Genomic DNA, 40,763 nt, shown 5'->3' with positions numbered 1-40,763 from the left:
ATCTATACCAATTGTGGTAACTTCCATATGGACCTCCTTATTGTTGTTTAGGATTCATTTCCTATCCTAGAAGATTAGCTTCTGCTTCTCATTCTGTATATAGGGTAGGTCCATACCATTATTTTGGTATTATTTGATCATATCGCCATTTTGTTATAAGATATTTTTGGTAAGCTTCATGTATATCGGTAATATTAGTGAAATCAACTAGTAGTATTTGAGATTTAGTACAATTAGGAAAAGGGGTTATCTTTTTGCTCTTAGGAAGGTATTTACTGTATCGTGCTAAAGTAAGTATTAGTTGTTCTGTTTTATGTTTTTTATTATAGCGAGAAGTATATTCCTGACAAAGAGACTGAAAATGTACAAAAAGCCAATCCCAGTTAGCAATATTTAAAGAAGTCCAAATAGTACATGGATGTTTTTGGTGAGTGGGTTTGTATATATCGTGGTGTATAATATTGCTATTGAGAAATATGGCAGTGCTGAGAAGTTGCGCAGATTCAAGAACCATTTTTATTAGGCGTTTATCATCTAAATTGTGTGCTGATATTATTGGGCAGATGTTAGTAGCAAAAATATTCATATTAAATTTAATCCTGAATTCTAACTACTTGATTTTTCCCATTGCGTTTAGCCATATACACAGCTTTATCTGCTCTTGCTATAAATGCATCTATAGGTTCTCCTTGCTTATATTCCGATACTCCTATACTGATGTTTGAGGTGATCTTGTGATGATGATATAACAAATTCTGTTGCTTCTATCTCTTGGCGTAATTTTGCTGCTGTTTTCTCTGCTCCTTCCATTAATACGTCATCTAATAATATCATAAACTCTTCTCCTCCATATGCTACTAAATCAGTAATCCTAAAACTTTTTCTTCGTATTTCCCCCAGTTGTTTTAACACCTCATCTCCTGCTTGATGACCATAAGTATCATTTACTGACTTAAAATCATACAAATCACACATCAATAAACATACTGTGTTCTTGTACTCATGTGATCTCTTCGCCATCTGTATTACATAAAAATCAAAATAATGTCTGTTATATAGATCTATTACTGTATCTTTGATGGACATATCTAACTGTTTCTCTAAATGATGACGTATATTCCTCTTGATACCTTTTTCGTTTTAATAATGTTCTTGTTCTTATTTGTAGCTCTATCTCATCTATTGGATAAATGAAATAATCTTGTACCCCAAGCTCTACTCTTTTTTTAACTTCTCTTCATCTATTTCATCTGATAAGCCAACTATTATCGTATCTTGTATGTTAGGATTATTACTAATACACGCAACTATTTTAAATGGATCATACGCCTCGAGTGTAGAACTTATAATCACTAAATCAGTATTATCTTTATTACTGACATTTTCTTCATTATGTTTATTATCCTTTTCCTCTATATGACTGATTATTTCTATATGATCTGTTAATTTGCTCAGTATATTTTTAATATTTCTAGCTCTAACCACATCTTCATCTATTATTTTGATTTTCCTTAGATGTGTATCCTCTTCCATATTCATCATAGGAATTCCCAGTGCTGCATTTGTACTATTACGTAATGTTAATTCATCTATGAGTATTTTAGTTCTTGCGAGCGCCTTTAACCTGATCGATAATGCTAGATGATTAATGGGTTTTTGCAGCAAATCATCTGCCCCTGATTCTAATGCTTGCAATCTTGCATCCTGCTCATCCATTGCGGTCACCATTATTATCGGTATATATGTGGTCAATGGATTAGCCTTAATACGTCTACATACTTCAAATCCATCCATCTCTGGCATCATGATATCAAGTAGTACTACATCTATATTTTTTGCAGCTAATATTTCCAAGGCTTGCTTGTCACTTGTTGCTGTTAATACCCCATAATACTCACTTAATAGCCCTAGCCTCTAGTAACTATAAATTCCGCTGTTTATCATCGACTATCAAAATCATTGCTGTCATCTGTTATCGCTCCTAATTTAGAAATTATTATTTTCTATTTTCTTTAAAGTTAAGTATATGCCATTTAACAGATCTAGCAAGATCAGCATTGAAATTGCTATTCATATTATTATACACTTTTGATGTATTCCTTATGCCATAATCTCATTATAACCTGGTACATCATCTGTGTGCTCTTCACCCTCAAGAGTAATACCCTCTTTTAAGGCTTCTATACTACAGCTACTAAATACATCACGATTATTTTGCTCATTTTGCCATTTTAAACTGGTTTGTGCAAAACTAACAATACATTCTTTAATTTCTTCTAATGTATAATTCTCTGCTTTCTGTAAAATGTTATCTATATCGTTTTTTAATTTCGGATTCTGTTCACTAAATGCATTTAAAAATTTCTTAATACCAATTCTTCTTTCTCATACTCTGTATCTTCTTTAAAGCCTTCGTCGTCAAAGACTAGAGATTGAGCTATAGGTTTATTAACTATCTCCTCGTTACTTTCTATATTCTCTTCTTCTTCAAAACCTTCATCTATCAAATCTACGGTTTGATTAGCCTCTTGTTCTTTACGTGCTGCCATAACTTGCAATAACTCCGACATGGGTAGTAAGTCTCTATGTACCAAAATACTCCGCATCTCTTCGGCAATTTCTGTGCCTCCAGTCTCCCTAGTTGAAACAACAGGAATGTTCTTAGATACTAAATATTCGTATAATATACGGCATTGTGTGGATTTGCCTACTCCATCTACTCCTTCGAATGTTATAAATCTTCCTTGTTTGACTCTATTAGTGCTATTCATGAATATTACCACTCTTTAAATGCAACTTATTCAATCTCACTTTTCTTCAAACTGTTTAAATATTCTAAAATATCTAAATATCCGTTTCCTGCAGCAAGTGACAAGGCAGTATCTCCTTTGATGATCCTTAAAATATATATCAGCACCACAAAGCATAAGCTTTTTTACTGCCTCTAAATTACCTTGTGATGCGGCTCTCATTAATTCTTGGTTAAGATTCTATGTCTCTGCATTTTTCATAATCATCACCTGTGATAAAAAACTTAAATCTCTGTTTTAAGCCTATAAAGCTAGTATGGGTAGCTATATGCACCACCATACAGGCATTGATTCCTAATATTCGCCCAACAAAGCTATATTGGCTACATCAGTCACAGATTCACCATTGTCTAAATCAACCAGTAACACTGCGGTATCATTGGTAATAACCTTTGCTCTTTCCTGCACTCTGTGAATAAGCTCTTTAATCACTTCAGATTTCCTATTCATGATTAACTCTATATCCTGCCTTAAGTAAGGCTCACCTGAGTAGCTTGAACATATATCCTGATTTGATAAGCTCTTTCATACGATTACTTAAACTTTTGCTCATGCCGTTATCACTGTTGCTTTTCTCTGCAATATTTTCACATTGAGATGAATAATGATTAAATACTAGCTCTATCATTCTTCTAAAGAGGTAGTTACTGTCATCCACTCTATTTAAAGTCCTGGGATGTAAATCTAAGAAAGCTGTTAATAAATCAACAGCATGATTTGGAAACCTTGGTAATAAATCCCTAGTAATATGCATACGTAATTGATCAATTTTGGTAGCAAAATTATCCGATTCATAATAGTCAATGAATCTGCTGGATTTTTTCAAAGATGATATCTCAGCTTTAATCATCGAGAAAATCTTTTTGGGATCTTCGTCAAGACTTGCTAATATCATATCTAGTTATTTCTGTATGCTTATATTACTGTTATAAAGCGATAAAATAATTTCTGCTAATTGTTCTAACCCAATATTAATGAGCTGTTTCTTGGTGATCATACAATCATTCTTAGAGTTGTTATTCCTAGTCTCTTACTTCGACCTTAGTGAAACTAGTAGTAAAGGATGCTAAATCTAAAGATAATCGTAGTCAATCACTTTTTTGTTAGTACCTGCTTTACTCGTTCCTTGTATGGCATTATCAATTTATTATTAATCTAATCCACAATATTATATATCATTCTCCCTATACTTCACACCTATTTATTACCCTTCCAAACAAAGCCATTCTCACCAACTGTTCCTTACGCACTTTGCTTGGCACGCTGGCGGAGCGACTTATGTAATAGTTGAGATACAGTCTTAACTGTCAACAACTTTTTCCACATTCCGTATCAACTACTATAAGTTAAATAAGTATATACCCTATTTTATACGAGTTATTTCTAATATATAATGTGTGTTACCATCATTGTGTATATCCTCACCTTTAAGTATCTTACAATTTAGTTGATACTCTGAGCATAATTGCTCTATTCGTTGAATTTTTCTTAGTGATGAAGTAATAAATATTCTTCCTTGATTTGATAATAAATTAAAACCTTGCAACATAATATCTTTTATGAGTGCATTATCAACATCATAAAAAGCACGACTGATTGATTGTCTTGCAGGTATTATACCGTTAAATTCATTTTTAGATAAATTATCCCAAGGCACCCCTGAGACAAGTATATCTATCTTACCGAGAAATTTTGGTAACAACGGTAATACACCTTCTCCATTAAATAAATACATATTTTTTGTAATACCATGAAGTATCAAATTATCTTTTGCACATTGTATTGCATGTTCACTTATATCACTACCAATAATTGTACGAGCCCCGTTCTTTGCAGCTATTATACCTAAGGCAAAGCATCCAGATCCTATATCTGCAAACACCTTATTTTTTACTAAATTGTTGTCTATTAAAAATTTTGCAAACATGGCAGTTAATTTTCCAGGAGGATAAGCGTTAACATTATTGATAATAAAATTATTGTTAAGAACACTTACCTGATATGGTACATGTTTATTAATCATGCTTGATATATATCGTTCTGCTTCTGGATTTAGCGATGCCATAGATTTTGTACTTAATAATATTATAATATAAAAATAATACTTTAAAAATTTTAGTATCATTTATGCTTCCTGATATGACATATCTCAGAGTCTGTATTGAAAGTAGATTGACAGCAAAAATAATGCACTAATTCATAATTTAAATTCCGTCAATTTATTCAATAGACTTCTTTCGGGCTTGCCCCGAGATTTATTCTGCGTAGTTAAAAGTGCACAACTCCTAATCTTGTATAAGTATTGTTACAGAGATAATATATTATTGTAAGAAAATATTATAATGGTACCCAAAAACTGGACAATAAAATTTAAAATGAAATATAAATACAACATGGAAATGATATTTATAAAGAAGCAAAACAATATAATTTTACAGAAAAAGCAAAATTTGTGTTAGAAACAATAAAAGCTGAAATGATAATAGATCCAATTAATAGCAAATAAGGTGCAGAAATGATGAAAAATCAGCAAGAAGCAAGAGAGCTTACTGTGAGGCAACGGATGGAAGCTGTTGCCTTATTATCTGTAGGCACATTCTTAGAGTATTTTGATCTAATGATCTATGTGCATATGGCAGTGGTCATTAATGAGCTTTTTTTCCCAAAAACTAATCCTGAAACTACAACTCTTTATGCAGCAGCAGCATTTTGTTCTACTTTTGTTTTTAGACCCGTTGGAGCATTAATTTTTGGTTGGATTGGTGATCATATTGGACGTAAAGTCACAGTAGTTATTACTACTTTTATGATGTCTATAGCCTGTATAATTATGGCTACTCTCCCTACATATGCTCAAATAGGTATTACTGCCACTGTGATAATGATTATATGTCGCATTGTACAAGGTATGTCTTCGATGGGAGAACTGATGGGAGCACAACTTTACCTCACTGAAATTACTAAACCACCTGCACAATATTCAGTTGTAACCTTAATAGATGCTGTTGCTGCTGTGGGGAGTGCCGCCGCTTTATGTATGGCATATATTGTTACCTCATTTGCATTAAATTGGAGGATAGTGTTTTGGATAGGAGCATTAATTGCGTTCATAGGAACGATAGCTAGAACTGCTCTTAGAGAAACGCCGGAATTTGCAAATGCAAAAGCACGAGTAAAAAAAATACTGCAAGATAATGATACGCATCACAAAATATTACAAGATGACCCTATCTGGTCTGAAAAACCTGACAAAAAAAGAATTTTGGCTTTATTTTTAATAGATTATAGTTGGCCATTAACTTTTTATTTTGCTTTCATTTATTGTAGCAATATTCTTAAAAATCAATTCGGTTATACGCCAGAGGAAGTTATTAGTCACAACTTTTTGGTATCAATCGCTGCAATGATTAATATGCTATCAATAGCATATTTAAGCCGTAGAATATATCCACTAAAAATACTAAAAATAAAAATAATGACTATGCTTATTTTTATTCCATTTTGTCCATATATATTGGAGCATGGATTAACAACGCCATTTTGTGTGATGTTATTACAACTGTTTTTTGTGATATTTGGTCCATCTAAAGCACCAGCATTTCCTATTTTCTTCAAATATTTTCCAATATTTCAACGATTTACTTATAGTAACTTTTCATATGCGTTTTCACGTGCAATAGTATATATACTAACCTCTTTCGGTACTATTTATGTTGTAAAATATTTTGGTAATTGGGGATTATTAATTATTTTGATACCAATATATGGCGGATATAATTATGGATTATCGCATTTTGAGCAGTTGGAAAAGGAAGCTGGTAATTATCCTTAAATATAATTGTTTGATCCTGTAACATAGGTTTTTTGATAGGTGAATAATGATAGCATAGTGCTGCTATTGTGTTTGATATATTTAATACTCCATATACCCAATCTTCAAAATAGACACCCAGGGTTACAAATCTTTTAAGAGTTTCATCTACAATCTTTCTGATTTTTTCAGGAGACTTTACCCCTAGTGTCTGTATATTATGCAGTCTATCAAATAACTTTATCAGAAGTACATCATGTTTCTTCTCTTTGTATAACATCTCTACCATTTCAGCAGAACTAATCTTTATACCATTCTCCTTAATCCTTGTCAAATCCATTACTTGATTGGCTATATCCTCTCCAAATTCTTGTAATATTTTCTCCTTGGTAAGTTCTGTATCCTCTATAGTATCATGCAATATACTAGTAACTAGTATATCTGTTCTAAATAAGTAATCTGATATCATATATGCTACTTCTATCGGATGTGAATAAAATGGTTCTCCTGATTGACGCATCTGACTACCATGATATTTCTTAGCGTAATAAATTGCTTTTTTTATTTCCAATACATCCACTGGCGGTACTTTTACTACACTATTTAAATGTATTACTTTATCTAGTAACTTCTTAGCATAAATACACATCTCAAAATCTGTTTGACCACCTTCTATCTTTTTCATTAATTCTTATTAATTACTTTTAATACTTTTTATTTCCAAGTAATTCTATACTTTTTGTATCTCTTGCTATATTGATTAATTTGTATATCATTATCATGAATGATACTACTTTCACTTCATAATGTCAACACCGGCTGAAAAATGATACAGTCTGTGCCTACGCTATGTTGAACAACTAAACAACCCTCAGCTTATGGCTGAGGGTTGTTTAGTTTAATACTCCCCCTTGATTAATATGCTACTCCATTTCTTCATCACTTTCTTTCATCGCTTCATAGTACATATCCTCATACCTCTTAGGATTAAGTTCCATCGCCTTGTCATAATATTCCAAAAACAACTCGTCATAACCAAGAGAAGCAAGAGCTAGTGCTTTGTTGTGATATGCATGATGGTCATCAGGATTTAACTTTATCGCCTTATCATAACATTTAATTGCATCCTCATATTGCTTAATATATTCAAAACTTATCCCCATATTGCAATATGCCTCATCACAATTAGGATAAATTTTTATTGCTTTCTTATACAACTCTATTGCCCTGATATACTGCTTATTATCCAAATGTCTACTTGCTTTATTACATAGCTTGTTAAATTTTTTCTGCTCCCCTTGCCAAACATTTACTCTCATACTTACTCTTCTTCTTTAATGATTATATTCTACGTATTTAAAACCTAAAGCACTTGCTATTCTAGATATAGCATAGCCATAACGATTCTTGAAGCCAATAAGACATAAACTTATTTGGCATAGTAAGTATTAGTGTTCCTGTTTCCTTGCACTCTTTGACTTCTGCTTTCGAAAACCAAGCTGTATCTATGTCATTGCCGTACTGCTGCAGTACTAGCTCCTGCCTTACTTGACGCCATACGCTATCTTTAGTAAGAGAGCTTAAAGGAATGCATCTTGGTTTACCTAGTTTCGGCTCGGATGTGGATTCACTTTGTGCTTCTTCCGTCGCTCCTTCTTCTTCTGATATTTTTAATCCTGTCTTAAAGCTATCAAGATAGCACTTATTCTTACCGTATACTGAACATACCTCGTTGGTTAAAATCTCTCTTTTCATCTTGCTCAAAATTAGATGCTCAGGAAGTAAAATAGTTAATAACTCCCCACTGATACTTTCTATGAATCTTGCCGGTTGTGAGAATCGAATACGATATCTCAGAGCTAAATCTGCCTGCTATCTTCTTTCTAACCTGGGATATCTTGCTAGTGTCACTTGAGCTCTCCACATGACTTAAGTACTGCTCATCTATGTTACAGCTGAATCTGAAGCTGGGATTATTAACAAGCGGTCCTTGATGTTTCTCTTTCTTTAATGCTTTTATCATGTAGTCTGAAAATGTAAATTTGTTCTTAAATCTCTTCTCAGGATATTTGATATATAGCTTTAACAGTAACTGGTTCACGAAGTTATTACTGAACTCTCTATTTGCTCTAACGTTAATTAGGTGCTATTCCTATAGAACATTCTATACATTCATCAACATTATCCCTATAATAGATTGCTTTATCCGGGTTGCTATATTAATAGCATTATCCTGGTTACATAACTCTCCTGTAAGCCTGCATGCTGCCTCATCTATTGATAATACCTTATCTACCTGTCAATGTTTCTCTACTTCTGCAAATATAGCCTTATGATATTTTATATATTCTTCATGTTTCGAGACAATGCACACTAACTCAGGATATATCCTCTTTGCCTCAAATATTTTAGTACCAGTGTTAATCCCAAGCTTTTTTGCCTCATAACTTACTGCAATAGCACTGGTACTATCAGTCAGATTAGCTACTATTGCTATGGGCTTACCCCTAAGTGTATGATCTAGTTGTTGCTCTATTGTAGCAAAATAACTATTCATATCTATATAGAGCCAATTTAATCGCTCCACCTTAGGTAAATTAAACATCTTAAGTTCTATACTTATTTTATAATCTCATAGTCATTGTATGTTCTAACTCCCTTTCTAAGCGAAGTTCTTTAACTTCTGTCTTTAACTTCTGCTTTTACCTTAGCAAAGGTTGTAGCTATTTGCTTCTCATCTACAAAGCTTTGTATATTATTTTTCATCTCATGCTTCATATATTTAAGCGAGCATGAATATTTCTTAGCTCCTATCATCACATGCTCATCATCTAATAGCTGCTTAATATTCTCATTGTGATGCTCCATATAATGTTTCTCACATGTTTTACTTAAGTTTTTAGCACATTATGACTATCAGGAAGAGTTAAATTGATTTAGTATCTCGTAATCCTTTAATATACCATGTTTTTGGGCATATACTACCATATTATGCATATTGATAATTAACTTATCTTGCTCGATAGTCTTAGCATTTGAGATTGCAGATAATAAACTATTATCATACTTCTCTACATCTTTAAGATTGCCGTCAAGAGACTTAAAGAACTCATGCTCACGGCTAATTGCAGTTAACATTTCGTCAGCTGTTTTAGCATTCGCTTTATCTTGCTGAATTACCTGATGCTGGATCTCTAATTGATGACGCTCTAAATTACTATCAAAGTGCTTATATGTATCTTCTAAGTCTTTACTATCCTTGAGCTGAGTTAATGTTTCTTGTGTACTAAAGACCCCATGCTGCTCTAGTGCTACTACCACATCTTTTAATCTAGGTAAAAGTTGTTGTTCCTGGTGTTCAAGAGTTTGTTGTGCCAATTCCACAAATTCATAATTAAATGTTGTATATTTGATATTACCATTTAGGGCTACAAAAAACTTCTGATCTTTTTCTAAAGCTACAAATACCTCGGATACTGTCTTGGATAGCAAGATCTCATGTTTGATTTGCTCCGTATGTGATATAAAGGTCTTGCGTTCTGTTTCTCTTTCAATATCCGCTAATCTTGTCTGTTCTAGGCGTCTTTGATAATCAGAATAAACCTTATAGCTAGTAGCAACTTGCTCATATGATTTTCTGCTCCCAAGCTTTTAGGCTGCAATGTTCTTCATATACTGCATTTGCAATCTTGTTTTTGTCAGTATTGTCTAGTGCATATTTAGTACTATACTCTGATATAGTACTATACACGTCTCTTGCTATCTCGTTATGATAACTATCCGATAAATCATTGATATTCATACCAAGTTGTGCTGAATGTAGAATAGATAAATCACGCACAATATTTTTGTATAACGTAACTTTCTCGTGTGATTCACCAAAGTTTTTAACCATCAGTTCTAAATAATCTCTGTATACTGCATTAGTACCAGCAATGCCGCTATATTCTAGTGCTTTTTTCTCATATAAATTTTGCGTATCATCTATTATAACTGTGTTTTGCTTTCTATATTTCTATAATTTCTATATCTGCAGCATTATTACTATTACTGCTACTTAAATCCCTGATATTATCACTCAAACGCTCGTCACGTGCAGCAAGACTAATTAATATATCTTGATACATTAAGGAGTCGTATTTTAAATAGTCGTGAGCTACTCCTCCTTTACCTGTTGCCTCTAAATATTTAACGTAATTACTCGATTCCTTTGAACTAAAGAAGTTAGCTATCTTCTTCTCATTAGCACTTAAGCTTGCCATTTTCTCTTCATCTACGATCTTACCTTTAAATACCTCCTGCCAAATATTTCTCTCAAATGTACTGTTTGTTTCTTTCACTAATGCAAAGTTAGTATTCTGAATCACGCTCTATATTTGATTTAAATCTAAATGAGCAGCTCTAACATTTTCTATGGCCTTTTTAACGTTTGTAATTGTCATACCATTAGGTAATCTATCTGCCAAATCCCATTTCTTAGGCAATAAGTCTTTATGAACTCTACCATCGAATCTAAGTTTATTTGAATCAACAATACTGACAAATCCTATATGATCATTTGCTTTGTTTAACTTGTCTTTAATAATGTCTGCAGCTTTAAAGTCTGGCTCATCATTATCGGGCCATATTATTACATCCCTCCACTGAAGTTGACTCCAATTGACTTTATCAGCAGAGTTGCTACCACCCATCCATGATACTACATCATATTCAGGTAATATTTTAGCTGCAGCTACGGCTGCATTCTCACCTTCTACTATCAATATAGGTTTACTGCTGCAAATAGCTTTCTCTATGCCAAATATAGGTTTGTCACCTTTGTCAGTAAATCCTTTTAGACGCCAACTATATTCTTGTTTTGCGGCGTTATAACAATAGGTGACAGGTAGCGTTTGCTTCTTGCCGTCTTCTTTGCTGACGAAACGTACCTAGTAACCCCCCCTTCTGCATCTTTGTAGCTATATACCGCCTCTAATGTATTATGCTGCATCATGCCTTTTAGGTGCTTACTTGGATCAAAGCTCTCAGCATTTGTTATTTTGTCATACGCCGCTACCCACTCATTAGCTACTTGGAGCTTTGCTTGCTCTACCCCTTGCTTTTTATTAGCTCTGCTTGCAAGATTAATGCGATAATCATAACTACTTGATTCCGCCCGAATGCCAACAAGCTCGGCAACTATCTTAAGTGATTGACGCTTACTAACTAAAGCTCCTTCTTGGACAAAACCAAAGATATTACCGCTTGTACCGCTACTATGACGTATCCCATGTGCCTTTACTTAAATTCATGCTAAGACTACCCATACTAATCTCAGTACCGCTTCTCTTTATAGCTCCTACACCTCCTCGAATAGATGCTGCATATTGTCTAAATACTCTCTCTATATCGCTACTTGTTAAAGCATCCTGAACCTTATCAAAACGTAATACCGGCTCTTTCGTGCTATTACGGTCTCTTCTACGACTCGTAGTACCTTCTCTAGTACTTGATAGAGTATTAGTTTTAGAATTAGCTGTTGATTCTTGTATATGCTCTTGCTTTGCTGAATGAAGTACATTATCTACTACATCACCAATAGACTCGTCTACTGCTACTCTATCCGGCGCATTAACCCTTGTATATTGCTCATTTTGGTTATTATAGTACTCACAAAGCAAATCCTGTACTTCATCACTAACCAACAATGACTTAAAGCTGTGGGTATTTAAACCGCTACCTGCCTGCATTGTCTTTAAACTACTTAAGAACTTCTCTTCTGCTGTATTAGCTTTTAAAGCTTCAAGAACATTTAGCTGCTCTTTAAGCACTACTATTTTTTGCTCTTGTTCTCTTATTAAATTATTATATTGAATCTCGCTTAGCCTTGCCATATTCTCCTCATACTTTAGAAGTTGCGCGCCTAATTTCCCTACTTGCTCTATAGATTTACGACGACTAATGCTTACTCCAAATATCGTACCTATCCCAATACCTGGCAATGTGCCAAGCATTGATGGATTAGATTGAACACGTTCAATTAATTCTTTTGCATCTACATCAGGATTAGTGGCTTTCACTGCTTCCCACTTCGCTATAATCTCTGCTCCTTGCTGCTCGTAAATACGTCCTAAATAATGAGGTAATAATGTGTCAATAAAATTCTCATTAGCTTGCTGCTCTTGCTTAAGATTACTTAAAGCTTTCTGACTCTCAAGTAAGTCACATCTCTTGAGCTCTATTAATTCTTTATTATCCCAATTATAATTATCAATGCCTGCTATATAGTTATTTACTAAACTCATTAACTTGTTATTTGTTAGCACTAGAAATATGCTGGTCATTACTGATTACATCCCTTGCAAGCTTCATAAGACTTTGATATGAACTACAACTATTTAAACTACTATGTAGATATGTTCTTTAGATAATACTTATATGGCGCTATCCCTGCGTGCTTCTGAATCGTTTCATAATTCAGATTCAATTGGATAATCCTCTCACCCATTGACGCAGTGCCATTATTGCTAATATGATAAGAACTACAGATTAATAATGCATGATCTTTCATTACCTCTTTTGCAAGTTGCAGCGTGCTGTAACACTGATTCAACTCCTCCCAAGAGGCGGCAGGCAAGCATGAAGCTATTTCTTTGCTCACTACTCAGATCATTAAAGCGTAACTTCGCCCTTGTAGCATCATAATTAACCTGATCCTTCGCAGCTTCTTTGAAAATATCCTGAACACTAATATTTTTATTATCCGCAAATATCATGCCATATGGATCAATCTTTAAATCTTTGATATTTAGCTCTAAGGAGACATTAAAAGCCTTAGCAGCTAACTCTATATTGCGGTGCAATCTAGTGATATTTCCTAAAGACTCAATATCGTTCTTCCACTCTCTCAGCTTACTGTGGCACTCAAAGACTCGCGACCTTGCCTCTAAATACTGTTTGATGATTAACTGATTACCATTAAGGACACCATCACTCTTATAATCTATTGCAAAGCTATTATTTGCTCTTCTGCTAACTGCAAGAGTTAAGCCTATTAGCCAATTAGGTATTTCTTCCTTTACTTTAACTGTATATTCTTCTCCTGCAGAATTAATACGTGTCTCATTACGCATCTCATAGCTGTTAATCTTGAACTGCCTTCTAATTTTTTCTACATCACTGTCAAGACGCTGATAAACTATGCTTTCTAACTCTTTTGCGGATACATGAAGCTTAACCTCCTCTCTATGACGTGATATTAAAACTAAAAACGCCTCATAACCAATAGAACGGTCAAAATACACATGCATACGGTCCACCGTCTCGCCTTGTAGCTTGTAGCCAGTTAAAGCGTACCCATAATTTAACTTAATCCGCCTCTTATCATTTGCAGCATCAGAGGCAGTATCAATATTAACTATATCCTTTGATCCATCTGCCTTATGTAGCAATATTTTTAATATTCCATCGCCATCGCTCCCACCTTTACTATTCGCACTACCACTAAACGATTTAACAGAAGGTTTAACTGATAATATTGTCCCCACTTCCCCGTTACTAATACCGTATCTTAAACTATTCTCTTCAAATACTATTTGATCTCCTTTCATCAGCGGCAGTAATCGCCTGCCGCTGCTAACTAGTACTTCCTGTCCCTTTAACGCTCCACTATGCTTTAATTCCTCACGAACTCGCACGTTAAACTCAGCTACCTTCTCGTTCGTGTATGCTCCAATTGCAATACTTCGCATAGCTATTAAATCATCTCGCTTAAGACTCTCCATCTGCTCAGTATATTCTTTAGCAAATGATGACACTAAACTGCTTTTAGCCTCTTCCTCAGTATCCTTAATATTAAAAACACCTAAATTTCTGCATATCTCAATTGCTTCCTACATCTAAAAGCGTCCCATCGCTTCGGTAGCCTGTCTGTACTCTAATCTCTTCTGTCTTCTAACTTCTGATAATTTAACGCCTCCTGCAATCTTACGAGCTTTGTTAAATGCTCCAGTCATACCAACAGCCGTGAACTGGTTGTTATCTCCAACAAGCACCAGCTTTGCCTTAGCTCTTAATACTTCGTGGGATAGATAGTCCATATTAGCAAGCTCTATCATGCTTGCCTCATCCACAATCAGTACGGTTTTACTATCAAGCACATCTTGACGCATAAAGTTAAAGATCGAATCACAACCGATAGATTTAAATATTCCTCCTCCTCATAATATTTACTGCTTAAATCTATCTTGAAATTCGCTTCTCTTCGTATTATCAGCTTTAATGCCGGCATTTCGACTAAGTACCTTTGCAGATATGCTACTTGGTCCTGCTCCTAATACTGTAAATCCTGCCCTCTTGTACTGCCGTACTATCTCTCGCAGCACGAAAGTCTTACCAGCTTCCAGGATTACCCTCTAATACGCTAATATCAGAGCCGTTACAGACCGATAAGATCGCTTCTATCTGCTCAGTACTAAACTCATGAGTTTTGCTGCCAAATACATTAAGCTTTAAACCTAAACTACCTCCTATCTTATCATTAAACTTATTTTGTAGGTTTGCTCCTATTACATTTACCATATCGCCTATTTGTTCTTTGAGACTATTTCTTTCTCCAATAGTGCTATCTAAAATATTAAGATTATGCTCTTCTTTTTCATTTAACTCCTCTATAGCAGATACCATAGCGATGCTCTAAATTCACTCTTGATTTCAAGGAGTATAGCATTCTACCCATCAAATCTTTCTGATCCATCAGCTCTATTTTGTCTGATACAAGCAGCTGATTATAAAGCCTTAAAAACTCCTCTCCATATTCCTTGTTCAGATGCTCGATAGCCGGGTTGTTATCTGCACTTGCTGCTGGATTATTACTTACGCTTTTTGGTGCATCTTCACTACTATCTTGCTCCTGAACTAATCCTTTTCCAAATGCTCTAATAGCCTCTTGTTCCTGAATAATATTGCTGCCTTTTGATACTAAATGCGCCATTAAAGCATCTGATAATGCTATCACTATATCCTCTTTAGTAAACACAGGCTTCGTATATGAAATGCGACCAAATACTATTTCCGGATTCTCATATATCTTCTTTGAATTCTCGGCTATTATTTCTTTGTTCTTTGCCTCAAGCTCAGTTGCCTTCATATAATGAGCAGGCCCTTTATGATGCGTTGGCTCTTGATCTAATCCAAGTTCTTTGAATGACTTAGCGGTTACCCTAAAAGGTAACCCTACTTCCTCATATACTTTGTTGATTTCTATCTCACACTGATCCCTTGCAAAATATAAAAACTTTGTACTTTCTAAATCTCTGTCCTTTGTTTTTGCAAGCACTACTTCATTGTTAATTAATCGCTCTAATCTTCTTGTTAAATATTGAATATGTACATGTGGGTTATCAGGATTATCGTAGTGTATATTTACATCACAAACTATACCTCTTGATACTATGTTTTTCTGTACATATTCCTCCACTAGCCTAATATTTTCTGCCTGACTTACCTCTTTTGGTAATGAGAATTCTATTTGTGCTGCAGTTCTAGCAGTTTCTCTTTTTTCTCGTACTTCAGCTACGTTCCATAACTGCTCTCTATCTTGTAACCATACTACATCTTCAAACCCCTCAGGTACAAATATCTTGCTAAATACTACTCCTTGCTTTTTAGTAAAATCATAAGTAATGCTTATCTTTTCGCCGCTCTCTGGATCTATGGTTTTATACACTAATTTTGATGCAGAAATATACGCAGCAGTAGCAACAGCATTTTGTCCCCTGCTTCTTTGTATATGAGAACTATGAAAGTGATATGATGCCATTTATTTTAAAAGTTATTCTCAATTATTACTTTGCAGATATTCTACTTACTCACTGAGCGCATAGCATTTTGTTTACACAAAATGCGAAAGTGCGCTCATAGGAGGACTTACACTGTACTATACTTCACGATTCTCTACTACTACTTTTTTCCTTTTTTGTTACACTGGGGATTAAAGTGGGCTTGCTGCCCTCTTTAATGATCCCCCGCAATATCTGTAAAAGAAATGTAAGTGATGCTCGCTTTTACTTGACTGACTATTGTTTTTGCTGGTATACCTTAGTAGGTGCTAAGCACTAAAGATTAGAGTAAATTTCTAAGGTATATAGAACTATGGCAACTAAAGCTTTTGCAACAGCTACTAAACTTGCTAATTTGCAACAACTTAAAAAAGATCGGATAGCTAAAATAGAAGCACAACTAGAGAGTCAACAAACTCAGCTTCTTCAGAAACGTAAAGAAGAATTGTTTAATATCTTTAAGGCATGTAATGCTCTAACTATTGATGATAAATTGTTAATTGGATTTTTAAAGTTTGTCAAAAACTCTGATAATAAAAATCATCCGATCTTGAATGAGTTTAAAAGTTTAGGCGGTAAAACTAAAATGCCCAGTAAACCAAAATCAGGGAACGCAAAGACTGATTAAATTAATCACAAAGAAATTATGGTATACTCGTATGCAATTACAAAAAACTGTAGCCTTTGATCGTAAATCTGATGCTAGAAAAAAGATTATGCTTGGCGGATTGTTTGTTAAAGCAGGTCTTGATTACTTACATCCGGAGAGTGCTCATATTCTTTACGGCATGTTACTTGATTGTAAAGAACAATTGATCATTAATCCAAAGATTATAGATAAATGGAAAAGTAAGGGGAGGGAGTTATTACTCTATAAACATTAAGTTTATGAACAATGTACAATATCAAATATTGCTTTAAAAATATTTGCCTAATATGGTGGTATTTCATATCAGACAAAAAGAAAATTATTCCTGCTCTTGCCGCATCAACATGTATAGTGTTTTATATCGTCATACTTATGTTGCAGCATTATAATTGGGATGCCACATTTGCGTATATTCAATGCCATTTTTTAAATGCAAAATCTACAATCGAACTATGGAACACTAAAGGTGAGGTGCTTTCCGTACGTTGCGTAGATATCTTAAACAATACTGAGTATATAAAAGCAGTTTATTCGGGCATATTATTGTTAATATTAATACTACTTGCTATATGTATAATGCCAATGATTGTACTCACAACAGTCTTCCTAATCCATATGATCATCTCAGTACTAGCACGATATAATAAATAAGATTATCAGTATAATAATTAAAAACATGGCTTATTATTGGACTAAAGATCATCTATATTATAGATTAACTACTCAAGACAATCTCTTTTGTACTACTGATCTTATATGTAGCTGGGGCTCTTTTTGCTCTAATAAAGGAAATTATAAAGTAATTCATTGCACTACCCAATATGAAATTGATATGAATATCAAACGTATTACTAGCATAAGAAAATCAAGAGGTTATACCCTCGTGCATACAAATAAAGCATAAAAACTCTTAGGGTTTTTAATAAAACTATATGAATAAACAGGATGTTAATGAATATATATCCGGCATCATAGAACGTATTACTTATCATAATCCTGATAATGGGTTTTGTGTATTACGCATTAAGGTAAAAGGTCATAGAGATTTAATTACCGTTACAGGTAATGTACCATCTGTACTAGTAGGGGAATATATAAAATGCAGTGGCATTTGGCATAATGATAGAAATCATGGTAAACAATTTAAGGCTCATTTTCTCAAAGCCTTACCACCTGATACATTAGAGGGTATAGAAAAATATCTTGGCTCTGGATTAATTAAAGGGATAGGACCATATCTTGCTAAGAAATTAGTATTAGCATTTAAAGATAGAGTATTTGAAGTTATTGAGCATGAGCCATACCTTTTATCTACTGTAGAAGGGATAGGCGAGGTAAGAGCTAATCGCATTTGTAATAATTGGCAAGCACAAAAAGTCATTCGTGAAATAATGGTGTTTTTACAATCGCATGGAGTGGGTACTACTAGGGCCACTAGAATCTACAAAACATATGGTGATAAAGCAATTGAAATTGTATCCAATAACCCCTATCAATTAGCTAAAGATATAAGAGGGATTGGATTTATTTCAGCAGATACCATAGCTCGTAATTTAGGTATCGATAAGAATTCTTTAATCAGAGCTAAAGCAGGGGTAACACATACATTACTTGAAGCGACGTCAGATGGGCATTGTGGCTTACCTAAAAAGATACTGCTGCAAAATATTCAGAAATTACTTGAGATAGAACAAGAAATAGTTGAGCAGGCTATAATAGAAGAAGTAACATCAAATGCATTAATAATTGATACTATTAATAATGTAGAATCTATTTTCTTAACTAGTTATTACATATATGAGAAATATATCGCTAAAATACTAGTCAATTTAACAAAAACTTCTGTTACTTGGGGGACAATAGATACTATTACTATTCTGCCCTCAATAGAGAAAGAGCTAGGTATCACGCTTGCAACAAGTCAAAAAACAGCTATAGAGAAGGCACTGCAACATAAGTTAATGGTTATTACGGGTGGACCAGGAACAGGGAAAACTACATTGGTAAACTCATTACTTAGAACATTATCTACGCAGGATTTAAATATTAAATTATGTGCACCCACTGGTAGAGCAGCTAAACGCTTAAGTGAAAGCACGGGGCTCGAGGCCACCACTATGCATAGAATGCTTGAGATCGATCCTGCTTATGGAGGGTTTAAGCGTAATGAGGATTCACCATTATTGTGCGATTATCTGGTAATAGATGAAGCTTCAATGGTAGATATATCACTATTTCATGCATTATTAAAAGCCCTTCCGCCACACTCAGCATTACTAATAGTTGGTGACGTGGATCAGTTACCTTCCGTAGGTGCTGGACAAGTACTCAAGGATATTATTAATTCTAAGGTTATACCGACGGTCAAGTTAACTGAAATATTTAGGCAAGCAGCAACAAGCAATATTATTATTAATGCTCATCGAGTGAATAATGGTATCTTACCTGATCTTACACCTCCAAATAAAGAATCAGACTTTTATTTTATAGAAGCGGAACATGGAGAAGATATCATTAATAAAATTATTATGATGATAAAGGATCGTATACCAAATAAATTTAATCTTAACCCTATAAATGATATTCAATTACTATGTCCTATGCAAAGAGGAGGTGTAGGAGCTAGATCATTAAATATTGAGTTACAGAAAATACTTAATCCAAACTATAGCAGCGGCATAACTAAATTTGGTCAAACTTTTGCCATTGGAGACAAGGTTATGCAGACAGAAAATAATTATGATAAAGAAATCTATAATGGAGATATAGGAGTTATTAATAATATTAATGAACAAGATCAAGAAATCACAATAAACTTTTATAACCGTGATGTTGTTTATGATTATAGTGATCTTGATCAAATTACTCTAGCCTATGCTACTACAATACACAAATCTCAAGGTTCAGAATATCCAGCAGTAATAATTCCACTAACCATGCAAAGTTACATGATGCTTAAACGTAACTTAATTTATACTGCCATCACCCGCGGCAAACATCTAGTTATAATAATTGGACAGAAAAAAGCATTGGCTATAGCTATTAAAGATAATAAAACTTCTTTACGTTATTCAAAATTGCAAGAATGGTTAATTGGTGAGGACGTCAAATTAGTACGGAAAACCCTATTTAGTTAATTGTCGCATAGTAAGGCAATACGACAGTGTTTGTCGTATAATAAATAGCCTATTTTTACTGGTTTGTAAATAGGTGAATGTGGGTATATACGGAAAACACCTGATTTCCGTACTAATATACTTCATGTTATCTCACAAATTAACTGTGTAGCTTGAAAAAAACATAAAATTCTTGCAGCTCTAGGTTTGTTTATTTTAAATGTATGATTTTTTTGTGACAACTCTTGTTGCTTGCTGGACCTATAAGTGCCAGTATAGTCTAAGGTTTCGTGGGTGCTAGTGGGTTTATCATTTACCAGTAAACACACAACCGTCCAAAGTTTTTGTGTTTACTGATTTTTCTTTTTATAAGGTAATTTCTACTTTATTATCAGCTAAATCTACTACCTCATACTTCTACTTTATTAAAACTATTTAATAGTGTCAAGGATATATACTATAGATATAGTATATATATGGTGTATTAATTATAATAATACATTATTTATATATGTATGTCATGGTATTTTTATTATATAATATTATCATTAGTATGAGGTATGTAGCATGAATGATTTAGATATTCGGATGACTGCTGCTGATTCTGCTAAATTTTTAGGGGTATCACTTCAGTTCATTCATAAACAACTAAAACTAAAGAAACTAGGGTCATTCAAATCACAAAATAGAGTATATTTTGGTCACGCAACGGCAAAGGAACTTTTTAATATTAAATTTCCACAAAAAGTAGTATCTTTCCAAATAGTAAAGGGTGGTACTGGTAAAACCTCTTTAACTCATGCCTTTGCAATTAGAGCTAATCTATATGGTGCTAGGGTTTTATGTGTTGATTTAGATCAACAAGGGAATCTATCTCAAGCATTTAATGTTGATGCTAAAAATAATCCTGTTATGATTGATATTATATGTAATAATGCAACACTTCATGATACGATTCAAACCGTTTCTATTGGTTTAGATATTCTCCCAAGTAGAATAGAAAATGCTGTATTAGATAATTACTTAATACTAAATAAATACCCTCTAGATAGAGTATATAATGATTTGTTTAGTGAAATACGTCATAAATACGATTTAATTTTAATAGATTGTCCACCAGCGTTAGGACAATCAGTAACCGCTGCCACATTATCTTCCGATGTTGTCATATGTCCAATTACTCCAGAACACTTTAGCTTGTCCGGATTAAAAATTTCTTATGAAGAAATTAAAACTATTAGCCAAAGATTTAAAAAATCAATTGATTTTAAAGTTGTACTCAATAAGTTCGATAATAGAACCGCTTTATCTTCTGAAGTATTATCAACCATATTAAATCATGATATTTTTAAAGATAAAGTTTTGAATACTTTTATCAGAAATTGTCAAGATTTCCCTAATAGCATGTATGTTAGTAGTAATATTTTTTCATCACTAAGAAATAGCGCAGCAAAAGAAGATATAGATCTCCTAACCCAAGAAATATTAGAACTTCAAAAAAAATACTAAATAATTAACATTATGCCTTTAATCTCAGAAATAGAAAAAAATAAAACCAAAAATTCTTTTAAGAAACGTGCTTATCGTCCATGGGATGACGCACCTAACACAGAACTGTCAAATCATAATAATACCGACAATAGTGAAAAAAAATTAGATTTTCTTAAAAAAGATGATAGTTTAGTGAGTTTTTCAGAAGAGGAACTAAAAAAAGAATTTAGACAAATGTTTGGGGCACAAAAAGTAATAATGCAGTTCTTAGTTAATAATATTGAAGATAAACACGCTGAACATGTAATAACTAAAAGTATCACAATAGATGAATTTTCATCTACTTGCCAACTACCTAGTAACACTATTAAATCAACGTTAATGAAATTAAAGAATAAACGCTTTTTTGTAACATATGAAAATAAGCCAGGACGAGGAGGTTATGCACGTTATAAATTCTTGCTCAGCACATTTAATTTCTTTTCAAAATCATTTACTCAGAATAAAAAATAGTGTGTTTTTGTAAAAAATAAGACTTGACACCACTAGGTTTAAGTAGTACTTATATATTTTATAATAACTTTAACTAACTATCATGATTAACAGAACACTAATATAATAAGGTAAAGTCTTAAGTACATTATATATAATAAGGTATAGATTCTTAACTCATTACCTTATTATATTAAGGTATGGGATAATTATATTAGTGATACAGATAATACAATAACTACGGGCAATGGCAATATTTATGGTGGTAATGGCACCATGACTATACGGATTGGTTACAGTAATGAAGATGTAAATATTGATACAATTAAAAGTCGTATTTATGGAATAAATAAGACATCAGATATAGAAGTCATACATAATGCACAGATACTAATAGAGGATATAGATTGCATGGGAGCATTATAGCCTAAAATTTTTAATGGTGCATTTAAGTCCATCCGCCAGTGTGCCAAGCAAAGTGCGTAAGGAACAGTTGGTGAAAACCCAACCTACGTAAAGTATAGTCAACGGCGTAGAACCTAACTTGATACAACATGATGTAACAATATCTTCTTCTATTCTTTAAATTATCGTGCATGATGAAGTCCATAGACCAGCAATCATTTATTGTTTTTCGGCTCTTAACCTTTCCTCAGCATGCATCTTTTTAAGTCGGGCATTCTCCGATTCTAATTCCTTTAGCTTGGTAATCATCGGTAAATCCATACCTCCATACTTTTAACTAATATCCATACTCCACTCTCTTAACCCCTGCACTAGAGCCAAGCCTCTGTATAACATGAGAGTAATTATTATGCACCCAATCCGCCATAAATCTTGTTGGCATTGTAAGCTTTAGTGTAGAAGTATCATTGCACTCCTTCACTACTGCTTTTTCAAACCAAGCTGTATACATAGCTTCTCCTAACTCTTCAATTAATCCTTGTCTGATATGATGCCATGCTGTATTTGCTTCGATCGTATCTAATCCCTCACTTTTCGCTAAAATACCTGCATGTGTACCATTAGACACAATATCAGATGTTGTGATTTTAGGATATAGTATTACCTTTTCTTCATCTCTCCTCTTTCTTTCATTGCTTGTATCCTCCACCTCTTCTACCTCCTGCACATAATAACCGTTCATTCCATATACTGCTTCTAGCTGCTCACTTAAGATATCTATTTGTCGCTCGCTTAAAACTAGGTTACTTGGAATTAATACATTTATAAAGCTGTTGTTGGTATTTATCTTAAACTCTACTTGAGTTAGTATTGAATACGCTATGGAAGTGCTAAATCTTCCTGCTATCTTCTTCTTTACCTGCATTTCTTTACTGGTATCAAATGAATTCTCTATTTGGCTTAAATATTGCTCATGTTCTAACATGTTCTGCTCTTCAGCACCTATATTACAACTGAATCTAAATGTTGTATGATTAACAAGTGGTCCTTGATGTTTTTCGTTCGCAAGTACTTTCTCCATATAGCTTAAGAAGGTAAATTTATTCCTAAATTTCTTTTCAGGATATTTGATATATAGCTTCAATAGTAACTGGTTTACAAAGTTAGTGCTAAATCCCCTGTTTGCTTTGAAGTTAAGCATATCTATATCTTTTTCTGATAGTGGATAGAAATGCCTTAATTCTTTATTTTCAGATATATCTTTGATGGTTCTTGCAACAATCTCGGGGTGTATATTAGCACAAGGTAGTTTAAAACTAGCTGTTTCATAGTATTCTTTCTTAGAAACAAAACAACCAGCTTCAGAATCATTTAAAAAAGAAGAATTGTTATAAAATTCAGATGGAAACGAGCTTTGCTCGTTTTCCAAAAACTCTTTTTTGAAATTTTCTTCAGATTTATATATATTTGAAGAATCATTTACAGATAAATTCTTAAGATTTACATCTATATAATCTATATTTTTAATAATACTGTTCTTTAATACAAAGTTTTTATTATATAATTGACCAAAATCAGTGCAAGGAGGGTCATATTCTGTGCATTTCCATTCTTTAGCGATTTCTAAGGCTTTATTGTTATTATACTCAATTACTATTTGTTGCTTTTGCTCTTTCTGTTTTTTCTGATTATTGTTATTTATGAGAGATATATTCAGAAGAGATATTTGCCATAAAGATTTATCAGACCTGCTATTATAATCATCATTGTTTCTGATAACTAGCTTATCTCGCTTAATAAGATTATTATCTTCTAAATCCTTTAATGCTCTAGAAATAGAATTTCTATGTAATTTAAGTTCTTTCTGTAATTCTTGATAAGAAGTGACAATAGAGTGTAGGTTATTAGTTATAGAGTGATCATGGTCATAAGCATGATCATAAACATCTTTGTAATCATTCTTATTGCTGTTACTGGCATCAATATAAGTCTCCGTAGTTACCCTGTTGTCTTTGTCCTTACTGTCCGTGTCTCTGTTACCTTTATCATTATTATTAGATAATGAAGATTTATAAATCTTTGTAAAAAGATAGAGTGTTATAGTCTTTGCTGTTGCAGAAATGCTACAATTAGAATTTAATTGCTTTAAGAACTCATAAGGTACTCTTATAAACATCTTAGTTTTTTCAAGATGTTGCCTTTTTCCTTCTATGATTGGCACAAAGATATTATCTATAGAATCTAACTTATCTGACTTAGAGTGACGTGTTTTTGTATTATCGATATCACCTAGATCAAACCTATCAGGTTCATATTTAAGATCATTAAAAACCTTATCAGGTATTGTTGTGGTAATAATGTTACGTTTATTCTGACCTTGATCGTTCTTATCTCTAGTAATAATGAAATGTCCTTTATCTTCCAGGGATTTCTGAAGCACAAATACTTCAGATTTAGAGCAAGATAGTCTTTCTGCCCAGCTTTTAGCAGGTAGAGATATAGATCTATTACGTCCCTTAGAGAAGTTAATACAAGAAAGCCCATCAGCTAAGATGTAGTACATTTTCTCAAGAGTAGATAACTCTTTGCTTGATAATATATGAGATAATACGCATCCAGTTATTGGGACGTATGATTGATTCTTTGTGGTATCATAGTACTGATGTATACCTACATTATCACTTGGCGTAGCAAGCGGGTAAAATGATTGCATTTTATGCTCCTTTTCCTGAAACCCTTGACCGCTACGTAGAAATAGTATATATTTATTATATGTAAAAATAATGCTGCCCGTGTTTATTTTTGCATGTCGTATCAATCAAGGTGTTGAGTTTTAGATATTTTGAGAACTTAGCACCTGTAGTTTATTTTTTCACTATCATATCTATTTTATTTAATTCATACTTCTCGAGTTTATCATTTGCAGCGTCTATAAACCACTTTCTGCGCGTGATAAAGTTTTCAGCACAAATTTTATCAATCTTTTCTATAATATGCTCTGGAATATCTAAAGATATCCTTTTTACGTTTATTTTCTTCAGCATAAAGCCATTGAGATAAATGAATTATAATCATAGTTAAACATATTTTGTACACATGTCAATAAAAATAATTATTTCACACATAAAAAATAATTATTTTAAAATCAGAGCACATAACATGTATATGTTAATATATATGTATGTTTTTACAATCTAATATAAACATATTGACATATGTATGTTTATATATTTATATAATCGTATAAAAAATAAATAATGTTATTATGATTTTGTCTTTCTTGAATCAAAAAGGAGGTGTAGGTAAGACTACACTTTCAATTAATGTTGCAACATGTCTATCACTAAAAAAGCAAAAAGTACTTTTAATAGATCCGGATCCACAAAATAGTTCTCTAGATTGGGTTGCAACTCGTAGAAAAGAAAGTTTATTCACTATAATTGGTCTCACAAAACCAATAAAATACATAAAGAGGTATCAAAATTGGTTAAGAATTATGATCATATAATTATTGATGGACCACCAAGGATATATGATGTTGCTAAGTCTGTAATAGTTACTAGTGACCTGGTAGTAATACCAGTGCAACCGTCACCTTATGATATATGGGCAGCTAATGAAGTGGTTAGCCTTATAAAAGAAGTATCTCAACCATTAGAAGGAAGAAAAAATATAAAGTCCGCCTTTTTAATTAATAGGAAAATATCCAATACTGCTATTGGTCGAGGTGTGGAACGAGCGTTAGATCATTACGGTATGGATATTTTACAAACACATATTTGTCAGAGAGTGGCATATGCAGAAACAGCAGTTATTGGTTCCACAGTTATGGAAGAGCATAATAGAGACAATCTAGCCGTTAGAGAAATAACATAGAAAAATATAACTAATTGAAAAGATCATGACAGGAAAAAGAATTGAGCTCCCCAAAAAACCGGTACAAAAAAATACTACTCAATTTATTGATGCATGGGTGTCGGGTAATATAAAACATGAACAACAGGATCAAAAACATAAGAGAACGACTATCTTTTTACCAGAAGAATTGCATAAGAAATTAAAAATCGAGGCGGCTAGGAGGGAGGTAACAATGACTGAAATAATTATAGAAGCTGTAGAAAAGAGTATATAGACATATCGTCACGTTTCTTGACCAGACTTATAACTAATTTAGTGTAGTACAAAATATGAGCATATAAACATATAGGAATATGTGTGTTTATATCTTGGTCCTACCAATCATTTCATCTATAGAGATTTGAAAATAATCTGCCAGTTTTACGATAACTTTAGTACTTAAAATTCTATTATCACTATTTGTATTAATAAAATGAGTAATAGTACTACTACCTACTCTGCAATTTTTTTCCAATATATACTCTGTAATGTTAAGTTGCTGTATTTTTGTTTTAAGAAAAGAGAGTAAATGATTATTAATATCATTTAAAGTTAAAGATACATATAATTGATATTTTTTTGTATTTTTTATAAATTTTGTGCGACCAAGTACTTCATCTATATCACATTCAAAGAATGTTGCAATTTTAAGAATAGTGATGATATTAGGATTAAGTAAAATTGCATTTAGGAGTTTGCTAATAGTAGATCGCGATAAAGATGTTCCTAGTACCAAATCTTTTTGTTGTATTTTATAAGCTTTAATTTTTTGACTTAAAAATTTTTGTATCCTTAGTGAAATATCCATAAATAACTCAAAATATCATAAAAATGATTTCTGAATACCAGAAACCATTTTTCTTGACACACTAAAATATATTTAATAAAGTAGAAGTATGAGGTAGTGGATTGAGCTGATAATAAAGTACAAACTATCTTATAAAAAGAAAAACCAGTAAACACTCAAATTTTGGACAAGGAGAGTGTTTACTGGTGATTAAAGTCACCAGTAAATAGATACAAGGTCACAATGAATATAACACATAATGTATGTGATGGCAATAATAGTAGAGTAACATCTGCTCATTTTTCTAGCCCCCACAAAACTTTAGACCCCGCTGGCTTTATACATCAAAAATAAAAAAACTAAAGCTGCAAGATTAGTTCACATATTTTATGACCCTAATGTTGCGAGTTTTGTAGATCAAGCGTGCAATGCTGACAATGCAGATCATGATAACCAATCCTCATCAAAATTACCTACCGCTAAAACAATCACAGTGTTAATCAGTTTTTTAAAACTCAGCAAATATGACGATGAGTGGCTAAGAGTAGGGCATCAACTGCTGCTACTGCAAAGACCTACAGATAAGCGAAGATGCTATAGGACAGCTTTATTATGTTTTAAGTCAGTAATCAAAACCCATTCTGATAATTACGTAGCATATTACTTTAGCGGTATAACATTATGTTTGCTTGGAAGTTATGACGAAGCAATAAAGATGTTTTATATGAGTCTTCGCTGTAACAAAGAAGAAAGCACTGCTCGTGTACATACATTTATCTGAGGTGTTAAGCATCACAGAAGGCATCAGACTTGCTACAGGAAATAATAACAGTGGTAATAGTGATGCCCATGCAGAAATGTTTTTTGTTAAATAACGAGAGTTTAACAGTGAATGAGAGGCCTAAACAAGCTAGAGAGGAAAATCATAAAGCATTAATATATTTTAGAAGGTGCTTGCAGCTAAATCCCGAGAATGAACCAGCAAATTGTTATGTGGGGATGATACTGCAAAAGCAAGGCAGATATAATGAGAGCTTAGCGGCTTACAGAAAAGCAATATCATTAAGATCTGAGCTAAAGGAATTAGAATCGGAGAATGCCCGACTTAAAAAGATGTATGCTAAGGAAAGGTTAAGAGCCGATATATTAAAGGAAGTACTTGAAAAAAGTAAAGAAAGCCATCTCTTGTCTTTGAGATGGCTAAAATGATATCCGAAGAAAGAGGTATTGCTATAAGAACCGTATGCAAGATCTTTTGTGTCAGTGAAACCTGCTATAGATATAAGAAGAAGGTATCATCTGAGGATGATGTTATAGTTAGTTGATTAATGCATTTAACCCATAATCAAAAGACCTGGGGCTTCGGTCTTTGCTTTTTATATTTGCGTAATATCACAAAGGTTTTGGTTGGAATCACAAACGTATATACAGAATATATAAGGAATTAGCGCTTAATATGAGAATAAAGTCTAAGAAAAGATTACTTAGAGAAAAGCTTGAAAAGCTTATAGTGCCTAAAACAATAAATGATTGCTAGTCTATGGACTTCATGCACGATAGTTTAGAGAATCGTTTATTTAATGTGATTGATGACTTTAATAGGTAGGGACTTGGTATTGAGATTGACTTTTCGCTACCGGCAGAAAGAGTCATAAAGGCACTAGATCAAATTGTTGTTCATTCAGCCAGGTTAACCTCAGCAAAATGCATATATTAAAAGATATAATAGGACTGTAAGATATGATTGGTTGAGCCAGCATTTATTTTATAATATACAAGAGTACAAGAGGTACAAGATCTTGCCACTAAATGGCTTTGGTCATATAATAACGAAAGACCAAAATTAGCTTTGGTGGCTTAACTCTCTACTCATTTATTACCATTAAAAATGGGGGGATTACCATGTAAAATATAGATGAAAAGTAGCAATGCTACTTTTCATCTAGAAGTGAGTAGGATGTCAAGATCCAATTGATCTTATTCTATTGAATTTTGCTAAATAAATGGAAATTCACTTAATCCTAAAAGGCTAGAATCATCATGATGTTGTTCTATTGGTATATAAAAGTCTTTGTGTTCGATGACAGTTACAGGTCTTGGTGGTAGTTGTGGGTAATCATAAACTGGTTCACAATTATCATATATTGGTATCCCAGAGTCTCTGCCCTCTATATGTAATTTAGCAAGTCTATGAGAATTGACACTACTGCTATCTTGAGTAGAGCTATCAGCTGAACTCATTAACTCCATTCTTTCGTGATCGTCAGAATGTGAGCTAGAGGGATTTGAAATATCATATGTAGCTTTTGTATATTTAGCCCTCTTACTAGAAATGTCTACAATAGCATACTCCGCCCTGTCTGCCGAAGAACTATCACTGTAATATATTTTAGCTTTTCTACTATTAATCTCCATTAGAGAAGGATCACCAATATGAATATCAGCAGTTTCTGTTTGTGCCACAGGTGTTTTCTTACAGTATTTATTATACATATAAGTTAGTAAATATGTAATTGATACGGCTGATGCTAAAACTAACCCGCCTATGAGCATAGTACTATCTTGACTATGTTGTTCATCGTAGTTACTAATATCAGTACTATTGGTACTATTATAATCCATAACTTCATAATTACTAGTATAGTTTAAGCTTGTATTTTCGGTTACAGTTGTAAAGAAGTCTACTATAGATGAAGTGGTGTTATTAACTACATCAGGCATTACTTCTTGCAGTATGTGTTTTAACTTATCAGACATATATTCTATAAGGAAGATACCACATTTTCCAGTTTTTGGTGTACGCATAGATATATCATGACCTTGTAGCACTACCTTATGCACATTTTTAATCAGTACTGACTCATCTGTAAGACACTGATGTTCATACAATAATGGAGTGTTATTAGGACTAAAGATTTTATATTCTGTCCCAAAGATTCTTGTATTATCGAATGAGCTTACAACTCTAAATATGGTGCCATTGAGATGTTCAATATGTGCTTTGAGGCCTAAAGAGTCCTTACTTTTGCTTAAAAATTCAAAAATATTGCATTCTACTTCTGTATCGAGTGAACAATTGTCAGTAGGGAAACATTTACTAGAAATAAGTTTCTGATCCATAAGATAATATTTGCGATTACGTAACATGTTGCCAAGTCTTACAACATCAAATGTTTTATTACTATCTTTACATGTCTTGGTATTATCCCAGATTGTGTGGAATGTATTTAGCAATAGTGGAAAAATTTCATTCATTTGTATCTCTCTAGTTTTATTAAAAAGTTATTTATTAGTGGTATTGATTTATATTGCCACTATCTTGCCCTGGCCATTATATAACCTTTTTTAATTTTATCAATTAGATTATTGAAAGATATTATGAATTATTACACAAAGATAACCAATTATAGTATTTAGGCAATATAAAGATTGAATAGCTTAAGGGTACGAACTTTATAAATTATAAATATTAGATTATCTTGTCTAATTTTAATTAGGTGTTTGAGTTAGGTTTAGAGAATTTAATGTATTTTTAGTTTTTGGTGGCGCTTCTTCTTTAGTTACTAAACTTTCTGGAGTTCCATCAAGATTAAATCTTTGTGCTCCTTCAATAAGGAGTTTTTTATATCCCGTGAGCATGAGTTCTTTAAGTCTCTTGATGGCAATCTTAAATATGCAGAGCGGTATGATAGTAGTTTATTATCTGCAGTATCAAATGCTAAGACTATCCTAGCAAGATAAGCTAATCACTAATATGCATAATATGATAGTGTATGCCCAAAAACATGGTATATTAAAGGATCACGAAATACTAATTAACTCTTCTGATAGCCATAATGCGTTTAAAACTTTAAGTACAACATGTGAGAAGCATTATATGGAGCATGAGATGCAAAATAATATACCGTAGATGAGAAGCATGTAGCATCAACCTTTGCTAAGGTAAAAGCAGAAGTTAAAGAGCCCCTCCTAGAGAAAGAGTTAGAACATACAATGACCATGAAATTATAAGGATTGACAAGCATGACTAATGAAGAGCATAATCAGAAACAACAGCAAACAGAGTTAGAAAATAGCGATGTTTCTGAGCGTCCAAGGCATGATGAATTATTTAAAAAGGTCATGAGTGAGCCTGTAGCTGCTCGTGAGTTTCTAGAGCATTATTTGCCAGTATCACTTAAGAATAAGATTAATCTTAATACTATTAAGATAGAGAAAGAAAGCTTTATTACTGAGGACTTAAGAAAAAGATTCAGTGATGTTGTTTATTCTGTTTATTTAAAAAATGATAATATTAAAGATAGTACTACTGATAAAGTAGATAATGACAAAGCTTACGTCTATGCACTAATCGAGCATCAGTCTAGTAGCGATTACTGGATGGCTTTCAGGCTTTGGCAGTACATGCTGCTATTATGTGAAAGACATATTAGCAAGAATCATAACAATGAAAGTAATACAAACAACAAACAAGAAAGGGGTAAACTCCCTCTAATATGCCCTATCGTGGTATATGCAAATGATAAACCTTATAATGCTCCAAGAAGCTTCTGGGAGTTATTTGAAGATAGTAAGACTGCTAAAGAACTCATGTCAGATGAATACTTACTTGTTGATTTACAAAAACAAAGTGATGATGAAATAGAGAAAAAGAAGCATCTTGGTATGATGGAGTATATGCTTAAACATATCAAGGCTCGTGATATATTAAATCTATGGCGAAGTTTACTTGAGAAGTTTGAAAGTAGTATTGAAATAGATAAGGCAAATGGCTTTATTTACATTAAGTGGTTATTGTGGTATAGTGATGCTAAGGTATCTGAAGATAAACAAGTAGAGCTTGCTAAGATCATAGCAAAGCATCTAAATAAAACAGATCAAGAGGGGCTTATGAGAACTATTGCTGATAAATATATTGATGAGGGAATTGCTCAAGGCATGCAGATTGGTAGAAACGAAGGCATGCAGATCGGGGTAGCAAAAGGAAAATATGAAGTAGCTAAAAATATGCTTTCTGCTGGTTCTGATATTTCTTTTATCTCTAAAGTTACAGGGTTCTCTATTTCTGAAATCAACCAGCTTCTCAAATCCTAATTCTTGGGTCAAAGGGGCTTGGTCCCTTTGACTTAGAGTCTGCTGAATCTATTTCTTTCTTGTCATTTTTTCCATGAGATTGTCAGGATCTTTGGCTTTTCCTAAAATACTCACATCACAATCTTGTATTGTCACATTATTTGCACCTGTAACAGTTAAATATCTTGGAAATTTAGTGGTCACTAAATACGCAGTACCTCCTGATATGATTGCTGAGAATAATACCACTAGGCACATATTTTTTAGAAAACTAAAATTGCTACATTCGATAACATGAGCAGCACTAGCAGAGAGTTTTTGACTATATTTATCTAGTTTTTTATCCATTGTGCTGATCAAGTCTTTATTTGCAGACACCGTATCATTATGTGCATTGTTTAATGCTTGTAGCTTTTCCTGATATATATCATCAATATGTTTTGCCATATTAGACAGAATATTACTAATTTCTTTTTTTAGGCCCAATACTAAAGATCGTGCAAGGGGCGGAAAAGTTGAGGAGTTTAAACAGGAAAATTTTTTATATTTTCTTCATATATTTTTTGAGCTTCCGATAACGATAATTTTGAATAAATCTCTAGAGACTTGCGGGTTTCATGACCAGAGTATGGTTGAATAAAGGCATCGTCTACTCCTCTTTTTTTAAGCCAAGTAAATAAAAAATGACGTAATTTGTGTGGAGAAATGTTTTGTTGCATACCTGTCAAATTACTATATTTTTCTAATATCCTTCTAATTCCTCTATCAGAATATGGTTTCTTCCAACTTGACTCAAATAGGTAAGAAGTCTTATGCTCTGCGGTGCTAGTGATATATATTGCCAATGTTTCCCGAAAACTTTTTGGAAACGGTACTATTCTGTCTTTTTTTCCTTTTCCAGCAATGATTCTAATTTGACATCCATTCAAGTCAACATCAGGCTTTTTTAGCCTTACCAGCTCACTTACTCTTATACCTGTATATATTAATACTTTGATAATTATAATGTCTTGTATATTTTTACTTTTCCATATTACATCATAATACTTCTGTATTTCGTCTTCAGTTGGAACATAGGGTAATTTTTTAGGTTGGACAGTAACAGCTACTTCTAATTCTTGCCTTAAATACATAATACAGTACGTAAGTAACCATAATCCGGTGACTCAGATCTTAGGTATTTAGCTAATTGTAGAGCTTTTTTCTTGGTGAGGTTCTTTTATTCATATTGATGCTGCCTCTTGTGTAATAAAGAGTCTGATCAATATTAATTGCTAAGCGCTTATTTAGATCTAAACTAAAACTTCCATATGGATTAATATGTTCACTAATTAGCGAAGAAATCGCTCTTTTGTCTTCATTACTCATCCTTTCCACCCAAGATGATTCAACTAAATATCTGTTGTAACATTAAAGTATTGATGTAGACCATTGATAGCTGTAATAAATGCAAACATAAAGTTGATAATTTTAGCTCTAGTGGGTTGTTACTACGGAATACTCCTGTCTTCCCATAAAATATAAAGTTATTAACACCATTCCAACGTTCTACAACATTTAAGGCACTATGTATTTCTTGTCTTAGTTCTAGAGAATTAAAATAATTACATAGAAAAATAGTTTTTACCGCTCTTCCTAACTCCCTAATAGCTTGGTATGCTTCATGTTGTACATTGCTCTTGGTAAATTTTCTGAGTAAGCATTCTGTATTAGCTATCTCTAATTTCAATGAGACAGCACGCTGTATAATATAATTATAATGTCTTTTGATTAGCTCCCAGTCAAATAGGACGTATCAATATGTCCTCTATCTGATTTAAATCTTTTTGATCCTCTTTATCAGTATAATACAACCTTTGTTTATGAATATTTTTGAATCTTGGCATTAAAGCAAAGGAAAATAGGTAAGAAAATGCAAAGCCTATTTCACTTGCACCATGTGTGTCTACATAATTCTTGTCTATATTTGCATTTGTTGCATGCTTTAATATACCTTCTAACATTGAAGCTACTTCTAAAGAATAACAGCTTTTCATTTGAGAATAAATACATACAGATGCAGTATCAACATGCCAGTAAATCATTACTCCTTTACTATGGTAAAGAAGATGCCAGCTACTCATCAAATTCTGGTCAGAGGCCTTGAAATGTTTTGAATCTGAAGCAACAGATGTTGTATTTGTCGCCCCATAGAGATGTAAATCGAATCTTTAGTAAACTATTCACTATTTTACGAATAGCTGCTTGTAAATTTTCTGGATCAAAATATCTAAGCTTTATATATTGTAAATCTTGGTAACTAATCTCTCCATTACTCATACTTTTAAGACCGGTATTTGTACCATATCCTAAGATAGCTAAAAGTAGTCTCTTACGAATAGTTTCTTTATCTAATACTGTTTTAGGACCACTTGCAACAAAATTATCTGTAAAATTAACGAACAAATCTACTTCTTTTAAAACATCAAGTAAACTAGTTGAAGGCCAACGCTTAAAAACTTCTTCTTTTATTAATTCTAATTGTTTTGGAGGATCTTGCTCTTTTATTTTAGCAACTCTTATATGCCATTTTGGCTTTTTGAGAATATGTACAAATTGATTTTGTGGAATAGTACTATTTAATTTGGATAATGATCTTTTCAATTCTTCTTTTAGTATTTTAATAAAAGTATCGGCATCTTGTGGTTGTTTCAGAATATTAAAATACTTTTCTTTATTTTGATCAAAATCCTTAGGTAAATCCTCTTCTGGGTTACGATACTTATAGCCACCCTTTATCCAAATCTCTTTACTCCTTAGTTTATTTCTTAACTTATTTAATACACATAACTCTAAATCTATTTTTTTAATTCTATTATTTTTATCAAATATCTTATCCCTATGTGATTTCCGTTTGCTCTATATCCATTATTTGAGTGCTATAATAATATCGCTTATTATTATCTATGTTATCCTTAATTAAATTAATAACATTTGTAATCTTGCTACTACTCGCAGAATCAAATTCTAGGACTTCTATTATTGGAACAATAATTTTCCTATAATAACGAGAAAAAGATTCCCTAGTATTGTAATATAATAAATCACTAAACTTATTAGCTAACTTCTTGGTTGATAATTGTTGCTGAACGTCTAATAATTGTTTCTTTGAAAGTTTGGGATATATAGCTTTATTAATCAAATCCTCTTCATTATCTAAGATTGTATCTACTAAAATCTTTAATACTCGTCTGTTATCATAATTTTTCCTAATTTCTTTTAACTTAGCAAACTTAGCTTTAGATTTGTTTTCTCCAGAAATAAAAATTTTCTGAGTTGTATCGAGAAGAATTTCCACAAGAGAATCATTAATATCAGTTTTTCTCATGAAACAGAAAATAGTCAGTTGAGCATATTTGCTAGCATCTGGCATCTCTTTTATGGTACTCGGATATTTATTAACAATATTTCTATAATAGCGTTTTAAATGTTTAGTTGTTAAAGTTGTTACAATGTCTGGATATTTTAACAACTTTAAAAATCTTAATTTTTCAGTTTCTGATTTTATGCTTTCTATTGTTGTACCCCTTACCCAACGCACAAGATGATTCATCTTAGACATACCATCTGTAATAATTAAAAGCTCATCTAAATAAGCTTTTGTTTCAATTCCACTATACTTTGAAATAAATCTTTTTCATATTGATATATAGTGCTTTTTACGATTCTGCTTATACTAGATTGACTAATAGAAGAAATATTATGCTCAACTATGAAATCCTGAGCATATTCCTGTAGCACCTCATATTCAAATATTCCTTCACAACTTATTACATTTTTTAAATGTAGCTGCAAATTAATCCTATCAGTCTTGTTAGTTTTTTTAACAGGAGTAATATTAAAATATTGTAGGATTTTAATTTTATAATTTCTAATTGCTCTAGCTGAAGGAATCGTAATGCTTGTTGTATCTAAATCCAACTTAATAGCAATATTAGTTAATAATGAACCTGATATTTTTGGCAAACCATCAAAGAACCTATGATGAGATTCATAATATTTTAGCATTATTGCATAATACAAACGAAATTTCTTTTGGGTGGAAGAAATTAATTTGTGTTGTGAGTCTGTAAATTTTGAATTTAATCGTTTCATAAAAAGTTCCCATAATCCCCAGTCTCGGTACATTATTAACCAAAAACTCACGAGCAGCTACAGGCTCACTCATGACCTTTTTAAATAACTCATCATGCCTTGGTCTATCATTAGAGTTACTATCTGAGTCTATTTGTTCCTTATAACTATCTTGCTCTGTAGTAGCAGATGTACTTGATACTACAGAATCTTTTGGTATGTTTTTGTTACTCATTGATATTACTGATTATTTCTATTAGTAGTACATCCTAATACTACGGTATTATTACCATATGTATTATTAATTTTGTCCAAGCATGCTGTAAGTAATGCATTTCTTTTTTTCTGCTTACTCTCAATCATATCTCCAAAACTTAGTTGATTATCAATCTCTGCCAAACCTGTAAGAGCAATAGATATCTTATGCGGTAATAATTTATTATTATTTTCTATATATGGATTTATTAGATCACGCCACCCTTGGATAAATATTTTAGATAGGGATATGTTATCTGATAATTTTGCTATCTTAATACTTTTTTAATACTTGTCTATCTACAGTTTGAATAGTTAATATAATTCGTGATGCATGAATCTTTCTTGCCCTTAACCTATACGTCGCTTTCTGTAATAAACTTAAGTCTACTATTCGGGCAGATTCAACGTTACATAGATTTGGAGCTAGTACCTGACTATTTCCTATTGTATTACTTACAGTATTCTAATTCGATAAATCATATCCTCGTAGCAAATACCCCATATCTTTGCCCCAACAATACTACCCCATTTTTTCTTTAATTCTTGTTGTGAGCACTGGTATAACTGCCCAATTGTTTGGATTCCATAACCGTTAAGCCTACTATATGTACTTTTTCCTACTCCTGATAAATCATATAACTGTAACCTCAACAATTTCCCCGGTATATCTTCAGGACGTATTACTACTAAACCATTTGGTTTCTGCATATTAGATGCTATTTTTGCTAAATAGCAATTAGGTGCTATTCCTATAGAACATTCTATACATTCACCAACATTATCCCTAATAGATTGCTTTATCCGGGTTGCTATATTAATAGTTATGGTGGTTTTAAACGTAATGATGATTCACCATTATTGTGCGATTATCTGGTAATAGATGAAGCTTCAATGGTAGATATATCACTATTTCATGCATTATTAAAAGCCCTTCCGCCACACTCAGCATTACTAATAGTCGGTGATATAGATCAACTGCCTTCTGTAGGTGCTGGACAAGTACTTAAGGATATTATTAATTCTAAAGTGATGCCGACGGTCAAGTTAACTGAAATATTTAGGCAAGCAGCAACAAGCAATATTATTATTAATGCTCATCGAGTGAATAATGGTATCTTACCTGATCTTACACCTCCAAAAAGAGAATTAGACTTTTATTTTATAGAAGCGGAACATGGAGAAGATATCATTAATAAAATTATTATGATGATAAAGGATCGTATACCAAATAAATTTAATCTTAACCCTATAAATGATATTCAATTATTATGCCCTATGCAAAGAGGTGGTGTTGGCGCAAGATCACTAAATATTGAATTACAAAAAATACTTAATCCAAACTGCAGCAGCGGCATAACTAAATTTGGTCAGATTTTTGCTATTGGAGATAAGGTGATGCAAACAGAAAATAATTATGACAAGGAAGTCTATAATGGAGATATAGGCGTTATTAATAATATTAATGAGCAGGACCAAGAAATCACAATAAACTTTTATAACCTTGAAGTTATATGATGCTTAAACGTAATTTAATTTACACTGCCATAACCCGCGGCAAACATCTAGTTATAATAATTGGACAGAAAAAAGCATTGGCTATAGCTATTAAAGATAATAAAACTTCTTTACGTTATTCAAAGCTACAGGAATGGTTAACAACTTATTAAGTATAGAAGTCAAGATTTAATACTTAAAGAAACAGTGTCTTGGGCAAGATAGCGATAAATCGAGGCTTTTGATAATTGATAATATATTAAGATTTTTGTGCTATTGAATTTCTCCCTTCCACTACTTATATTTTTAGTGTGAAAACTTACTTAAGTGAGTTCACAAATCTTATGTATTATATAAATCCTAAAGAGGTATATATGCTATATAACAATATCAAATCATATTTGTTCTCTTGTATTATTACTGTCATTTTATTGGTTAATCCGGTTATTGCTGCTGATAACTATAGTAAACCTGATAATAAGGCTCAGACTGTTTACTTACGACATCCTCCCGACTTACGTCCTTTTTCTGCTTTGGATTACTACTGGAATAGCATATTCGATGATAAACTCTCTACCTATAGCTCAAGTTCTTTAAAAAGTAGATTTATTACTAAAGATAAGCAATATATCCTAGTATTAGAAGTACCAGGGTATGATAAAAGCCAAATCAAAGTTAAGGTAGGCAGTAATAAATTATTTGTTACAGGAAATATAGAAAAAGATAATAAATCTGATGCTTCAGATGATTATAAAAATAGAAATTTTAATTATGTCGTATCTTTATATGAAGATATAGATCAAAATAATATCTCTTCAAACTTAAAGAATGGTATCCTGACTATTACTCTACCTCGTATGGAGGTTAAAGAAAAAGATGCAAAAGAAATACCAATTCAATAGTTGATAATATTTTTAAATTTTGCTAAGTTAATACTAAATCAATATTTATTAAACTTATGGAGGTACTGATGTCTTTTAATTTACCACGTATTAGAAATAAATCAGAATTACAAACTAATGCTAATAAACGAAGTTATGTTGATGATATTTTGAATAACTTCTTTAATGAAATAGCTTCATTTTCTTATTCTTACCCTGTCTCTTACAATGACAGAATGTTATCGCCTCGAACTGATATTACTGAAAATGAATCTGAATATCATCTAGAACTTGAATTACCAGGTGTCACGCAAGATAATATTGATCTTAAAATAGATAGTAATATTTTAATTATTGAGGGCAAAAAGGAACAATCCTCTGAGAAAAAAGATCATAATTATCATATGCAGGAACGATATTATGGTTCCTTCTCGCGATCTATTAGTTTACCATCTAATATCGATGAAGAACATGTAGAAGCAAACTTTAAGGACGGTATATTGTCTATAAAAATACCTAAAAAAGAACAAAGTAAGGCTAAGAAAATCAAAATATCATAATATGTAATAGTTACAACTTAACCTACATTGGTGCCGTGCTGCTTTTCTTCTTTTAGAATTTTATAAACAGCAGCACGGCTTATTTTCATTTCTTTAGCTAGTGTTACCCCTTTAATTCCTTCTGCATTTAATTGTAACAATTTATTCCTGTCTATAATACGGTTGCGACCAAACTTAATACCTTTAGTTTTCGCCTCTAACCTGCCTTCATTAGTTCTTTCAAGTATCCTGAATCTCTCGGCTTCTGCTATTGCACTAAGAATTGTAATAAACATTTTTCCTGTGCCACCTTCTGTACTAATACCATCATCAAGAAAACGCATGGCTACACCTATTTTGGCAAACTGACTAACTAGGTTAATCATATCGGCAGTATCTCTGCCTAAACGATCTAACTTGGTAATCAATATTACATCCCCTTCTTCTACCTTATGTAATAAGTTATTTAATCCCGCTCTGTCTAAGTTACGACCTGTTGCTTTGTCATAGAATATTCTTGATTCTTTTACTCCGGCGTCTTTTAAACGTTTTATCTGTATGTCTAAAAGTTGCTGATTGGTTGATACCCTAGCATAGCCAAATAATCTCATATTGTTTCTAATATATTGTCCATTATATCGATTAGTAGACAGAGATGTCTACTAATAACGTTTTTACGATTTAATATACAGTATATTTAGTACTTTTTCTTATGTCTACTAAATTATAACTTCGTAGACACCATGAAAATCAAAAATGTTCCAAAACAAAAAATAATGCGTTCTACTTCTATCCTGAGACACAAGATTTTTTAGTCGTTTACAACTCAAATTTTAAGTTGTTAATACTTTGTGATATATGAGATGACTATTCAAGACTTTTTAAGTACGAAGAGCACCGTCAAGTTAAGTAAATTAGTGTCAAAAAAATCGAATCTATCAGGCTCATATTTAAGATCATTAAAAAACTTATATATACCAACAAGGTGGAGATCTATTGGTCCATGTATGGACCTACCTGATAATGCAAGAAAAAAATAATATATAACAGCAAAAAAATCGAATGCAGTCATGTATCCGGCTTATAGTTAATAAATCACTTTAAATTTACCCTATAGCCCTGATGGAAT

Annotated in this window: 49 protein-coding genes and 7 pseudogenes; 19 read left to right on the top strand and 37 right to left on the bottom strand. The window is 32.5% G+C overall.

The features are described 5' to 3' along the window. Window positions 1-118 precede the first annotated feature (118 nt). From BN1174_RS08035 to BN1174_RS08030, 7 genes and pseudogenes are all read right to left on the bottom strand, one after another. Window positions 119-586: a pyrimidine dimer DNA glycosylase/endonuclease V gene (locus BN1174_RS08035; RefSeq protein WP_052454793.1), complete on the bottom strand. Its 468-nt coding sequence runs from the start codon at window positions 584-586 to the stop codon at window positions 119-121. 7 nt (window positions 587-593) lie between these two features. Then, window positions 594-1,086: pseudogene (locus BN1174_RS12135) on the bottom strand (diguanylate cyclase). 129 nt (window positions 1,087-1,215) lie between these two features. After that, entirely contained in the window at window positions 1,216-1,854 is a 639-nt protein-coding gene (locus BN1174_RS12130; protein ID WP_231555911.1) for a response regulator, read from the bottom strand. A 638-nt stretch (window positions 1,855-2,492) separates the two neighbouring features. Then, window positions 2,493-2,771: pseudogene (locus tag BN1174_RS11100) on the bottom strand (dTMP kinase); the annotation flags it as partial. A gap of 333 nt (window positions 2,772-3,104) precedes the next feature. Beyond that, window positions 3,105-3,260, bottom strand: a complete 156-nt coding sequence (locus BN1174_RS10435) for a hypothetical protein (protein ID WP_156138580.1) — start codon at window positions 3,258-3,260, stop codon at window positions 3,105-3,107. Window positions 3,261-3,291: 31 nt separating this feature from the next. Then, window positions 3,292-3,705 carry a DUF6880 family protein gene (locus BN1174_RS07665; RefSeq protein WP_156138579.1) on the bottom strand — a complete coding sequence of 138 codons (414 nt, stop codon included), beginning with the start codon at window positions 3,703-3,705 and terminating at the stop codon, window positions 3,292-3,294. 468 nt (window positions 3,706-4,173) lie between these two features. Next, the gene (locus BN1174_RS08030) at window positions 4,174-4,935 is read right to left on the bottom strand and encodes a 50S ribosomal protein L11 methyltransferase (RefSeq protein WP_052454792.1); all 762 of its coding nucleotides are present in this window, start codon (window positions 4,933-4,935) and stop codon (window positions 4,174-4,176) included. Window positions 4,936-5,328: 393 nt separating this feature from the next. Between BN1174_RS08030 and BN1174_RS07655 the strand changes: the two genes are divergently transcribed. Further along, complete coding sequence (locus BN1174_RS07655; RefSeq protein ID WP_082022387.1) at window positions 5,329-6,642, top strand: MFS transporter; 1,314 nt, start codon at window positions 5,329-5,331, stop codon at window positions 6,640-6,642. Here the strand turns inward: BN1174_RS07655 and BN1174_RS07650 are convergent. The 14 genes and pseudogenes from BN1174_RS07650 to BN1174_RS12100 form a co-directional block, all read right to left on the bottom strand. Continuing rightward, complete coding sequence (locus BN1174_RS07650; protein ID WP_040258218.1) at window positions 6,557-7,306, bottom strand: HD domain-containing protein; 750 nt, start codon at window positions 7,304-7,306, stop codon at window positions 6,557-6,559. The two genes, BN1174_RS07655 and BN1174_RS07650, sit on opposite strands and share 86 nt — an antisense overlap. Window positions 7,307-7,544: 238 nt before the next feature. Next, window positions 7,545-7,940: a tetratricopeptide repeat protein gene (locus tag BN1174_RS08025; RefSeq protein WP_052454791.1), complete on the bottom strand. Its 396-nt coding sequence runs from the start codon at window positions 7,938-7,940 to the stop codon at window positions 7,545-7,547. A 61-nt stretch (window positions 7,941-8,001) separates the two neighbouring features. After that, entirely contained in the window at window positions 8,002-8,376 is a 375-nt protein-coding gene (locus BN1174_RS07640; RefSeq protein WP_040258216.1) for a DnaA N-terminal domain-containing protein, read from the bottom strand. Window positions 8,377-8,920: 544 nt separating this feature from the next. Beyond that, a complete protein-coding gene (locus BN1174_RS08020) occupies window positions 8,921-9,226 on the bottom strand; it encodes a Y-family DNA polymerase (protein WP_052454790.1) in 306 nt (101 codons plus the stop codon). A 71-nt stretch (window positions 9,227-9,297) separates the two neighbouring features. Next, window positions 9,298-9,489: a hypothetical protein gene (locus BN1174_RS12125; protein WP_231555910.1), complete on the bottom strand. Its 192-nt coding sequence runs from the start codon at window positions 9,487-9,489 to the stop codon at window positions 9,298-9,300. A 48-nt stretch (window positions 9,490-9,537) separates the two neighbouring features. Continuing rightward, window positions 9,538-10,113, bottom strand: coding sequence for a hypothetical protein (locus tag BN1174_RS12120; RefSeq protein ID WP_231555909.1), 576 nt, complete (start codon window positions 10,111-10,113; stop codon window positions 9,538-9,540). A gap of 133 nt (window positions 10,114-10,246) precedes the next feature. Beyond that, window positions 10,247-10,516: a hypothetical protein gene (locus BN1174_RS11095; protein ID WP_040258214.1), complete on the bottom strand. Its 270-nt coding sequence runs from the start codon at window positions 10,514-10,516 to the stop codon at window positions 10,247-10,249. 112 nt (window positions 10,517-10,628) lie between these two features. Beyond that, window positions 10,629-10,961, bottom strand: a complete 333-nt coding sequence (locus BN1174_RS11090) for a hypothetical protein (RefSeq protein ID WP_197062097.1) — start codon at window positions 10,959-10,961, stop codon at window positions 10,629-10,631. Between the two features lie 30 nt (window positions 10,962-10,991). Beyond that, the gene (locus BN1174_RS07615) at window positions 10,992-11,384 is read right to left on the bottom strand and encodes a toprim domain-containing protein (RefSeq protein WP_231555908.1); all 393 of its coding nucleotides are present in this window, start codon (window positions 11,382-11,384) and stop codon (window positions 10,992-10,994) included. 492 nt (window positions 11,385-11,876) lie between these two features. After that, window positions 11,877-12,926, bottom strand: a complete 1,050-nt coding sequence (locus tag BN1174_RS11085) for a hypothetical protein (RefSeq protein ID WP_197062096.1) — start codon at window positions 12,924-12,926, stop codon at window positions 11,877-11,879. A gap of 216 nt (window positions 12,927-13,142) precedes the next feature. After that, entirely contained in the window at window positions 13,143-14,417 is a 1,275-nt protein-coding gene (locus BN1174_RS12115; RefSeq protein WP_231555907.1) for a hypothetical protein, read from the bottom strand. 81 nt (window positions 14,418-14,498) lie between these two features. After that, window positions 14,499-14,984, bottom strand: a pseudogene (locus BN1174_RS12110) (AAA family ATPase). A gap of 7 nt (window positions 14,985-14,991) precedes the next feature. Continuing rightward, the gene (locus BN1174_RS12105) at window positions 14,992-15,285 is read right to left on the bottom strand and encodes a hypothetical protein (RefSeq protein ID WP_231555906.1); all 294 of its coding nucleotides are present in this window, start codon (window positions 15,283-15,285) and stop codon (window positions 14,992-14,994) included. After that, window positions 15,257-16,420: a MobA/MobL family protein gene (locus tag BN1174_RS12100; RefSeq protein ID WP_231555905.1), complete on the bottom strand. Its 1,164-nt coding sequence runs from the start codon at window positions 16,418-16,420 to the stop codon at window positions 15,257-15,259. Before BN1174_RS12100 ends, BN1174_RS12105 begins: the two co-directional genes overlap by 29 nt. 332 nt (window positions 16,421-16,752) lie before the next feature. Between BN1174_RS12100 and BN1174_RS07600 the strand changes: the two genes are divergently transcribed. From BN1174_RS07600 to BN1174_RS10420, 6 genes are all read left to right on the top strand, one after another. Beyond that, entirely contained in the window at window positions 16,753-17,067 is a 315-nt protein-coding gene (locus BN1174_RS07600; RefSeq protein ID WP_040258208.1) for a hypothetical protein, read from the top strand. 31 nt (window positions 17,068-17,098) lie between these two features. Beyond that, the gene (locus BN1174_RS07595; RefSeq protein ID WP_040258205.1) at window positions 17,099-17,323 is read left to right on the top strand and encodes a conjugal transfer protein TraD; all 225 of its coding nucleotides are present in this window, start codon (window positions 17,099-17,101) and stop codon (window positions 17,321-17,323) included. 697 nt (window positions 17,324-18,020) lie between these two features. Next, window positions 18,021-20,225 (top strand): SF1B family DNA helicase RecD2, encoded by a 2,205-nt coding sequence (gene recD2 / locus BN1174_RS07580; RefSeq protein ID WP_040258199.1) that lies wholly within the window; start codon window positions 18,021-18,023, stop codon window positions 20,223-20,225. A gap of 546 nt (window positions 20,226-20,771) precedes the next feature. Further along, window positions 20,772-21,713: a ParA family protein gene (locus tag BN1174_RS07575; RefSeq protein WP_052454789.1), complete on the top strand. Its 942-nt coding sequence runs from the start codon at window positions 20,772-20,774 to the stop codon at window positions 21,711-21,713. Window positions 21,714-21,725: 12 nt separating this feature from the next. Next, window positions 21,726-22,208 carry a hypothetical protein gene (locus BN1174_RS07570; RefSeq protein ID WP_040258197.1) on the top strand — a complete coding sequence of 161 codons (483 nt, stop codon included), beginning with the start codon at window positions 21,726-21,728 and terminating at the stop codon, window positions 22,206-22,208. Window positions 22,209-22,463: 255 nt separating this feature from the next. Then, window positions 22,464-22,613 carry a hypothetical protein gene (locus BN1174_RS10420; protein ID WP_156138578.1) on the top strand — a complete coding sequence of 50 codons (150 nt, stop codon included), beginning with the start codon at window positions 22,464-22,466 and terminating at the stop codon, window positions 22,611-22,613. A gap of 316 nt (window positions 22,614-22,929) precedes the next feature. Here BN1174_RS10420 and BN1174_RS07560 read toward each other — a convergent pair whose 3' ends face one another. Both BN1174_RS07560 and BN1174_RS07555 read right to left on the bottom strand, forming a co-directional pair. Beyond that, window positions 22,930-25,305, bottom strand: a complete 2,376-nt coding sequence (locus BN1174_RS07560; RefSeq protein ID WP_040258231.1) for a DnaA N-terminal domain-containing protein — start codon at window positions 25,303-25,305, stop codon at window positions 22,930-22,932. Between the two features lie 151 nt (window positions 25,306-25,456). Beyond that, the gene (locus BN1174_RS07555; protein WP_014372988.1) at window positions 25,457-25,636 is read right to left on the bottom strand and encodes a hypothetical protein; all 180 of its coding nucleotides are present in this window, start codon (window positions 25,634-25,636) and stop codon (window positions 25,457-25,459) included. A gap of 221 nt (window positions 25,637-25,857) precedes the next feature. Between BN1174_RS07555 and BN1174_RS12460 the strand changes: the two genes are divergently transcribed. Genes BN1174_RS12460 through BN1174_RS07545 form a run of 3 tightly spaced genes read left to right on the top strand, consistent with a single transcriptional unit; the run spans window position 25,858 to window position 26,724 of the window. After that, window positions 25,858-26,100 (top strand): ParA family protein, encoded by a 243-nt coding sequence (locus BN1174_RS12460; RefSeq protein WP_269379125.1) that lies wholly within the window; start codon window positions 25,858-25,860, stop codon window positions 26,098-26,100. Next, window positions 26,076-26,468, top strand: a complete 393-nt coding sequence (locus BN1174_RS12455) for an AAA family ATPase (RefSeq protein ID WP_269379124.1) — start codon at window positions 26,076-26,078, stop codon at window positions 26,466-26,468. The genes BN1174_RS12460 and BN1174_RS12455 overlap by 25 nt, the downstream gene beginning before the upstream one ends. A 25-nt stretch (window positions 26,469-26,493) precedes the next feature. Continuing rightward, window positions 26,494-26,724 carry a ribbon-helix-helix domain-containing protein gene (locus BN1174_RS07545; RefSeq protein WP_040258192.1) on the top strand — a complete coding sequence of 77 codons (231 nt, stop codon included), beginning with the start codon at window positions 26,494-26,496 and terminating at the stop codon, window positions 26,722-26,724. An 87-nt stretch (window positions 26,725-26,811) separates the two neighbouring features. On the opposite strand, the gene BN1174_RS07540 is transcribed toward BN1174_RS07545, so the two are convergent. After that, on the bottom strand, window positions 26,812-27,297 hold the full coding sequence (locus tag BN1174_RS07540) for a helix-turn-helix domain-containing protein (protein ID WP_040258190.1): 486 nt from the start codon (window positions 27,295-27,297) through the stop codon (window positions 26,812-26,814). Between the two features lie 472 nt (window positions 27,298-27,769). Here BN1174_RS07540 and BN1174_RS09335 point away from each other — a divergent pair, with 472 nt between their 5' ends. From BN1174_RS09335 to BN1174_RS12095, 3 genes and pseudogenes are all read left to right on the top strand, one after another. Then, complete coding sequence (locus tag BN1174_RS09335; RefSeq protein ID WP_231555904.1) at window positions 27,770-28,057, top strand: tetratricopeptide repeat protein; 288 nt, start codon at window positions 27,770-27,772, stop codon at window positions 28,055-28,057. Window positions 28,058-28,119: 62 nt separating this feature from the next. Then, a pseudogene (locus BN1174_RS13265) lies at window positions 28,120-28,314 on the top strand (tetratricopeptide repeat protein); the annotation flags it as partial. Window positions 28,315-28,335: 21 nt separating this feature from the next. After that, window positions 28,336-29,137 (top strand): annotated as a pseudogene (locus tag BN1174_RS12095) (integrase core domain-containing protein); the annotation flags it as partial. A gap of 134 nt (window positions 29,138-29,271) precedes the next feature. Here BN1174_RS12095 and BN1174_RS07530 read toward each other — a convergent pair. Both BN1174_RS07530 and BN1174_RS11075 read right to left on the bottom strand, forming a co-directional pair. After that, window positions 29,272-30,165 carry a hypothetical protein gene (locus BN1174_RS07530; protein WP_231555903.1) on the bottom strand — a complete coding sequence of 298 codons (894 nt, stop codon included), beginning with the start codon at window positions 30,163-30,165 and terminating at the stop codon, window positions 29,272-29,274. 600 nt (window positions 30,166-30,765) lie between these two features. Further along, window positions 30,766-30,915: a hypothetical protein gene (locus BN1174_RS11075; protein WP_197062094.1), complete on the bottom strand. Its 150-nt coding sequence runs from the start codon at window positions 30,913-30,915 to the stop codon at window positions 30,766-30,768. Between the two features lie 124 nt (window positions 30,916-31,039). On the opposite strand from BN1174_RS11075, the gene BN1174_RS12090 reads away from it, so the two are divergent. Both BN1174_RS12090 and BN1174_RS07520 read left to right on the top strand, forming a co-directional pair. Continuing rightward, window positions 31,040-31,186: a hypothetical protein gene (locus tag BN1174_RS12090; RefSeq protein ID WP_231555902.1), complete on the top strand. Its 147-nt coding sequence runs from the start codon at window positions 31,040-31,042 to the stop codon at window positions 31,184-31,186. Between the two features lie 113 nt (window positions 31,187-31,299). After that, window positions 31,300-32,370 carry an Rpn family recombination-promoting nuclease/putative transposase gene (locus BN1174_RS07520; RefSeq protein WP_040258186.1) on the top strand — a complete coding sequence of 357 codons (1,071 nt, stop codon included), beginning with the start codon at window positions 31,300-31,302 and terminating at the stop codon, window positions 32,368-32,370. A gap of 48 nt (window positions 32,371-32,418) precedes the next feature. Here the strand turns inward: BN1174_RS07520 and BN1174_RS12085 are convergent, their stop codons facing one another. The 10 genes and pseudogenes from BN1174_RS12085 to BN1174_RS13340 form a co-directional block, all read right to left on the bottom strand. Beyond that, complete coding sequence (locus BN1174_RS12085; protein ID WP_052454787.1) at window positions 32,419-32,796, bottom strand: hypothetical protein; 378 nt, start codon at window positions 32,794-32,796, stop codon at window positions 32,419-32,421. A gap of 77 nt (window positions 32,797-32,873) precedes the next feature. Then, window positions 32,874-33,482 carry a tyrosine-type recombinase/integrase gene (locus BN1174_RS07510; protein WP_052454786.1) on the bottom strand — a complete coding sequence of 203 codons (609 nt, stop codon included), beginning with the start codon at window positions 33,480-33,482 and terminating at the stop codon, window positions 32,874-32,876. A 254-nt stretch (window positions 33,483-33,736) separates the two neighbouring features. Beyond that, window positions 33,737-34,120: a Tn3 family transposase gene (locus tag BN1174_RS12450; protein WP_082022384.1), complete on the bottom strand. Its 384-nt coding sequence runs from the start codon at window positions 34,118-34,120 to the stop codon at window positions 33,737-33,739. A gap of 10 nt (window positions 34,121-34,130) precedes the next feature. Beyond that, a pseudogene (locus BN1174_RS12445) lies at window positions 34,131-34,794 on the bottom strand (Tn3 family transposase). A 433-nt stretch (window positions 34,795-35,227) separates the two neighbouring features. Then, a complete protein-coding gene (locus BN1174_RS07995; RefSeq protein ID WP_156138577.1) occupies window positions 35,228-35,929 on the bottom strand; it encodes a hypothetical protein in 702 nt (233 codons plus the stop codon). A gap of 47 nt (window positions 35,930-35,976) precedes the next feature. Beyond that, window positions 35,977-36,396 carry a hypothetical protein gene (locus tag BN1174_RS07500; RefSeq protein ID WP_040258184.1) on the bottom strand — a complete coding sequence of 140 codons (420 nt, stop codon included), beginning with the start codon at window positions 36,394-36,396 and terminating at the stop codon, window positions 35,977-35,979. Then, a complete protein-coding gene (locus tag BN1174_RS13260; protein ID WP_040258182.1) occupies window positions 36,380-36,697 on the bottom strand; it encodes a hypothetical protein in 318 nt (105 codons plus the stop codon). The genes BN1174_RS07500 and BN1174_RS13260 overlap by 17 nt, the downstream gene beginning before the upstream one ends. A gap of 294 nt (window positions 36,698-36,991) precedes the next feature. Continuing rightward, window positions 36,992-37,165 carry a DinB/UmuC family translesion DNA polymerase gene (locus BN1174_RS13255; RefSeq protein ID WP_410176353.1) on the bottom strand — a complete coding sequence of 58 codons (174 nt, stop codon included), beginning with the start codon at window positions 37,163-37,165 and terminating at the stop codon, window positions 36,992-36,994. A gap of 8 nt (window positions 37,166-37,173) precedes the next feature. Further along, complete coding sequence (locus BN1174_RS12070) at window positions 37,174-37,428, bottom strand: DNA polymerase thumb domain-containing protein (RefSeq protein ID WP_052454781.1); 255 nt, start codon at window positions 37,426-37,428, stop codon at window positions 37,174-37,176. A gap of 12 nt (window positions 37,429-37,440) precedes the next feature. Next, window positions 37,441-37,533: pseudogene (locus BN1174_RS13340) on the bottom strand (hypothetical protein); the annotation flags it as partial. Between BN1174_RS13340 and BN1174_RS11065 the strand changes: the two are divergent. The 4 genes from BN1174_RS11065 to BN1174_RS07475 all read left to right on the top strand — a co-directional run bounded on the left by BN1174_RS11065 (window position 37,513) and on the right by BN1174_RS07475 (window position 39,655). Beyond that, the gene (locus BN1174_RS11065) at window positions 37,513-38,235 is read left to right on the top strand and encodes an ATP-dependent DNA helicase (RefSeq protein ID WP_331370602.1); all 723 of its coding nucleotides are present in this window, start codon (window positions 37,513-37,515) and stop codon (window positions 38,233-38,235) included. The pseudogene BN1174_RS13340 and the gene BN1174_RS11065 sit on opposite strands and share 21 nt — an antisense overlap. Continuing rightward, window positions 38,232-38,387, top strand: a complete 156-nt coding sequence (locus tag BN1174_RS12065; RefSeq protein WP_083831878.1) for an ATP-binding domain-containing protein — start codon at window positions 38,232-38,234, stop codon at window positions 38,385-38,387. Before BN1174_RS11065 ends, BN1174_RS12065 begins: the two co-directional genes overlap by 4 nt. A 201-nt stretch (window positions 38,388-38,588) precedes the next feature. Continuing rightward, the gene (locus BN1174_RS07480) at window positions 38,589-39,116 is read left to right on the top strand and encodes an Hsp20/alpha crystallin family protein (protein WP_040258224.1); all 528 of its coding nucleotides are present in this window, start codon (window positions 38,589-38,591) and stop codon (window positions 39,114-39,116) included. Window positions 39,117-39,184: 68 nt separating this feature from the next. After that, entirely contained in the window at window positions 39,185-39,655 is a 471-nt protein-coding gene (locus tag BN1174_RS07475) for an Hsp20/alpha crystallin family protein (protein WP_040258181.1), read from the top strand. A gap of 17 nt (window positions 39,656-39,672) precedes the next feature. On the opposite strand, the gene BN1174_RS07470 is transcribed toward BN1174_RS07475, so the two are convergent. Continuing rightward, window positions 39,673-40,245 carry a recombinase family protein gene (locus BN1174_RS07470; RefSeq protein WP_040258180.1) on the bottom strand — a complete coding sequence of 191 codons (573 nt, stop codon included), beginning with the start codon at window positions 40,243-40,245 and terminating at the stop codon, window positions 39,673-39,675. Window positions 40,246-40,763 lie beyond the last annotated feature (518 nt).

This window comes from Rickettsia hoogstraalii (genome assembly GCF_000825685.1).
GTDB classification, from domain to species: Bacteria; Pseudomonadota; Alphaproteobacteria; order Rickettsiales; family Rickettsiaceae; genus Rickettsia; species Rickettsia hoogstraalii.
This window is presented reverse-complemented; position numbering and strand designations above follow the sequence as displayed.

Coding starts and splice junctions, on each gene's coding strand:
- BN1174_RS08035 (WP_052454793.1), bottom strand. CDS start 586: ATGAATATTTTTGCTACTAACATCTGCCCAATAATATCAGCACACAAT.
- BN1174_RS10435 (WP_156138580.1), bottom strand. CDS start 3,260: ATGAATAGGAAATCTGAAGTGATTAAAGAGCTTATTCACAGAGTGCAG.
- BN1174_RS07665 (WP_156138579.1), bottom strand. CDS start 3,705: ATGATATTAGCAAGTCTTGACGAAGATCCCAAAAAGATTTTCTCGATG.
- BN1174_RS08030 (WP_052454792.1), bottom strand. CDS start 4,935: ATGATACTAAAATTTTTAAAGTATTATTTTTATATTATAATATTATTA.
- BN1174_RS07655 (WP_082022387.1), top strand. CDS start 5,329: ATGAAAAATCAGCAAGAAGCAAGAGAGCTTACTGTGAGGCAACGGATG.
- BN1174_RS07650 (WP_040258218.1), bottom strand. CDS start 7,306: ATGAAAAAGATAGAAGGTGGTCAAACAGATTTTGAGATGTGTATTTAT.
- BN1174_RS08025 (WP_052454791.1), bottom strand. CDS start 7,940: ATGAGAGTAAATGTTTGGCAAGGGGAGCAGAAAAAATTTAACAAGCTA.
- BN1174_RS07640 (WP_040258216.1), bottom strand. CDS start 8,376: ATGAAAAGAGAGATTTTAACCAACGAGGTATGTTCAGTATACGGTAAG.
- BN1174_RS08020 (WP_052454790.1), bottom strand. CDS start 9,226: ATGTTTAATTTACCTAAGGTGGAGCGATTAAATTGGCTCTATATAGAT.
- BN1174_RS12125 (WP_231555910.1), bottom strand. CDS start 9,489: ATGGAGCATCACAATGAGAATATTAAGCAGCTATTAGATGATGAGCAT.
- BN1174_RS11095 (WP_040258214.1), bottom strand. CDS start 10,516: ATGGTTAAAAACTTTGGTGAATCACACGAGAAAGTTACGTTATACAAA.
- BN1174_RS12105 (WP_231555906.1), bottom strand. CDS start 15,285: ATGGTATCTGCTATAGAGGAGTTAAATGAAAAAGAAGAGCATAATCTT.
- BN1174_RS12100 (WP_231555905.1), bottom strand. CDS start 16,420: ATGGCATCATATCACTTTCATAGTTCTCATATACAAAGAAGCAGGGGA.
- BN1174_RS07600 (WP_040258208.1), top strand. CDS start 16,753: ATGGCAACTAAAGCTTTTGCAACAGCTACTAAACTTGCTAATTTGCAA.
- BN1174_RS07595 (WP_040258205.1), top strand. CDS start 17,099: ATGCAATTACAAAAAACTGTAGCCTTTGATCGTAAATCTGATGCTAGA.
- recD2 (WP_040258199.1), top strand. CDS start 18,021: ATGAATAAACAGGATGTTAATGAATATATATCCGGCATCATAGAACGT.
- BN1174_RS07575 (WP_052454789.1), top strand. CDS start 20,772: ATGAATGATTTAGATATTCGGATGACTGCTGCTGATTCTGCTAAATTT.
- BN1174_RS07570 (WP_040258197.1), top strand. CDS start 21,726: ATGCCTTTAATCTCAGAAATAGAAAAAAATAAAACCAAAAATTCTTTT.
- BN1174_RS10420 (WP_156138578.1), top strand. CDS start 22,464: ATGACTATACGGATTGGTTACAGTAATGAAGATGTAAATATTGATACA.
- BN1174_RS07560 (WP_040258231.1), bottom strand. CDS start 25,305: ATGCAATCATTTTACCCGCTTGCTACGCCAAGTGATAATGTAGGTATA.
- BN1174_RS07555 (WP_014372988.1), bottom strand. CDS start 25,636: ATGCTGAAGAAAATAAACGTAAAAAGGATATCTTTAGATATTCCAGAG.
- BN1174_RS12460 (WP_269379125.1), top strand. CDS start 25,858: ATGATTTTGTCTTTCTTGAATCAAAAAGGAGGTGTAGGTAAGACTACA.
- BN1174_RS07545 (WP_040258192.1), top strand. CDS start 26,494: ATGACAGGAAAAAGAATTGAGCTCCCCAAAAAACCGGTACAAAAAAAT.
- BN1174_RS07540 (WP_040258190.1), bottom strand. CDS start 27,297: ATGGATATTTCACTAAGGATACAAAAATTTTTAAGTCAAAAAATTAAA.
- BN1174_RS11075 (WP_197062094.1), bottom strand. CDS start 30,915: ATGCTCACGGGATATAAAAAACTCCTTATTGAAGGAGCACAAAGATTT.
- BN1174_RS12090 (WP_231555902.1), top strand. CDS start 31,040: ATGATAGTGTATGCCCAAAAACATGGTATATTAAAGGATCACGAAATA.
- BN1174_RS07520 (WP_040258186.1), top strand. CDS start 31,300: ATGACTAATGAAGAGCATAATCAGAAACAACAGCAAACAGAGTTAGAA.
- BN1174_RS12085 (WP_052454787.1), bottom strand. CDS start 32,796: ATGGCAAAACATATTGATGATATATATCAGGAAAAGCTACAAGCATTA.
- BN1174_RS07510 (WP_052454786.1), bottom strand. CDS start 33,482: ATGTATTTAAGGCAAGAATTAGAAGTAGCTGTTACTGTCCAACCTAAA.
- BN1174_RS07500 (WP_040258184.1), bottom strand. CDS start 36,396: ATGCTAAAATATTATGAATCTCATCATAGGTTCTTTGATGGTTTGCCA.
- BN1174_RS13260 (WP_040258182.1), bottom strand. CDS start 36,697: ATGAGTAACAAAAACATACCAAAAGATTCTGTAGTATCAAGTACATCT.
- BN1174_RS12070 (WP_052454781.1), bottom strand. CDS start 37,428: ATGCAGAAACCAAATGGTTTAGTAGTAATACGTCCTGAAGATATACCG.
- BN1174_RS12065 (WP_083831878.1), top strand. CDS start 38,232: ATGATGCTTAAACGTAATTTAATTTACACTGCCATAACCCGCGGCAAA.
- BN1174_RS07480 (WP_040258224.1), top strand. CDS start 38,589: ATGCTATATAACAATATCAAATCATATTTGTTCTCTTGTATTATTACT.
- BN1174_RS07475 (WP_040258181.1), top strand. CDS start 39,185: ATGTCTTTTAATTTACCACGTATTAGAAATAAATCAGAATTACAAACT.
- BN1174_RS07470 (WP_040258180.1), bottom strand. CDS start 40,245: ATGAGATTATTTGGCTATGCTAGGGTATCAACCAATCAGCAACTTTTA.